General features: G+C 63.5%; 60 protein-coding genes and 3 pseudogenes (2 of these 63 only partly in view). 37 read left to right on the plus strand and 26 right to left on the minus strand.

All coding sequences use genetic code 11. The features are described from left to right. On the plus strand, positions 1–328 hold the 3' portion of the coding sequence (locus IB262_RS06750; RefSeq protein ID WP_060516230.1) for a DUF1697 domain-containing protein. Its footprint begins 191 nt before the window's first position; the window shows 328 of its 519 coding nt (coding positions 192–519); the start codon falls outside the window, past its left edge; its stop codon occupies positions 326–328. A 57-nt stretch (positions 329–385) separates the two neighbouring features. Here IB262_RS06750 and IB262_RS06755 read toward each other — a convergent pair whose 3' ends face one another. Then, the gene (locus IB262_RS06755) at positions 386–1,000 is read right to left on the minus strand and encodes a TetR/AcrR family transcriptional regulator (RefSeq protein WP_034789290.1); all 615 of its coding nucleotides are present in this window, start codon (positions 998–1,000) and stop codon (positions 386–388) included. A gap of 238 nt (positions 1,001–1,238) precedes the next feature. On the opposite strand from IB262_RS06755, the gene IB262_RS06760 reads away from it, so the two are divergent. The 8 genes from IB262_RS06760 to IB262_RS06795 all read left to right on the plus strand — a co-directional run bounded on the left by IB262_RS06760 (position 1,239) and on the right by IB262_RS06795 (position 10,114). Continuing rightward, entirely contained in the window at positions 1,239–2,195 is a 957-nt protein-coding gene (locus tag IB262_RS06760) for a homocysteine S-methyltransferase family protein (protein ID WP_060584283.1), read from the plus strand. Positions 2,196–2,347: 152 nt separating this feature from the next. Next, positions 2,348–3,853 (plus strand): protein adenylyltransferase SelO, encoded by a 1,506-nt coding sequence (locus IB262_RS06765; protein WP_192493486.1) that lies wholly within the window; start codon positions 2,348–2,350, stop codon positions 3,851–3,853. A 398-nt stretch (positions 3,854–4,251) separates the two neighbouring features. Continuing rightward, positions 4,252–6,588 (plus strand): glucose/quinate/shikimate family membrane-bound PQQ-dependent dehydrogenase, encoded by a 2,337-nt coding sequence (locus IB262_RS06770; protein ID WP_192493496.1) that lies wholly within the window; start codon positions 4,252–4,254, stop codon positions 6,586–6,588. A 104-nt stretch (positions 6,589–6,692) separates the two neighbouring features. Beyond that, entirely contained in the window at positions 6,693–7,160 is a 468-nt protein-coding gene (locus tag IB262_RS06775; protein ID WP_089043858.1) for a hypothetical protein, read from the plus strand. 229 nt (positions 7,161–7,389) lie between these two features. Next, entirely contained in the window at positions 7,390–8,265 is an 876-nt protein-coding gene (locus IB262_RS06780) for an alpha/beta hydrolase (RefSeq protein ID WP_112975649.1), read from the plus strand. Between the two features lie 125 nt (positions 8,266–8,390). Beyond that, on the plus strand, positions 8,391–8,804 hold the full coding sequence (locus IB262_RS06785) for a helix-turn-helix domain-containing protein (RefSeq protein ID WP_034789279.1): 414 nt from the start codon (positions 8,391–8,393) through the stop codon (positions 8,802–8,804). A gap of 208 nt (positions 8,805–9,012) precedes the next feature. Continuing rightward, complete coding sequence (locus IB262_RS06790; RefSeq protein ID WP_060584276.1) at positions 9,013–9,516, plus strand: GNAT family N-acetyltransferase; 504 nt, start codon at positions 9,013–9,015, stop codon at positions 9,514–9,516. A gap of 10 nt (positions 9,517–9,526) precedes the next feature. After that, a complete protein-coding gene (locus IB262_RS06795) occupies positions 9,527–10,114 on the plus strand; it encodes a DJ-1/PfpI family protein (RefSeq protein WP_034789277.1) in 588 nt (195 codons plus the stop codon). 52 nt (positions 10,115–10,166) lie between these two features. Here the strand turns inward: IB262_RS06795 and IB262_RS06800 are convergent. The 4 genes and pseudogenes from IB262_RS06800 to IB262_RS06815 all read right to left on the minus strand — a co-directional run bounded on the left by IB262_RS06800 (position 10,167) and on the right by IB262_RS06815 (position 13,223). Continuing rightward, positions 10,167–10,831: pseudogene (locus IB262_RS06800) on the minus strand (nitroreductase family protein). Between the two features lie 58 nt (positions 10,832–10,889). Continuing rightward, positions 10,890–11,804 carry a cytochrome c gene (locus IB262_RS06805; protein WP_060584274.1) on the minus strand — a complete coding sequence of 305 codons (915 nt, stop codon included), beginning with the start codon at positions 11,802–11,804 and terminating at the stop codon, positions 10,890–10,892. 106 nt (positions 11,805–11,910) lie between these two features. Continuing rightward, positions 11,911–12,357 (minus strand): cytochrome c, encoded by a 447-nt coding sequence (locus tag IB262_RS06810; protein WP_034789273.1) that lies wholly within the window; start codon positions 12,355–12,357, stop codon positions 11,911–11,913. 230 nt (positions 12,358–12,587) lie between these two features. Then, the gene (locus tag IB262_RS06815; protein WP_060604012.1) at positions 12,588–13,223 is read right to left on the minus strand and encodes a LysE family translocator; all 636 of its coding nucleotides are present in this window, start codon (positions 13,221–13,223) and stop codon (positions 12,588–12,590) included. A gap of 130 nt (positions 13,224–13,353) precedes the next feature. On the opposite strand from IB262_RS06815, the gene IB262_RS06820 reads away from it, so the two are divergent. Beyond that, on the plus strand, positions 13,354–14,037 hold the full coding sequence (locus tag IB262_RS06820; protein WP_112975650.1) for a YafY family protein: 684 nt from the start codon (positions 13,354–13,356) through the stop codon (positions 14,035–14,037). A gap of 84 nt (positions 14,038–14,121) precedes the next feature. Here IB262_RS06820 and IB262_RS06825 read toward each other — a convergent pair whose 3' ends face one another. Then, a complete protein-coding gene (locus tag IB262_RS06825) occupies positions 14,122–14,724 on the minus strand; it encodes a superoxide dismutase (protein WP_060516240.1) in 603 nt (200 codons plus the stop codon). 218 nt (positions 14,725–14,942) lie between these two features. Between IB262_RS06825 and IB262_RS06830 the strand changes: the two genes are divergently transcribed. The 3 genes from IB262_RS06830 to IB262_RS06840 all read left to right on the plus strand — a co-directional run bounded on the left by IB262_RS06830 (position 14,943) and on the right by IB262_RS06840 (position 16,681). After that, entirely contained in the window at positions 14,943–15,281 is a 339-nt protein-coding gene (locus tag IB262_RS06830; RefSeq protein WP_112975673.1) for a hypothetical protein, read from the plus strand. Positions 15,282–15,393: 112 nt separating this feature from the next. Continuing rightward, on the plus strand, positions 15,394–15,981 hold the full coding sequence (locus IB262_RS06835) for a TetR/AcrR family transcriptional regulator (RefSeq protein ID WP_060516242.1): 588 nt from the start codon (positions 15,394–15,396) through the stop codon (positions 15,979–15,981). 184 nt (positions 15,982–16,165) lie between these two features. Continuing rightward, on the plus strand, positions 16,166–16,681 hold the full coding sequence (locus IB262_RS06840; protein ID WP_112975651.1) for a hypothetical protein: 516 nt from the start codon (positions 16,166–16,168) through the stop codon (positions 16,679–16,681). 75 nt (positions 16,682–16,756) lie between these two features. Here IB262_RS06840 and IB262_RS06845 read toward each other — a convergent pair whose 3' ends face one another. Further along, the gene (locus tag IB262_RS06845) at positions 16,757–17,638 is read right to left on the minus strand and encodes a branched-chain amino acid aminotransferase (RefSeq protein WP_034789259.1); all 882 of its coding nucleotides are present in this window, start codon (positions 17,636–17,638) and stop codon (positions 16,757–16,759) included. A 152-nt stretch (positions 17,639–17,790) separates the two neighbouring features. Between IB262_RS06845 and IB262_RS06850 the strand changes: the two genes are divergently transcribed. The 6 genes from IB262_RS06850 to tam all read left to right on the plus strand — a co-directional run bounded on the left by IB262_RS06850 (position 17,791) and on the right by tam (position 22,459). Beyond that, positions 17,791–18,324 carry a GNAT family N-acetyltransferase gene (locus IB262_RS06850; RefSeq protein WP_112975652.1) on the plus strand — a complete coding sequence of 178 codons (534 nt, stop codon included), beginning with the start codon at positions 17,791–17,793 and terminating at the stop codon, positions 18,322–18,324. Continuing rightward, a complete protein-coding gene (locus IB262_RS06855) occupies positions 18,321–19,361 on the plus strand; it encodes a zinc-dependent alcohol dehydrogenase family protein (RefSeq protein ID WP_112975653.1) in 1,041 nt (346 codons plus the stop codon). The genes IB262_RS06850 and IB262_RS06855 overlap by 4 nt, the downstream gene beginning before the upstream one ends. A gap of 108 nt (positions 19,362–19,469) precedes the next feature. Continuing rightward, positions 19,470–20,153, plus strand: coding sequence for a YoaK family protein (locus IB262_RS06860; protein WP_112975654.1), 684 nt, complete (start codon positions 19,470–19,472; stop codon positions 20,151–20,153). A gap of 106 nt (positions 20,154–20,259) precedes the next feature. Beyond that, a complete protein-coding gene (locus IB262_RS06865) occupies positions 20,260–20,820 on the plus strand; it encodes a phosphatase (protein ID WP_112975655.1) in 561 nt (186 codons plus the stop codon). Positions 20,821–21,010: 190 nt separating this feature from the next. Next, positions 21,011–21,673 (plus strand): haloacid dehalogenase type II, encoded by a 663-nt coding sequence (locus IB262_RS06870; RefSeq protein ID WP_034789254.1) that lies wholly within the window; start codon positions 21,011–21,013, stop codon positions 21,671–21,673. Positions 21,674–21,685: 12 nt separating this feature from the next. After that, on the plus strand, positions 21,686–22,459 hold the full coding sequence (gene tam / locus IB262_RS06875; protein WP_112975656.1) for a trans-aconitate 2-methyltransferase: 774 nt from the start codon (positions 21,686–21,688) through the stop codon (positions 22,457–22,459). A 21-nt stretch (positions 22,460–22,480) separates the two neighbouring features. On the opposite strand, the gene IB262_RS06880 is transcribed toward tam, so the two are convergent. Next, positions 22,481–23,374, minus strand: coding sequence for a LysR family transcriptional regulator (locus IB262_RS06880; RefSeq protein ID WP_090294705.1), 894 nt, complete (start codon positions 23,372–23,374; stop codon positions 22,481–22,483). Positions 23,375–23,513: 139 nt separating this feature from the next. Between IB262_RS06880 and IB262_RS06885 the strand changes: the two genes are divergently transcribed. The 3 genes from IB262_RS06885 (at position 23,514) to IB262_RS06895 (ending at position 26,890) form a co-directional block, all read left to right on the plus strand. After that, positions 23,514–24,695 carry an MFS transporter gene (locus tag IB262_RS06885; RefSeq protein WP_060603996.1) on the plus strand — a complete coding sequence of 394 codons (1,182 nt, stop codon included), beginning with the start codon at positions 23,514–23,516 and terminating at the stop codon, positions 24,693–24,695. 104 nt (positions 24,696–24,799) lie between these two features. After that, positions 24,800–25,636 carry an aldo/keto reductase gene (locus IB262_RS06890; protein ID WP_090294708.1) on the plus strand — a complete coding sequence of 279 codons (837 nt, stop codon included), beginning with the start codon at positions 24,800–24,802 and terminating at the stop codon, positions 25,634–25,636. Positions 25,637–25,729: 93 nt separating this feature from the next. Beyond that, positions 25,730–26,890 (plus strand): MFS transporter, encoded by a 1,161-nt coding sequence (locus IB262_RS06895; RefSeq protein WP_112975657.1) that lies wholly within the window; start codon positions 25,730–25,732, stop codon positions 26,888–26,890. Here the strand turns inward: IB262_RS06895 and IB262_RS06900 are convergent. Continuing rightward, positions 26,887–27,790: pseudogene (locus IB262_RS06900) on the minus strand (LysR family transcriptional regulator). The gene IB262_RS06895 and the pseudogene IB262_RS06900 overlap by 4 nt on opposite strands. Before the next feature lie 108 nt (positions 27,791–27,898). On the opposite strand from IB262_RS06900, the gene wrbA reads away from it, so the two are divergent. Further along, positions 27,899–28,531: an NAD(P)H:quinone oxidoreductase gene (gene wrbA / locus IB262_RS06905; protein ID WP_112975675.1), complete on the plus strand. Its 633-nt coding sequence runs from the start codon at positions 27,899–27,901 to the stop codon at positions 28,529–28,531. Further along, positions 28,531–29,733, plus strand: coding sequence for an MFS transporter (locus tag IB262_RS06910; RefSeq protein ID WP_210333127.1), 1,203 nt, complete (start codon positions 28,531–28,533; stop codon positions 29,731–29,733). Before wrbA ends, IB262_RS06910 begins: the two co-directional genes overlap by 1 nt. A gap of 74 nt (positions 29,734–29,807) precedes the next feature. Here the strand turns inward: IB262_RS06910 and IB262_RS06915 are convergent, their stop codons facing one another. Beyond that, positions 29,808–30,200: a hypothetical protein gene (locus IB262_RS06915; protein WP_034789243.1), complete on the minus strand. Its 393-nt coding sequence runs from the start codon at positions 30,198–30,200 to the stop codon at positions 29,808–29,810. A gap of 250 nt (positions 30,201–30,450) precedes the next feature. On the opposite strand from IB262_RS06915, the gene IB262_RS06920 reads away from it, so the two are divergent. Continuing rightward, positions 30,451–32,025 carry a helicase HerA-like C-terminal domain-containing protein gene (locus IB262_RS06920; protein ID WP_060516251.1) on the plus strand — a complete coding sequence of 525 codons (1,575 nt, stop codon included), beginning with the start codon at positions 30,451–30,453 and terminating at the stop codon, positions 32,023–32,025. An 80-nt stretch (positions 32,026–32,105) separates the two neighbouring features. Further along, positions 32,106–32,307: pseudogene (locus IB262_RS06925) on the plus strand (alkylphosphonate utilization protein). Between the two features lie 58 nt (positions 32,308–32,365). On the opposite strand, the gene IB262_RS06930 reads toward IB262_RS06925, so the two are convergent. Next, a complete protein-coding gene (locus tag IB262_RS06930; RefSeq protein ID WP_060516252.1) occupies positions 32,366–32,623 on the minus strand; it encodes a hypothetical protein in 258 nt (85 codons plus the stop codon). 138 nt (positions 32,624–32,761) lie between these two features. On the opposite strand from IB262_RS06930, the gene IB262_RS06935 reads away from it, so the two are divergent. Beyond that, positions 32,762–33,049 carry a DUF1236 domain-containing protein gene (locus IB262_RS06935; protein WP_060584245.1) on the plus strand — a complete coding sequence of 96 codons (288 nt, stop codon included), beginning with the start codon at positions 32,762–32,764 and terminating at the stop codon, positions 33,047–33,049. A gap of 89 nt (positions 33,050–33,138) precedes the next feature. On the opposite strand, the gene IB262_RS06940 is transcribed toward IB262_RS06935, so the two are convergent. Beyond that, positions 33,139–33,561: an organic hydroperoxide resistance protein gene (locus tag IB262_RS06940; RefSeq protein WP_060603983.1), complete on the minus strand. Its 423-nt coding sequence runs from the start codon at positions 33,559–33,561 to the stop codon at positions 33,139–33,141. A gap of 116 nt (positions 33,562–33,677) precedes the next feature. Between IB262_RS06940 and IB262_RS06945 the strand changes: the two genes are divergently transcribed. Next, positions 33,678–34,154, plus strand: a complete 477-nt coding sequence (locus tag IB262_RS06945; protein WP_060516254.1) for a MarR family transcriptional regulator — start codon at positions 33,678–33,680, stop codon at positions 34,152–34,154. A gap of 74 nt (positions 34,155–34,228) precedes the next feature. Here the strand turns inward: IB262_RS06945 and IB262_RS06950 are convergent, their stop codons facing one another. From IB262_RS06950 to IB262_RS06965, 4 genes are all read right to left on the minus strand, one after another. Beyond that, on the minus strand, positions 34,229–35,017 hold the full coding sequence (locus IB262_RS06950; protein ID WP_112975677.1) for a L,D-transpeptidase family protein: 789 nt from the start codon (positions 35,015–35,017) through the stop codon (positions 34,229–34,231). Between the two features lie 139 nt (positions 35,018–35,156). Further along, on the minus strand, positions 35,157–37,490 hold the full coding sequence (locus IB262_RS06955; protein ID WP_192493487.1) for an EAL domain-containing protein: 2,334 nt from the start codon (positions 37,488–37,490) through the stop codon (positions 35,157–35,159). A gap of 174 nt (positions 37,491–37,664) precedes the next feature. Beyond that, positions 37,665–39,035 (minus strand): PepSY domain-containing protein, encoded by a 1,371-nt coding sequence (locus IB262_RS06960; RefSeq protein ID WP_112975678.1) that lies wholly within the window; start codon positions 39,033–39,035, stop codon positions 37,665–37,667. A gap of 124 nt (positions 39,036–39,159) precedes the next feature. Continuing rightward, complete coding sequence (locus IB262_RS06965; protein WP_112975659.1) at positions 39,160–39,528, minus strand: hypothetical protein; 369 nt, start codon at positions 39,526–39,528, stop codon at positions 39,160–39,162. 197 nt (positions 39,529–39,725) lie between these two features. On the opposite strand from IB262_RS06965, the gene IB262_RS06970 reads away from it, so the two are divergent. Continuing rightward, positions 39,726–40,388 carry a glutathione S-transferase family protein gene (locus IB262_RS06970; RefSeq protein ID WP_090294718.1) on the plus strand — a complete coding sequence of 221 codons (663 nt, stop codon included), beginning with the start codon at positions 39,726–39,728 and terminating at the stop codon, positions 40,386–40,388. A 28-nt stretch (positions 40,389–40,416) separates the two neighbouring features. Here IB262_RS06970 and IB262_RS06975 read toward each other — a convergent pair whose 3' ends face one another. Next, positions 40,417–41,355 (minus strand): LysR substrate-binding domain-containing protein, encoded by a 939-nt coding sequence (locus tag IB262_RS06975; RefSeq protein WP_034789230.1) that lies wholly within the window; start codon positions 41,353–41,355, stop codon positions 40,417–40,419. Between the two features lie 89 nt (positions 41,356–41,444). Here IB262_RS06975 and IB262_RS06980 point away from each other — a divergent pair, with 89 nt between their 5' ends. Further along, positions 41,445–41,639 carry a hypothetical protein gene (locus IB262_RS06980; protein WP_034789229.1) on the plus strand — a complete coding sequence of 65 codons (195 nt, stop codon included), beginning with the start codon at positions 41,445–41,447 and terminating at the stop codon, positions 41,637–41,639. A gap of 40 nt (positions 41,640–41,679) precedes the next feature. Beyond that, entirely contained in the window at positions 41,680–42,060 is a 381-nt protein-coding gene (locus IB262_RS06985) for an MmcQ/YjbR family DNA-binding protein (RefSeq protein ID WP_112975660.1), read from the plus strand. Here the strand turns inward: IB262_RS06985 and IB262_RS06990 are convergent. Then, positions 42,036–42,620 (minus strand): dihydrofolate reductase family protein, encoded by a 585-nt coding sequence (locus tag IB262_RS06990; RefSeq protein WP_112975679.1) that lies wholly within the window; start codon positions 42,618–42,620, stop codon positions 42,036–42,038. The two genes, IB262_RS06985 and IB262_RS06990, sit on opposite strands and share 25 nt — an antisense overlap. A gap of 171 nt (positions 42,621–42,791) precedes the next feature. Here IB262_RS06990 and IB262_RS06995 point away from each other — a divergent pair, with 171 nt between their 5' ends. Continuing rightward, complete coding sequence (locus tag IB262_RS06995; RefSeq protein ID WP_060516261.1) at positions 42,792–43,697, plus strand: bestrophin family protein; 906 nt, start codon at positions 42,792–42,794, stop codon at positions 43,695–43,697. Positions 43,698–43,714: 17 nt separating this feature from the next. Here IB262_RS06995 and IB262_RS07000 read toward each other — a convergent pair whose 3' ends face one another. Continuing rightward, complete coding sequence (locus IB262_RS07000) at positions 43,715–44,335, minus strand: glutathione S-transferase family protein (protein ID WP_112975680.1); 621 nt, start codon at positions 44,333–44,335, stop codon at positions 43,715–43,717. A 262-nt stretch (positions 44,336–44,597) separates the two neighbouring features. Further along, on the minus strand, positions 44,598–44,969 hold the full coding sequence (locus IB262_RS07005) for a DUF4406 domain-containing protein (protein ID WP_192356852.1): 372 nt from the start codon (positions 44,967–44,969) through the stop codon (positions 44,598–44,600). Positions 44,970–45,060: 91 nt separating this feature from the next. On the opposite strand from IB262_RS07005, the gene IB262_RS07010 reads away from it, so the two are divergent. Further along, positions 45,061–45,813 (plus strand): DeoR/GlpR family DNA-binding transcription regulator, encoded by a 753-nt coding sequence (locus IB262_RS07010; RefSeq protein ID WP_112975662.1) that lies wholly within the window; start codon positions 45,061–45,063, stop codon positions 45,811–45,813. Positions 45,814–45,876: 63 nt separating this feature from the next. Here IB262_RS07010 and IB262_RS07015 read toward each other — a convergent pair whose 3' ends face one another. Next, positions 45,877–46,884, minus strand: coding sequence for an asparaginase (locus IB262_RS07015; RefSeq protein ID WP_112975663.1), 1,008 nt, complete (start codon positions 46,882–46,884; stop codon positions 45,877–45,879). 71 nt (positions 46,885–46,955) lie between these two features. On the opposite strand from IB262_RS07015, the gene IB262_RS07020 reads away from it, so the two are divergent. Then, positions 46,956–47,693, plus strand: a complete 738-nt coding sequence (locus tag IB262_RS07020) for a DUF3750 domain-containing protein (RefSeq protein ID WP_192356850.1) — start codon at positions 46,956–46,958, stop codon at positions 47,691–47,693. An 89-nt stretch (positions 47,694–47,782) separates the two neighbouring features. Next, positions 47,783–48,268, plus strand: a complete 486-nt coding sequence (locus tag IB262_RS07025) for an NUDIX domain-containing protein (protein ID WP_112975665.1) — start codon at positions 47,783–47,785, stop codon at positions 48,266–48,268. Positions 48,269–48,586: 318 nt separating this feature from the next. On the opposite strand, the gene IB262_RS07030 is transcribed toward IB262_RS07025, so the two are convergent. The 4 genes from IB262_RS07030 to IB262_RS07045 form a co-directional block, all read right to left on the minus strand. Further along, entirely contained in the window at positions 48,587–49,585 is a 999-nt protein-coding gene (locus IB262_RS07030) for an NAD(P)H-quinone oxidoreductase (RefSeq protein WP_112975666.1), read from the minus strand. Positions 49,586–49,680: 95 nt separating this feature from the next. Next, the gene (locus tag IB262_RS07035; RefSeq protein ID WP_060584222.1) at positions 49,681–51,477 is read right to left on the minus strand and encodes a GGDEF domain-containing protein; all 1,797 of its coding nucleotides are present in this window, start codon (positions 51,475–51,477) and stop codon (positions 49,681–49,683) included. Positions 51,478–51,695: 218 nt separating this feature from the next. Next, on the minus strand, positions 51,696–52,130 hold the full coding sequence (locus IB262_RS07040; protein WP_112975667.1) for a DUF3995 domain-containing protein: 435 nt from the start codon (positions 52,128–52,130) through the stop codon (positions 51,696–51,698). Between the two features lie 34 nt (positions 52,131–52,164). Further along, positions 52,165–52,566: a hypothetical protein gene (locus tag IB262_RS07045; RefSeq protein WP_113135466.1), complete on the minus strand. Its 402-nt coding sequence runs from the start codon at positions 52,564–52,566 to the stop codon at positions 52,165–52,167. A gap of 83 nt (positions 52,567–52,649) precedes the next feature. Between IB262_RS07045 and IB262_RS07050 the strand changes: the two genes are divergently transcribed. Next, positions 52,650–53,222, plus strand: a complete 573-nt coding sequence (locus IB262_RS07050; protein ID WP_089043838.1) for a TetR/AcrR family transcriptional regulator — start codon at positions 52,650–52,652, stop codon at positions 53,220–53,222. Between the two features lie 2 nt (positions 53,223–53,224). On the opposite strand, the gene IB262_RS07055 is transcribed toward IB262_RS07050, so the two are convergent. Next, on the minus strand, positions 53,225–53,773 hold the full coding sequence (locus tag IB262_RS07055; RefSeq protein ID WP_112975668.1) for an HdeD family acid-resistance protein: 549 nt from the start codon (positions 53,771–53,773) through the stop codon (positions 53,225–53,227). A gap of 146 nt (positions 53,774–53,919) precedes the next feature. On the opposite strand from IB262_RS07055, the gene betI reads away from it, so the two are divergent. Beyond that, a protein-coding gene (gene betI, locus IB262_RS07060; RefSeq protein ID WP_034789209.1) for a transcriptional regulator BetI crosses the window boundary here: on the plus strand, positions 53,920–54,306 show its 5' portion. Its footprint extends 216 nt past the window's final position; the window shows 387 of its 603 coding nt (coding positions 1–387); it begins with the start codon at positions 53,920–53,922; its stop codon lies beyond the right edge, outside the window.

The following is a 54,306-nucleotide window of genomic DNA, read 5'->3' on the forward strand; positions in this document are numbered from 1 at the left end:
TCAGGAAAAGCTCGGTAAGGCGCCAGGCGTGATGATCAGGACCGGCGCGCAATTGCAGGCGATCGCCGATCAGGCCCCCTTCCCGGACGCCAAGCCCAATCTGCTGCTTGTCGTTTTCCTGCGCGAGCCGGCACCATCAGACGCGCTCGACAAACTCGTGGCACCCGATGGCGAAGAAGCCCAGGTTGCCGGAGCTGAGATCTATATCCACTTCCCGAACGGCTCCGGCCGTTCGAAGTTCAAGCTGCCGGCCGCCAAGCCAGGCACCGCGCGCAACCTCAACACGGTGCGCAAGCTTGCTGCCTTGGCGCTTGAGATGGAAGGTTGACGCACCGCAAGGCGCCATTCCGGACGGAAAACCGCGCCACACTTTTCCTGGAATTGCTCAGGCTGCCGGCTGGAACAGCAGCCGGACGAAGGATCGGAGCACGAGCAGCTGCTGCGGCAGGCTTTCAGGCTGCTTCAGCGCCTTCGACAGGATGATGCCGCCTTCAAGCACGGTCGAAACCATATCGGCCAGCTGGTCGACGTCGAGCGGCTCGCGTGGCCGGTAGACTTGCATGATCGCCTCGAACATCGTGCCGAAACGCCGACGCCACATCAGCGCCGCCTGCCGGTTGATCTCCTGGATCTCGCGATCGAAAGCACGCTCCTGCGTGCACATCACCGCGACCAGGCAGCCGGGATGGCCGTTCGGCAGGTCAGCGAGAATTTCCGACAGCATCTTCAGTCCCAGAAGAAAAGCCTGCAGCGGGTCGTCTGACAATTGATGGGCGCGGCCGAAGATCTCGTCGTAGATGCGCTCGTCGTTCTCGATGTAGCGCTCGAGCAGAGCCCGCGCGAGTTCGTTCTTGTCGCGGAAATGGTAGAAGAATCCGCTCTTGGTGATGCCGGTCTCGGCGATCAGCTCGTCGATCGAAGTCGCGCCGAAACCCTTGGCAAGCACCGCCGCCTCGGCGACGTCGAGGATTCTGGCGCGCGTTTCCTCACCCTTTCGCATTAGCTGCTCCCTACCATTGGTACGGTTTCCAGCAATTACTCGGTGGCCAGCTCCTAGCGCAGCGGCGGCTGCAAGCCAGTAAGTCACTGATTTTTCGACACTAATTTAGTATATTAGCAATAGTATACCGCAAGTCGTCTAGTTTAGAAGATGATCATAAGGCAGAAATTTACTTGGTTCTGCGGTGTTGGAGGCATCCGCGGGCCCTTCAGCCAAGACTGAACCGGTGGAGACCGATATGGCCAAATACAGACGCAGCCTGCCGCTCTTGAAGGGTGGACTGTTCCTGAGTGACGGTGGCATCGAAACGACGCTGATCTTTCATGAGGGCATCTCCCTCCCGCATTTTGCCGCCTTCGTGCTCATTTCGACGGCGGACGGGCGCCGGCGCTTGCTCGACTACTACAAGCGATATCTCGCAATTGCACAGCAGCACGGCACCGGCTTCGTGCTCGACACACCCACCTGGCGCGCCAGCGCCGATTGGGGCGTGAAGCTCGGCTATGACGCCGCGGCCCTGGCCGAGGTCAACCAGAACGCCATCTACATGCTGGCGGAACTGCGCGCCGAGTACGAACGTCCGCAAGCGCCGATCGTGCTTAGCGGCGCCATCGGGCCGCGCGGCGACGGCTATCGCCTGGGCCGCATGAGCGCGGATGAGGCCGAGGATTATCACGGACCACAGATCTCCGCCTTTGCCGCCAGTGACGCCGATATCGTCGGCGCCTATACGCTGACCAGCATCGACGAGGCGACCGGCATTGCCCGGGCCGCCCAGAGCCATGGCATGCCCTGCTCGATTGCCTTCACGGTGGAAACCGACGGCCGGCTCCCAGACGGCCGAACCCTTCAGGCCGCGATCGAGACCGTTGATGCGGCGACCGGCGGCTATCCGCACTACTACATGATCAACTGTGCCCACCCCGATCATTTCGAGACCAGCCTCGATACAGGGAGCGCCTGGGCGCAGCGCATTGCCGGTATCCGAGCCAACGCTTCCAGGATGAGCCATGCCGAGCTCGACAACAGCGAAATCCTGGATGCCGGGGATCCCCTCGACCTCGGCCAGCGTTATCGAACACTGACGACGCATTTGCCACGATTGCGCATTCTTGGCGGTTGCTGCGGCACCGACCATCGCCACATCGCGGCAATCTGCGAGGCCTGCCTTCCACCGACGGCGCTTAGCGCCTGAGGCGCGGGGCCTCGCCCTCCCGGCCCTCTCGCAAGCAATTGCGGGAGGGCGCCTTCTCGTCGCCACCCTCGCGAAAGCCACAGTGTTTGTGTAGACTTGAACGGAAAGGACGGCAGCCGGACATCCCGGCAAAGGCCGTTGACCGCCCTGTCATGAATTACGCTCCCGCCTCGCCGACCGGAAATGCCGAAGCCTTTGCCTTCGACAACAGCTACGCGCGCCTGCCGCAGCAGTTCTTCGCGCGCGTCGCGCCCACTCCGGTGGCGGAGCCCTGGCTGATCAAGCTCAACAAGCAATTGGCCGAGGAGCTCGGTCTCGACGTGGCGACGCTCGAACGCGAGGGCGCCGAGATCTTTTCGGGCAACCGCCTTCCCGCCGGTGCCGATCCGCTTGCCATGGCTTATGCCGGCCACCAGTTCGGCACCTTCGTGCCGCAACTCGGTGATGGCCGGGCGATCCTCCTTGGCGAGGTGATCGACCGCAACGGGAAGCGGCGCGACATCCAGCTCAAAGGACCGGGCCAGACCCCCTTCTCACGGCGCGGCGACGGGCGCGCGGCACTCGGTCCAGTCTTGCGCGAGTACATCGTCAGCGAGGCGATGTACGCGCTCGGCATTCCGACGACACGGGCGCTTGCCGCCGTCGTCACCGGGCAACCGGTCTATCGCGAACAGATCCTGCCGGGCGCCATCGTCACGCGGGTCGCGGCAAGCCATATGCGCGTCGGCACGTTCCAATTTTTCGCGGCGCGCGGCGATATAGAGTCGGTGAAGGTGCTTGCCGACTACGCGATCGATCGCCACTACCCTGAGGTCAGGGACGCTGAACGGCCCTATCTTGCCTTCTACAAGGCGGTTACCGCGCGCCAGGCGGAGCTGATCGCGCGCTGGCTGCACGTCGGCTTCATTCATGGCGTGATGAACACCGACAACATGACGATCTCGGGCGAGACAATCGACTTCGGCCCTTGCGCCTTCCTCGATGCCTATGATCCCAAGAAGGTGTTTTCCTCGATCGATCAGATCGGTCGCTATGCCTATGCGAGCCAGCCGGCGATCGGGCAATGGAACCTGGCGCGCCTGGCAGAAACCCTGGTGCCGCTCTTCGGCGACAACCAGGATACGGCAGTGGAACTGGCCAATGATGCGCTCGGCGAGTACGGCGCGATCTTCCAGCGCCACTGGCTGGATGGCATGCGGCGCAAGATCGGATTGGCCATGAGCGAAAAGGGAGATCTCGACCTGTTGCAGGCGCTGCTGACGGCCATGCATCAGGGGGAAGCGGATTTCACCCTCACCTTCCGGCGGCTGTGCGACAGCGCCCGCGACCCGGCCGCCGATGCCGTGCTCGCCTCAACCTTTGCCTCTACCGGGGCAATCGGGCCGTGGCTGCAAGAGTGGCGTCAGCGTCTCAGCCGCGAGAAGGCGACGCCGGATGAACGCGCGACCGCGATGATGGCGGTCAACCCGGCCTTTATTCCGCGTAACCACCGGATCGAAGAGGCGATCGCGGCCGCGACCGAGGATGCGGACTTCTCGCTCTTTGAGGCCCTGGTCGAAGTTACCGCCAACCCCTATGCCGACCAGGCGCAGTTTGCCCGCTACCAGGCTCCGCCGAGCCCGGGAGAGGAAGTCCAGCGCACCTTCTGCGGCACATAGGCGTCTCAGGAATGCGGCATTCCAGTGCGCCGTATTTCCGCGGCCTTGCGCTTCTGCTGCCAGGCCGATTCATCAAATCGTTCTATGCCGCTGTTTTTACACGGTGACCGGCAACTGGCCGCCCTCAGCCAACGCGCCGCCAGCGGCGCTTGGTCGCTTGGCCGCAACTTTATTGCGGGCCTGCGAATATTTCCGCGTTGCGGAATGTGGCTATTGAAAGGCAAAGACGGCGCGTTAGGTCCTAACAGGACAGGCGCTCTGCGCCTTCCCTGACCGGGCGGCCGCGACAAGGCTTGCGACCGCCGCTTCGAAGCCACCTGTCTCACGCGGTCCCGGCGACGGACCGCCGCAATGGAAAGAACCGTGCCACGGCACCGTTCTTCGATGCGGGAGTTCCCATCATGCTCGTTCTGACGGCCATCGTCTTTGCAATCATCGGCCTCGCGCTTGGCGGCGGCGGCGCCAAGCTGCTGATGCTTGGCGGCAGCCCCTATTACCTCGCAATCGGCATCGGCTTCCTGCTGACGGCGGTGCTGCTGTTCATGCGGAAATCGGCGGCGATCTGGCTCTATGCGTTCATGATCCTGGGCTCGCTCGGCTGGGCGGTGTCTGAGGTCGGTTTCGACTGGTGGCAGCTTGGCCCGCGTGGCGGCGTTATCGTCCTTCTGGGGCTCTGGCTGCTGTTGCCGGCCGTGCGCCGGCCGCTCGGCTTCGAAAGCCCGACGGGCGAGCGTTATGCCGTGAGTGGCTGGCCGCTGGCATTTGCGGTGCTGGTATCGGTCGGTGTCGCGGGCTACGCAATCATGCAGGACCCGCACGACATACGCGGCGATCTGCCGAGCGATGTCGTCGCTGAAAATCCACCGCTCGGCGGCTCGGTACCGCCGGGCGAATGGCACCAGTACGGGCGCACCGCCTTCGGCCAGCGCTATTCGCCGCTCGATCAGATCACGCCTGAGAATGTCGGGGGGCTGAGGGTTGCCTGGCAATATCAGACCGGCGACATCAAGCGACCCGACGACGTGGGCGAGACGACCTATCAGGTGACGCCGCTCAAGATCAAAGACACGCTCTATGCCTGCACACCGCACAACTGGGCGATCGCGCTCGATGCGGCAACCGGCGAAGAGAAATGGAAATATGACAGCAACTCGGGCATGAACCCGGACCGCCAGCACCAGACCTGCCGCGGCGTTACCTATTGGGCCGACCCGGCTGCAGCCCCGGGCAGCCCCTGCACCGAACGGGTGTACCTTCCGACCTCCGACGCGCGGTTGATCGCGCTCGATGCGGCGACGGGGTCCGTCTGCACCAGCTTTGCCGACAATGGCGTCCTGCATCTCGAAACGGGCATGAAATACAACCCGGCCGGTTACTATTATTCGACGTCGCCGCCGGTTGCCGTCGCCGGCAAGCTGATCATCGGCGGTGCGGTCAACGACAACTATTCCACCCAGGAACAGTCCGGCGTCATCCGCGCGTTCGACATCAACACCGGTGCGCTGATCTGGAACTGGGACAGCGGCAACCCTGATGTGACGGCACCGCTCCCCGAAGGCCAGACCTACACCACCAACTCGCCGAACAGCTGGTCGGTCTTCAGCTATGACGAGGGTCTCGGCCTCGTCTACATCCCCATGGGCAACCAGGTGCCCGACCAGCTCGGCATGGGCCGCAGCGAACACGTCGAGAAATATTCCTCCTCGATCGTCGCGCTCGACATCAATTCGGGCGCGGTGCGCTGGGTTCGCCAGACCGTACATCACGACCTCTGGGACATGGACGTGCCGGCGCAGCCGGCGCTGCTTGACATCACCAAGGAGGACGGCACCGTCGTGCCAGCTTTGGTCGGACCGACGAAACAGGGCGACATCTACGTGCTCGACCGCAGGAGCGGCGAACCGATCATCCCGGTCGAGGAGGTGCAGGCGCCGGGTGGCGCGATCCCCGAGGACTTCACCGCCCCGACCCAGCCGGTCTCCGGCCTCACCTTCATGCCTGCACCGCTGCAGGAAAAAGACATGTGGGGCGTCACGCTGTTCGACCAGCTTGCCTGCCGCATCGCGTTCCGCTCGCTGAAATATGAGGGACGCTACACGCCGCCGTCGATCGAGGGCACGCTCGTCTATCCCGGCAACTTCGGCACCTTCAACTGGGGTTCCGTCGCGATCGATCCGGAGCGGCAGGTGATGTTCGGCATGCCGACCTATCTCGCCTTCACCTCGCGTCTCGTGCCCCGCGACCAGGTGCCGCCGAAGGGCCAGGACGAGAAGGGGTCGGAGCAAGGGCTCAATCGCAACGCTGGAGCGCCCTATGGCGTCTTCATGGGCCCCTTCCTTGGACCGCTCGGCATTCCCTGCCAGGCGCCGCCGTGGGGTTACGTCGCTGGAGCCGATCTCAGGACCGGCAAGATCGCCTACAAGCACAAGAACGGCACAGTCGAGGACATGACGCCGTTGCCGCTGCCGTTCAAGGTCGGCGTACCGGGCATCGGCGGGCCGATGATCACCAAGGGGGGCGTCGCCTTCCTGGGTGCCGCTGTCGACGATTATCTGCGCGCCTATGACCTCACGACCGGACGCCAGCTCTGGGAGGCGCGCCTTCCCGCCGGCGGCCAGTCGACGCCGATGAGCTATGCGGTCGGCGACAAGCAATACGTGCTGATCGTTGCCGGCGGCCACGGCTCGGTCGGCACCAGGCCCGGTGACTACATCATCGCCTACACTCTGCCTTGACGCGCGCGAAGCATCCCTAATTCTCGCTAGAAGGTTGCAAAAGTAAGCTCCGCGCAAGCCCGCGACAGCAGCTTCCCCCGGACGACAGATTCCGGGGGATTCCCATGAAGATCGACAACAGCATTTCGAACTACTACTTCTCCCAGCGCCGCCAGCAGGCGGGCACTATCGCGCCGATCGAGGAGAGCGGCGGTGATGCGCGCCCGCGCCAGGCCCCGACGATCGCGCCGCCTTCGACCTCGAACGCCCTTTCCAACGCGCTGTGGATGACGGCGGCGCGCGACGGCGAGAGCACGGCTTCGATTTCCGCCAAAGAAGGCCCTGCGGCCTCGGACGGTTCGGTCAGCGACGAGTTTCTGAAGGAAGCGAAGAAGAGCCTGGTTGAGAAAATCCGCGAACAGGTCCTCAAGGCGATGGGCCTGACCGAAGCGGATCTCAAGGAGATGCCCCCCGAGCAGCGGCAGGCCGCCGAGGAAGAGATCCGCAAGGCTGTCGAGCGCGCGATGGGTGTCGAGCAGCAGCGCGACGTGGCGACCGCCGATCTCGCCAACGGCGGCGACGACATCCCCTGAGAGGGCGGTTTGCGCCGATCGGCTTGTCTCGGTCGGACAATCGATGATATCCAGCGATCCTCCAAAGAGGACCAAGATCCATGCGCCTCATCCGTTAGCGACGTTCGCCGGCAGAAAACGACCGACGCCACAGCCGCCCTTCGGCGGTTTTTGGCATGGCTTTTTTTCGGCCGCCTGAACGTCCTGACACGGACATGACCGTTCACCGGCCATCGCTAGGATCATCCTCATGACCACCAAAGACGGATTTGTTTCCGAAGCCGGCAGCCTTGGCGCCGGCCCCTTCGACCTCGGCTATAGGATCGAAGGCAGTGGCACGCCGCTGCTCGTCATCGGCAGCGCCGCCTACTACCCCCGCACCTTCTCCCAAGCGCTTCGCGAGAAGTTGCGGCTGATCTTCATCGACCACCGCGGCTTCGCACCGGCGCGGACCAACTATGCCGTTGGCGACATCGGCTTCGAGACGGTGCTCGATGATATCGAGCGAATGCGGGCGCATCTGGGGCTCGAACGCTTCGCCATTCTCGGACACTCCGGCCATGGCTATATGGCCCTCGAATATGCCAAGCGGCACCCGGAGCGCGTCAGCCACGCGATCATGGTCGGCACCGGTCCGAGCCATTCGGCTCGTCATATGGCGCTCGCCGACCGGATCTGGGAAGAAACAGTGTCGCCGGCCCGAAAAGCGATCTTCGCACGGGAGATGGCCAAGCTTGGCGACGACATCACGGCGCGGCCTGAGGAACGTTTCAAAGCCCTGCTGATCCGGCTCGGCGCGAAGAGCTGGCATCAGCCGGACTTCGACGCAACGCCTCTTTGGCGAGATGTCACTGTCAACAACGCGGTATTCGACCATCTCTGGGGCGAGGTCTTTCGCGATATCGATATCCGCAAGGGTTTGAACAGGCTGGCAGCGCCGGTCCTGCTTGCGCTCGGCCGCTCGGACTATCTCGTCGCCCCGGCCTTCAGCTGGGACGAGTACCGGGCGGACTTCACGGACCTGACGGTGCGGCTCTTCGAACAGAGCGGGCATACGCCGCAGCTGGAAGAAAGCGATCTCTTCGACGAAGCCCTGCTCTCGTTCCTCGAAAACCACCGCGGCTAGGACAAGCCGCCCTCGCAGCGTCCAGCATTCAGAGGGGCCGAGACCGGCCCCTCCCCTTCCCAACCATTGACACTTGGTCGCGCCCAACTATCTATTGCTCCAGAAGCTATAGGTTTGAGGCGAGCATGTATTCCATCGGCGATCTCTCCCGGCGCACCGGCGTCAAAATCCCGACGATCCGCTACTACGAGCAGATGGGACTGATCGCAGCGCCCGAGCGCTCCGAAGGCAATCAGCGGCGGTACGAGAAAGGCGAACTTGAGCGACTGGCCTTTATCCGCCATGCGCGCGACCTCGGCTTGTCGATCGATTCGATCAAGGACCTGCTCGCCCTCAGCCAGCATCCGGAGCGACCTTGCGGCGAAGCCGACCGCATCGCCAGCGAGCACCTGGCAACGGTGCGCGAGAAGATCGCGCGATTGAGGAAGCTGGAGCAGGAACTGGAACGCATCGTCGCCTGCGACGGCAATCACACCGTCGGCGACTGCTATGTGATCCGGGCGCTCGCCGACCATTCCATGTGCGAGAGCGAGCACTGAGGCGGCAGCTTAATTAGTCGCCTTGAAAAATCCCCGTTGACAAAATCACGAAAACAAACAATCTAGCGCCCATGATCAAGAACGCACCCATTTGCCGCGTGTATTTTTGGCTGTTCCGATAGGAGCGGCCTGCTGATCATAAAGGCCGCCATCAGGCGGCTTTTGTTTTTCCGGCTCCTGATGGCGAGAAAACCCGAGGAGCCCAGACATGCTACAGACCGCCATCCCCACCCTTCATGCGACACCGGCGACGCGCCCGCCGATGGTGACGATCCGTTGCGCCAAGCAGCGCGACCTGCCGGAACTGCGCGACATGATCACCGAACTTTCGGCCCATCACGGCGACGCCGCCCCGATCACGCCCGAACAGCTGGAGCGTGACCTTTTCGGCCGTACGCCGTGGATTACGGCGCTCGTCGCCGAGGCCGGCAACCGGCTGATCGGCTACGCGATCCTCGTGCCGATCTACCGGGCCGCCGAAGGCGCACGCGGCATGGAGCTGCATCACCTCTTCGTTCGCCCGGAAAGCCGCGGCACCGGCATTGGCCGCCACCTGGTCGCCAAGGCGCGTGAGCAGGCGAAGATGGCCGGCTGCGACTTCCTTTCGGTCAGCGCCGCCACGGGCAACTTCCAGGCACACCATTTCTACGAATCCGAACGCTTCGTCCCTCGCCCGGTGACCGGCATGCGCTATATGCAGAAGCTGGGCTGAGGAGCTGCCGATGCGTCTTGCAATCGTCCTGTGCGAAGGCTTCGCCGATTGGGAATGTGCGCTGTTGATGGCGGCGGCGCGCACCCATCTCGGCGTCGATATCGAGGTTGCCACCGTCGACGGCGCGCGTGTCACCTCGATGGGCGGCCTCGACGTCTCGGCGCATCTCTCCGTCGATGCCCTCGACCCGGCCGGCTTCGACGGGCTGGTGATCTGCGGCGGCGCAATCTGGGACACGAACGAGGCGCCCGATCTCTCCTCGACGATCCGTGCCTTCGATCGCAACAAGCGGGTGGTCGCAGCCATTTGCGGCGGCGTCCATGCCCTTGCGACATGCGGCCTTCTCGACCGCGTCGACCACACCGGCAACAGCGCCGAAAGCCTTGCGGCGCTGACCGGCTATCATGGTGCTTCGCACTATCGCGATCAGCCGCAGGCGATGCGCAGCGGCCACGTGGTCACCGCCGCCGGCACCGCGCCGATCAGCTTTTCCGGCGAGATCCTGCATGGCCTCGGTCTCGGCTCACCGGAGCTCGACGGATTTCTTGCACTCTACGGGCGGGAGCATCGGCCCGACGACAGCGGCAGCATCGGGTAAGCCGCCTTCCATTTCGGTGCAGAAAGCGGCCTCTCCACTTTTGGCAACAGGCCTAGAGCCAGTTCGAGATCTGATCGAGCGGCTTCTTCACCTTGCCGGCCACCGGCACGGTCGCATCCGGGGCTGGATAGCCGGCCACCAGAATCAGGAACGGCTTTTCACTGTCCGGCCGACCACAAATCTCGTTGAGGAAGTTCATCGGCGCCGGCGTATGGGTCAGTGTCGCAACGCCCGCATGATGCAGCGCCGTGATCAGGATGCCGGTAGCAATGCCGACGCTTTCGTTGATGTAGTAGTTCTTTTTCAGATCGCCCGGATTGGGACCACCGCGCTTCTGCGAGAAGACGACGATCAGGTAGGGAGCAGTCTCAAGGAAGGGCTTGTCTTCGTCGGTGCCGAGCGGCGCCAGCGCGTCGAGCCACTCCTGCGGCGCCTTGTCCCGATAGAAGATACGCTCCTCCTCTTCCGCCGCGTGGCGCACCTCGGCCTTGATCCGGGGGCTCTCGATCACGGTGAAATGCCAGGGCTGATGGTTGGCGCCGTGCCCGCCGCCTTCAGACAGGTTTCGATGACCTCACGCGGCACCGGACGATCGCTGAAGTAACGCGTGGTGCGGCGGCGGTTGACCTCTTCATAGAAGTCCGCAGCGCGGGCCACCATCTCCTCGGGGCTGCGTTCGATCCACTGGTCGTAGGGCGCGGTTTCGTGTGGGCGCATCCAGTCTCCTCCTCGTTATGAAGCCGAGTTGAGCGCGCCTTGCTACGAAGATCAAGCGTTAGAGCGCCGGTACCGCCTTCAGGTAGGCGGCGATCGCCTCACGGTCGGCCGGCGTCAGTTTTGCCATGTTCTTCTGCACTTCCACCATGGAACCGCCGACGGAATCGAACTCCGGCGTGAAGCCGGTTTCCAGATAGGAGGCGATATCAGAGGCGCTCCAGCTGCCGATGCTCTTGGAGCCGGGCGTGATATCGGGAATACGGCCCTCGCCTTCCGGGTTCGGCGCGCCTGCGAGCCACTGATCCGGCTCGAAGCCTCCGAGCGCGTTTCTCGGCGTGTGGCATTCGCCGCAGTGGCCAAGCCCCTCGACGAGATATTGCCCGCGGGCGAGCTTCGGGTCGTTGGCGTCCACCGCGGTGCGTGGCTTGTCGGTCAGGAACAGCAGCTTCCAGCCACCCAAGGCTATCCGCATGTTGTAAGGGAATGGCAATTCGTGCGGCGGCGCCACCTCGGTGCTCTTCGGCAGCGTCTTCATGAAGCCCCAGAGGTCGTTGACGTCCTTGGCCGCCATGCGCGCATAGGAGCCGTAGGGGAACGACGGATAGAGATGCTCGCCGTTGCGCCCGACGCCGCGGGTCATGGCGTTGCCGAACTCGGCGAGCGTCCAGGCGCCGATTCCGGCCGTTTCGTCCGGAGAGATGTTCGGCGCGTGGAAGGTGCCGAAGGGGCTCTTCAGCGGCGCGCCACCCGAAAGCACCAGACGCGCGTCACCTTCGGCGCCCTTGTTGGCATGACAGCTGACGCAGCCGCCGGCCCAGAAGACCTGTTCGCCCTTGGCAAGATCCGGTTCTCCGAGGCCCTCCCAATGGGAGGCGCTCCAGGGTGCCGGCTTCGTCAGCCACCAGAAGGCGGCACCGCCGACGACGCCCAGCACCACAAGACCCGATATCAGCTTTCTCGCCCGACGACCCATAGTCTCCCCTCATGCCCTGCCGCAAACAGTGTGCTCAATACGAGTGAAGGCACGCGGCGGGACGTCGCGTGCCTCCTCTTTCAGCCGGATAGGACGTTGCCGCCGGTCAATTCTTCTTCAGGCGGTAGCTCTCATGACAGCTGCCGCAGTCCTTGCCGATGCCCCCGAGGGCCGCGCCAACGGCCGCCTGGTCAGCCGGCAGCTGCGCCAGAACCGCCTCGGCATCGGTGCCGAGCTTGGCGGCCTTGGCCTTGAAGTCATCCAGGTTTTCCCAGATCTTCGGGCTCGCCTCGGTCTCGTGGCCCGCTTCCGAGCCGGCCGGGAAATGGTCCGGGAAGGTCTTCATCGTCTCGCTGATCGTCGTCAGCGATGCCTTCACGACCTCCGCGTCATAGGGCTTCTCGCCCTTGGCGATGCCGGCAAGCGCGCCAGTCGCAGCGCCCACCTTCTTCATCGCCTGCTGGCGAACCACCTGCGGCTCGTCGGCTGCAGTCACGGCAGTAACACCCAGGCCCGCAAGAGCGGCAGCCAACATGAGTGCGCGTATTTTCATCAGGATCTCCCGGTCAATGAAATCTATTCGGCGAATCTGCCTGCCTGGCCTTCATGCCCAATGCGGCCGCATGATGTCATCTTGAGTATTCGACGGAAGTAACATTTTTTTGATGTGCTTGTTAGGACAAAGGAATTTCCGTCGGCCGGCGTAATTCCGGGATTTCAACAGGCCCGCCAATAACATGACTTTAAAATTCATGTTTATACTTTAGAGAAACCGGGACAGCTTCACTGTGCCGACCAGCCCTGCCACACCGTGAAAGCCGCGACCAGAACGAGCACCGCCCCGGCGGCCCGGCCGATCCACACGGTCGTCTCGGGGCTGCCGACCAGAAAATCCCGGCCGCGGCCGGCGGCAAGGGCAAGGCCGCCATAGACAGCGAGCTGCGTCGCCGCAATCATCGCGGCCATGACCAGGGCCTGCGACCAGATCGGCCCGAACTGCGGCTTGAGGAACTGGGGATAGACCGCCAGCATGAAGAGATAGGCCTTCGGGTTCATCAGGCTCGTCAGCGCGCCCTGGCGAAAACTCGCCCAGCGCGACAGCCGGTCCGCGCCGTCGATGCCGCCGATGGTGATCGAGCTTTTGACCAGGGAAAAGCCGATCCAGGCGATATAGGCAGCACCCGCGACGAGCAGCACGTTGAAGAGGCCGGGCACCAGATGCAGGATGACGCTGACGCCGAGTGCCGCATAGAGCGTGTGCAGCACGCCGCCCGCCATGATGCCGGCCGTCGCCGACAGACCGGAGGCCCGCCCTCCCGTCAGCGAGTTCGCCAGGACGAAGACCATGTCCATACCCGGCACGATGATGATGCCGAACAGAAGGGTGAAGAAGAGCCAGAGGTTTTCCGTGTAGGTCATGTCAGTTGTCCGTCGTCCGGGTTTTCACTTCTCAAACGAATTGCTGTTTTTTCAATCCGTTGGCTAATGGTATAAATCCGGTCAACTGACAAGGTAGTGTCAGGAGCGTTGACGACGGGGGAGGTTTTCGATGCGCAAGGCGGCACGGCTTTTCGAGATCATCCAGATCCTCCGGCTTGCGAGAAAGCCCGTGACCGGCGCGCACATGGCCGAGACGCTGGAGGTGACGGTGCGCTCGATCTACCGCGATATCGCGGCACTCCAGGCGATGCGCGTGCCGATCGAAGGCGGCCGCGGCATCGGCTATATTCTTAGGCCCGGCTTCGACCTGCCGCCGCTGATGTTTTCGATCGAGGAAACGGAAGCGATCGCCTTGGCTCTGGCGCTGCTGGCACGAACCGGCGACGAGGAACTGAAGGCAGCCGCCGGCCGCGTCAACCAGAAAATCACTGCAGCCGTGCCCGAGCCGCTGAGACTGGCCTTTCGTTCGCGGGCGCTGCACGCCTGGGGAACGATCGCCCCCTCGCCCGCCGGCATCGATCTCGCTCTGGTACGCCGGGCGATCCGCGACGAGCAGAAGCTCGAACTCGACTATCGCGACGAACTCGGCCGCGCCACAGAACGCACGATCCGGCCGGTGGCGCTGATCTACTATTCGGAAACTGCCAACATCGTCGGCTGGTGCGAGTTGCGCCAGGCGATCCGCAATTTTCGCGCCGACCGTGTCGAGCACTGCGAGGCGGTCGGCGCCTATTTTCCAGGCGAGGGAAACCGCCTCAGGGAACTCTGGATCAGCGGCTGGAAGACCACCTGAGCCTGGCCTCATCGGTACCCAGCACAAACGAAAAGACCCGGCGCAAGCGCCGGGTCCAAACGTCATGCATCGAAGACGGGCAGCTTACTTGGAAGCCGCTTCGTACATTTCGAGCACGTAATCCCAGTTGATCAGGCTGTCGACGAAGGCTTCGAGGTACTTCGGACGGGCGTTGCGGTAGTCGATATAGTAGGAGTGTTCCCAGACATCGACACCGAGGATCGGCGAGGCGCCGTGAACGAGCGGATTTTCGCCGTTCGGGGTCTTGGAGATTTCGAGCTTGCCGTTCTTGACCGAGAGCCAGGCCCAGCCCGAGCCGAACTGGCCGGTGCCGGCGGCGATGAAATCGGCGCGGAACTTGTCGTAGCCGCCGAGGTCGGACTTGATGGCCGCGTCGAGCTTGGCCGGCAGGCTGGTGCCGCCGCCGCCCTTCTTCATCCACTTCCAGAAATGGATGTGGTTGTAGTGCTGGCCGGCATTGTTGAACAGCGGCTGGTTGGTGCCGTAGGACTTCTTGACGACTTCCTCCAGCGACAGGTCGGAGAGGCCGGCCTCTTCAGCAAGCTTGTTGCCGTTGGTCACGTAAGCCAGGTGGTGCTTGTCGTGGTGGTACTCGAGCGTCTCGCGCGACATGTAGGGCGCCAGCGCATCGTAGTCATAGGGAAGGTTCGGCAATTCGAAAGCCATGTGGGCATCTCCTCTTGGCATGGAATTTCGTCGGGAAATCCGTGAACGGGAACATAGGCACCGACCCTCATGGAGGCAACCGATGCAATGCCAATTTTTCCTCAACCCACGGAATATACTTTCAACATCATTTTGAAAGCATGACACTTTCAAGCACATTCATGCCACGGTTTGGCTGCAGCTTCGCGACCGTTGCAACCATGCATAAAGGACAGTCCATGCCGCAGCGTCTCATCCCTGCCCTCGCCCTTTCCGCCATCGCCGCTTTTGCTGCGTCCAGTGCAGCAGCCTCTTCCGGCGACGCGTGGGAGACATTCCGGGCAGAGGTTTCGAAGAAGTGCCTCGCCGCCGCCACCTCGCTGCAAAAACCCAGCGTCGTCGTCGACCCCTTCGGCTCGCAGAGCTTCGGGCTGGCGCTGGTGATCGGCACGCCCAAGGGCTCCAAGGCCGCCGTCACGCAGATCTGCGTCTTCGACAAGCAGAAGAAGACGGTCGAGCTCGGTGGTGAGCTTGCACCCGACGCGGTCAAGGTGGGCGTGCCGGCAAAGAAGAAATAGCGCGCGCGACCCGGCGCAAGCCGTCCAGTTGCCGTCCACGTCGGCCCCGGTCACTGCATATGTGGACTGCTCCTCACTTGAGCTTCGACCGACCGGTTGATAGATCTTGCTCATGGTGAGCGATACTTCCGAACGAATCCTGGACGCAACCGAACGCCTGATGGTGTCGCGGGGCTACAGCGCGTTCAGCTACGCGGACATCTCGGCCGTGGTCGGCATCGGCAAGGCGACGATCCACCATCACTTCCCGACCAAGGCGGACCTGGCCGCAGCCGTGCTTGCCCGCTACCGCAAGAACAATCGCCGCAGCGTTGAAGGACTGCTAGCAGCTGTCGGCGATCCGGCGGCCCGGCTCGAGGCCTATGTCGGCTTCTGGGAAGAATGTATCGCCAAACGGGACATGCCCTTCTGTATCGGCGCCCTTCTGGCCTCGGAAATACCTTCGCTTCCCGATATTGTCGTCGCGCAAGTGCGCGGTCATTTTGCCGACCTTTCCGGCTGGCTCGGAGCCGTGATCGAGGATGGCGTAGCGAAGGGATCCCTGAGGACCGCTCACGGCCCCAAGGCGGCCGCCGAGGCGCTCATGGCGACGGTCCACGGCGCAATGCTCGCGGCCCGCGTCGCCGGCTCGGATCAAGCCACGTTTTCGGCGATCGCACGGCCCGCCTTGGCACAACTTCAGGCGCCAAGCGATGCCTGACCCCGAAGCTCCGACCCTTCGAAGCGACACCGGTCGAAAAAGACAGTTGTTCCCGTGGGAACGGCGGGCCACATTTGCGAGCACTAGAAATCAAACCGAACGGACGCGATGGCAGGTGAAATCATCGCGTTTCTTTTTCGAACACATCCCGACCAACTAGTCGGTTGAATGAAGGAGGAAAATCATGGCAAATCCGCTTTCCACACTCGGCATCATCCATACCGTCATCAGCCTCGCCCCCGTCGTGGCGGGCCTCTATGGCTTTGCCCGGTATGGTGCGATTGTTCCCGGCACGCGCTCCGGCAAGCTCTACCTCGCCGCGATCATCCTGGCGGTGCTGACGTCCGCGGGGCTTTCGAGCACCGGCGGCTTCAACGCGGGCCATGCGCTCGGGATCGTCACGCTGCTCGTCATCGGTGGAAGCCTTGCAGCACAAAGGCTCGAATTTTTCGGCCGCCTGCGCCCCTACCTGGCAACGCTTGGCCTTTCGTTCAGCTATTTCCTGCTGATCGTGCCGGCAATCGCCGAGACGTTGAAGCGCCTGCCCGCCTCGCAGCCACTTGCCAGCGGCCCGGAATCGCCGATCGTGCAGACGACGCTGCTTGCCTGGCTAGTGATCTTCCTGGCAGGCCTCTCCGTCCAGGCCTACCTGATCCACAGGCGCGCCCTGGTCGGTGCGCGCGCGCCCCGCTCGCACTGAGTGCCTGAACCGAAGGCCATCTTGCCCCGGCGCAGCGGGTACGACCGTGCGCCGGGGTTTTACATGCGCGCGGTGTCAGACGTCGCGGGCCGCGTGCGCCCAGTCCATGTAAAGATCGCGCGCCTTGGCGGCGACCGGGCCGGCCTGCAGGTCGCGGCTTTCGAGACGCGTCACAGGCAGCACCTTGGAGTAGTTGCCGGACGTAAAGATCTCGTCGGCCGCTTCGAAGTCCGCCATCGTCAGCGTCGCCTCGACCACTTCGAAACCGGCTTCGCGCAGCAGCGTCATGACGCGGAAGCGGGTGATGCCGGCAAGGAAGGTGCGGTTGGCGGCCGGCGTAAAGACGACACCGTCCTTGACCAGGAAGACGTTGGAAGAACCGGTCTCGGCGATGTTGCCGAGCATGTCGCGCACCAGCGCATTGTCGAAGCCGCGCGAACGGGCCTCGGTCAGGATGCGCGCGTTGTTGGGATAGAGGCAGCCGGCCTTGGCGTCGGTCGGCATCGATTCCAGTGTCGGACGGCGGAAGGGCGACAGCGTCAGCGACGAGCCGCCGTGGCCGTTGCCCATCGGCGCCTCGAACAGGCAGAGCGCAAAACGGGTCGATTCCGGGTCGATGGCGACGACACCGGCCGCGCCGTGCTCGGCCCAGTACATCGGCTTCACATAAAGCGCTGTCTTGCCGTCGAACTTCTTGGCGCCTTCCCAGGTCAGCGCCTCGATCTCTTCCGCCGCCATCGTCGGCTTCAGGCCAAGTGCGGCGGCCGAGCGGTTGACGCGCTGGCAATGCAGGTCGAGGTCGGGAGCGACGCCGTCGAAAACGCGGGCGCCGTCGAACACCGTCGAGCCCAGCCACATCGCATGCGAGGTCGGGCCGATCAGCGGCGGATTGCCCGAGAGCCATTCACCATCGACATAGGTCCAGGTCACTGAGCGGGGGGATGTATCGACGGCCATCTGCGTCTCCTTGAGGTTTTTATTCCAGTCTTTCCGCATACCCCGAAAAAACAGCATCGGGGTGAATGGGTCTATCAAAAAATGTCATGGCGGCCGTTCTGGTACCGCGAAGGCCTCTCGCTTAGTCTCTTCGCCAAAGAAAAGGGAAAGCCGTGCGCATCAAGCATCTCGACGCTGACGACGTGGACATCTTCCGCCGCATCAGGCTGGAAGCGCTCAACCGCGAGCCGCAGGCCTTCGCCTCGACAGCGGCCGACTGGGAGCGCCTTTCGGCTGAAGAATGGCGCGCGCGGCTGACCGCCAACGCCGTATTCGTGGCCTTCGACAGCGATGAGCCGGTCGGCATCATGGGCCTGATGCGCGAGCGTGCGAGCCGGCTGGCGCATCGGGGCACGATCATCATGGTCTATGTGTGTGACGAGGCCCGCGGGTCCGGCGTGGCGCGACAGCTGCTTGCGCAACTGACCGATCATGCGCGCTCGGCCGGCATCCGACTGCTCGAACTCGTGGTGCGTGCCGACAATCCGACGGCGATCCGCTTTTATGAACGTGCGGGTTTCTACAAGATCGGGCACGTTCCCGGCGGCATGCTCGACGGCGACCGGGAGGTCGACGAATTTCTGATGGTGCGCCACATCGACGGCCGCGCCCCACCCATTGAGACATTGCAAGGAGCGACCCGATGAAAGCCATGTATTACGACGCCTTCGAGAAGATGCCGGAAATCCGTACCCTTCCCGATCCGACACCGACGGAGAACGGCGTGGTCATCAAGGTCGAGGCAACAGGGCTTTGCCGGTCCGACTGGCACGGCTGGATGGGCCATGACGCCGATATCCGCCTGCCGCATGTGCCCGGCCACGAGCTGGCGGGCGTGGTGACCGCCACCGGCCGCGGCGTCATGCGCTACAAGGTCGGCGATCGGGTGACCGTGCCCTTCGTTTCCGGATGCGGCCGTTGCGGCGAGTGCCGCTCGGGAAACCAGCAGGTCTGCGAGGCGCAGTTCCAGCCGGGCTTTACCCATTGGGGCTCGTTTGCCGAATATGTCGCGCTCGACTTTGCCGACCAGAACCTCGTGCATCTGCCTGAAAGCATGGACTTCACCACGGCTGCGAGCCTCGGCTGCCGCTTCGCAACGTCGTTCCGCGCCATCGCCGACCAGGCCAAGGTCAAGGGCGGCGAGTGGGTGGCGGTGCATGGCTGCGGCGGTGTCGGCCTCTCGGCAATCATGATCGCGGCCGCCCTCGGCGCCCAGCCGATCGCGATCGACATCGCCGAAGACAAGCTCGCCTTCGCCAAAAAACTCGGCGCAGTCGCTGTCATCAATGGCCGTGACGTGCAGGACGTGGCAGCGGCGGTAAAGGATATCACCGGCGGTGGCGCCCATGTCTCGATCGACGCGCTCGGCAATCCCGTGACCTGCTTCAACTCGATCAAGAACTTGCGCCGGCGCGGCCGCCACGTCCAGGTTGGCCTGATGCTCGGCGACCAGGCGACGCCACAGATCCCGATGGCGCAGGTGATCGGCCACGAACTCGAAATCTATGGCAGCCACGGCATGCAGGCCTGGCGCTACGACGCCATGCTGGCGATGATCGCCGACGGCAAGCTGAAGCCGCGGCAACTGATCGGGCGGGAAATTTCTCTTGAAGAGGCGATCCCTGCCCTCGTCGCCATGGACCGCGCCACCGATCTCGGTATCAGCGTCATCACGCGCTTCTGACGGCCACGGCAAGCCGTGAACGCCGCAGCCGGCAGGCAATATGATGACCGCCCATTCCGACTCACCATCCGCATGCGCTAGCCTTGTCCCCAATCGGAGGCAAGGCAGATGACCATTGCGAGACGGCGAAGACTGATCAAGCGGCAGCGCACCGGCACGGCGCTGGCCGTCGCCGCGACGATCTCGTTTCTCGCCGGGATGACCGACGCGATCGGGCTCTTGAGCATCGGTGACTTCGTCTCCTTCATGAGCGGCAACACGACGCGGGCGGCGATCGCGCTAGGCGACGGCGACTTCACCGGCGCCCTGCTGCTCGTCGGCGCGCTTGGAGCGTTCATCATCGGCAACGCGCTCGGCGTGATTGCGGCCGCACGCCTCGGCGTCGTCGGCGTCCTCTCGATGGTCAGTTTGGCGCTAATGCTCTGCGCTGCCTTCGGAACCTCGATGCCAAAGCCCTTCTATTTCTACGGCATCGTGCTTGCCATGGGCCTGGTCAATGCCGCCGTCGAGCACATCGAGGGCCTGCCGATCGGGCTCACCTACGTGACGGGTGCCCTTTCCCGTTTCGGGCGCGGCCTCGGCCGCTGGCTGCTCGGCAACACCAACCGCCAATGGCTCATGCAGATCGTGCCCTGGCTTGGCATGTTCTCTGGCGCTGTCGCCGGCGCCGTCCTGCAGCGCCATTTCGGCCCGGCGTCGCTTTGGGCTTCCTTCGCGCTTAGCGCCGGGCTCACGCTGGCCACCATTCTGGTGCCGTCGCGCTGGTCGAAGCGCTACATCCATCCGGGCTGATCCCGCTCCGGCCACAGCTTTTCGCCTCCCCCCAAGATTTTGCCCTTAAGCCCGGACGGGTTTCAGGGCAAAATCCGCGCTGAAGAATCACAAGCGAGGTCCTGCCATGGCGCTTGCGGCAGCCGTTACTGCGGATGAACTTTACCATCCCATCCTCAACGCCAATTCGGCGCATCCGGCCGGCTGGCCGATCCGGGTCATCGTCAGCTCGCAGACCGAGGCGCGGCACAATCGTGCACTTTGGGCGCCGACGCATCTCATCTCCATGCGCGCGCCCGGCAGCCGGCTTTTGTCGATGATCGAGCTGCCGCCGGAAAACCACCTGGAACTCTTTTTCGGCGACACCACCGATCCTGACGAACCGGATGCGGCGCGTCCGCAGGCGATCGACGCCGCCTTCGCTTTCATCGACCGCTTGCCCGAGGACGCGCATCTGCTCGTCCATTGCCTGCGGGGCATTGGCCGCGCGACGGCGCTGACGCTGGGCATTCTGGCACGCTACATGCCGCCGGAAGAGGCAGCCGCGGCCCTGCATGCGCTTCGCCCGGAAGCCAAGCCGAACCGGCATGTGGTCAACCTGTGCGACACGGCGCTCGGGTTCAAGGGCAAGCTCGCCAAGCAGGCGCTACGCTTCCCGGCAAAAGTCTGGAAACCGGCCAAGGGCTAAGGCAGGAAACCTGCCTTTGAGCGGCCGGCCGTTGTGCGACGCACAAATATTTGACATGATCCGCGTAAAGAACGGTGACAGCGGGCTGTCCGATCGGGCGTGATGCTGTAAGCCTTTGTTTTCGGATAGGCTTTGACGTGGCATGTTCGCCATGTCAGCCAGCACCGAAGACAACTGACGGGAGGAAACGATGTCCCACGCGGCCTATGTGTTTGACGCCTACGGCACGCTCTTCGACGTGCATGCGGCCGTCAGGCGCCACGCTGAGGAGATCGGTCCGGACGGACAGGCTTTTTCCGAACTCTGGCGCGCCAAGCAGCTCGAATATTCCTGGGTGCGCTCGCTGATGGGCAGCTACCAGGATTTCTGGAAGCTGACCGAACAGGCGCTCGACTTTGCCTTCGCGCGCTTTCCCTCCGCCGACCCGAAGCTGCGCAAGCGGTTGCTGGACGCCTACTGGACGCTCGACTGCTATCCGGAAGTGCCGGCCGTTCTGAAAGGTCTCAAGGAGCGCGGGGCGCGGATCGCCATCCTCTCCAACGGTTCGCCGGCCATGCTCGCGTCGGCCGTGCGCAACGCCGCACTCGATATCGTCATCGACGACGTCTTTTCGGTCGACGCGGTGAAGGCGTTCAAGACGGCGCCTGCCGTCTACGATCTCGTTACCACCAGCTACCGGCTCTACCCGCACGCAGTCTCGTTCCAGTCGTCGAACCGCTGGGACATTGCCGGGGCGACGAAATTCGGCTTCCGCACCGTGTGGATCAATCGGGCAGACATGCCGGACGAATACCGCGATCATGGGCCTGCCTTGATCCTGCCCTCTCTCGAAAGCCTGCAATTCGGTATCTGAAGGAGTTCTTTGATGGTCTGGTCGCCCGCGCAGTATCTCAAGTTCGAAGACGAACGCACCCGACCAGCCAGAGACCTTCTCGCCCAAGTGCCTGACCTGCCAGAAGGCCTCGCCTTCGACCTCGGCTGCGGCCCGGGGAATTCGACCGAGCTCATCCGCGACCGGTTTCCCTGGACCACGCTTTCCGGCCTCGACAGCGACGAGAACATGCTCCTTGCCGCCGCCAAGCGGCTGCCCGGGGTATCCTTCGAAAAGGCGGATCTTGCGGCCTGGGTTCCTCCCGCCGGCGCCTCGCTGTTTTACGGCAACGCGGTCTTCCAGTGGCTTCCGAACCATCTCACTATCTTCGAAAGGCTGATGAAGGCGCTTGCCTCCGGCGGTACGCTCGCGGTGCAGATGCCGGACAACCTCGGAGAGCCGAGCCACCTCCTGATGGAAGAGACCGCGCGCAGCCCGGCTTTCGCTGAAACCTTTGCCGGCAAGGCTATCCGCCGCAACCCGATGCCGCCGCCGGCAACCTATGTCGAATGCCTGGTTCCGTGGGCAGCGCGCATCGAGGTCTGGCATACGATCTACTATCATCGCCTCGCCAATGCCGAAGCGATCGTCGAGTGGGTAAAGGGGACCGGCCTCAGACCTTATCTCGATACCTTGCCCGAGGACCGGCGGAGCGCCTTTCTCGCCGATTACACCGACCGGATACGCGCGGCCTATCCGGCAACGAGCGACGGCAAGGTACTCTTGCGTTTTCCGAGGTTCTTCATCGTGGCGGTCAAGGCGGGCTGAGTTCGTCTGCCCGCCGGGCGCTTACATGCGCTCCGCCAGAAAATCGATAAAGGCGCGGATACGGGCAGCGAGATGCTCGTGGCCGGCATAGACGGCGTAGACCGTCTCGATCTCGCCCGACTGATAGTCCTCGAGCAGCGGCACCAGCGTTCCAGCCTCGAAATCCGGCTCGACATGGAAACGACCGATGCGCCCGATGCCGACGCTGGCAAGGCAAAGCTGGCGGACGATCGAACCGCTCGATACCTGCATATTGCCGGAGACGGTTCGGTGCGCGATCTGAGACTGGCCCGGCCCGCGAAACGCCCACTCGTCGACGCTGCGTCGGAAGTTGAAGCGAACGCAGTTGTGGCCGTCGAGATCGTCAGGGGTTTGCGGGATCCCATACTTTTCAAGATAGGCGGGCGAGGCGATCACCACCGGCCGGGTTTCCATCAGCTTGCGCGCCTTCAGGGATGAATCACGCAGCGGTCCGGTGCGGATCGCCACGTCCGTGCGTTCGCCGACGACATCGATCATGCTGTCGGTCAGCGTCAGGTCGAGCTGGACCTCCGGGTATCGCGCCAGGAACTCCGGCGCGAGCGGCATGATGTAGCGCTCGCCGAAGCCGACGGCGGCGTTCACCCGCAAGAGCCCACGCGGCGCCATGCGTCCGCCGGCGGCAACGACATGCTCGGTCTCGGCGATATCTCCGAGGATCCGTTGCGCCCGCTGGAAATAGACTTCGCCTTCCGGGGTCAGCTGCAAGGTCCGGGTCGAGCGCACGAGCAGGCGCGTGCCAAGCCGGTCCTCGATGCGGGTCACCAGCTTGCTGACGGCCGACGGCGACAATTTCAGGCGCCGCGCCGCAGCGGAGAAGCTGCGGGTCTCCGACACGGCGACAAAAACCTCCATCTCACCGGCTCGGTTGTCCATGCGCTTCCCTTTGAACTCAATTCACAAACGTTTGTCTGATTATGCGTATTATCGTGATGAGTGCAAAGGCTCATATTCCACCCGACTTCAACAACAACCACACGCCCGGTGCTCCCAGCCGGGTGGGAAAGGTCTCGTCGTGCCTATTGCCATACTTGCGCTGACGATCGCGGCCTATGCGATCGGAACAACGGAATTCGTGATCGTCGGCCTCCTGCCGACGGTAGCCACCGACCTCAATGTCACCCTGCCGCTCGCCGGCCTGATCGTCAGCGTCTACGCGCTCGGCGTCACCTTCGGCGCGCCAGTTCTCACCGCGCTCACCGGCCGGATCGAGCGCAAACCGCTGCTGATCGGCCTGATGGCGCTGTTCATCGTCGGCAATGCCGCCGCAGCATTGTCGCCGAGCTATGAACCGCTGCTCGTCGCCCGCGTCATTTCTGCCTTTGCCCATGGCGTGTTCTTCTCGGTCGGCTCGACCATTGCCGCCGACCTCGTACCGGAAGACCGCCGCGCCTCGGCCATTGCCATGATGTTCATGGGCCTGACCGTCGCGATCGTCACCGGTGTGCCGCTCGGCACCTGGATCGGCCAGACCTTCGGCTGGCGCGCCACCTTCTGGGCCGTCACCGGTCTCGGCGTCGTCGCTCTTGTCGCGATCGCAGCCCTGTTGCCGAACACGCTGTCCAAGGCGCCGCCGGCAAAGCTCATCGACCAGGTGCGCGTGCTCGGCTCCGGCCGCCTGCTGATCGTCTTTGCCATGACCGCGCTCGGTTACGGCGGCACCTTCGTCGCCTTCACCTTCCTGGCGCCGATCCTGCAGGACATCACCGGCTTTTCGGAAAGCGCCGTCAGCCTGATCCTGGTGCTCTACGGCATCGCGATTGCCATCGGCAACATTGCCGGCGGCAAGATCGCCAACCGCGACCCGGTCAAGGCGCTGATCGGCTTGTTCCTGGCGCAGGCGGCGGTGCTCGTGCTCTTCACCTTCACGGCCCCCTCGCCGGTGCTGACGCTGGTCACGCTTGCAGCCCTTGGCTTCCTGTCCTTCGCCAATGTGCCGGGCTTGCAGCTCTATGTCGTGCAGCTTGCCAAGCAACATCGTCCGGGCGCCGTTGATGTCGCCTCGGCGCTCAACATCGCGGCCTTCAACCTCGGCATCGCCGTCGGCGCCTGGCTCGGTGGCGTCATCGTCGCCTCGCCGCTCGGCCTTGGCATGACGCCCGTGATCGGTGCCCTGCTCGTCGCCGCAGCGCTGCTGCTCACGCTCCTGAGCGGCGCCCTTGATCGTCGCACCGGGGCGGCCTACCAAACGGCTTGAACCGCCGTCTGCGAGGACCACCTATAGCCTCATTCCTTTTTCGCCCGGCCAGGTGGCCGGGCGCTTATCAAGCATAACATCCCCAGTACAAGGAGTTACCCACGATGCATTCCGTCAATTCCAACGGCGCCAACATTCCGGCGCTCGGCTTCGGCACTTTCCGCATGCCCGGCGCCGATGTGCTGCGCGTTCTGCCGGAAGCCCTGAAGCTCGGGTTCCATCACGTCGATACGGCGCAGATCTACGGCAACGAGGCCGAAGTCGGCGAGGCCATCCATAATTCCGGCGTGTCACGCGCCGATATCTTCCTCACCACCAAGGTCTGGGTCGACAAATATGCCCATCGCGACTTCCTCGCCTCGGTCGACGAAAGCCTGAAGAAGCTGCGGACCGACCATGTCGACCTGCTTCTCCTGCACTGGCCGGGCGGCAGCGACGTGCCGATGGCCGAGCGCATCGGCGCTCTCAACGAAGTGCACAAGGCCGGCAAGGTTCGCCACATCGGGGTCAGCAACTTCAACACGGCGCAGATGGAAGAGGCCGTGAAGCTGAGCGACGCGCCGATCGCCACCAACCAGGTCGAGTACCACCCGTATCTTGATCAGACCAAGGTGCTTCAGACCGCCCGCAAGCACGGCATGTCGATCACCGCCTACTATGCGATGGCGAACGGCAAGGTGCCGAGCGATCCACTCTTGAAGGAGATCGGTGCCCGCCACGGCAAGACGGCCGCGCAAGTAGCGCTGCGCTGGCTCGTGCAGCAGAAGGACGTGATCACCCTTTCAAAGACCGCGACGATCGATCGCCTGAAGGAAAATTTCGCGATCTTCGACTTTGCGCTCGGCGACGGCGAAATGGCCGAAATCCACGCCCTTGCGCGTGCCGACGGCCGCATCGTCAACCCGGAAGGCCTTGCCCCCGTCTGGGACAAGGCTGCTTAACGAACGCAATCATTTCGCCGCCGGCCAATTCCCTGCCGGCGGCGGATACGATATGGACATCGCCTCAAGGACACGGATCGTAGGGAGGGGGCGATGTCGTTGCACGAGGCACAGGCGAGCGATTTTGCTCCCGACTGGCCGGCGATTATCGCCGTCGTTCTCGGTGTCACCGCCTTCTCGGTGGCGCAGGGGCTCACCTATCCGCTGATCTCGCTTTCGCTTGAGAGCCGCGGCGTTTCGGCCGGCATGATCGGCCTCAATGCCTTGGGCTTTGCCGCCGGTCTCGGTGTTGCGACGCTTATTCTCGGGCGGCTGACGCGGCTCGCCTCGGCCGACAAGCTGATCATCGCCAGCCTCATCGGCTGTTCCATCTGTCTCGCGACACTTGCCTCGACGTCGGAACTCGTCATCTGGTTTATCGCCCGCTTTGCCCTGGGTTTCTTCGTCAGCATGGTCTTCATGCTTGGTGAAGCGTGGCTGAACACCGCCTGTCCGGACCGGCTGCGCGGCCGCGTCTCCGGCCTCTATGGCGCCGGCATGTGCGGCGGCTTTGCGGCCGGTCCGCTGGCGATCCCGTTGCTCGGCACCAGCGGCGGTCTCGGCTTTGCCCTCTTGGCGATCTATATCGCACTCGTCGCCTTCCTCACGGGGCTGCTGACCATGGGCGCCCACTCCCGGCCCGAGCCGTCCTCGACGCCGGACCTCTTCGCCTTTTTCGGGAAGGCGCCGATGCTGATCCTCATGGTGCTGATGTTCGGATTTGCCGATATCGCCGCGATCTCGGCGATGCCGGTCTATTTCGTCAAGACCGGCCACAGCCAGGCCTTTGCCGCGCTGAGCGTAACGGCGCTGGCGATACCGACAGCTGTGGCACAGCCTTTCATCGGCGTGCTTCTCGACCGCCTGCCGCGCCGCCGGGTGGCGATCTCGGCGGCCGCGATCGCTGCCAGCGGCTATCTGCTCGTGCCGTTGCTGTCGTCCGATATCGCTCTGCTTCTGACCTTCGCCTTCATCGGCGCGGCGAGCTTCGCGCTCTATACGGCGGCGCTCACCATGCTCGGGGAAGAGTATCGCGGCAGCATGCTGGTTGCCGGCAGTGCCGCCTTTTCGCTCGCCTATGCCGCCGGCAGCGCGGCTGGATCCGGCGCGACCGGCGCGCTGATGAACTTTATCAACCCGATCGCTGGCCCGATCGGCGTGGGCGTCGTGCTGGTGGTCTTCACGCTTGCCTTCGCGCTCAACGGCCGACGCTAGCCCTCCGCGCAGATCCGGGCGAGAGCCTCGCTGAAGATGCGGGCGGCCGGCCCGAGCGGCTCGTCGATCCGATGAACGAGATAGGCTTCGGCCCCCACCTGGCTGTTGCGGCCAAGGGCGGCCGTCGGCATGCGCACGAGCCGGCCTTCCGCAAGGTCGCGCTCCACCTGCCAGAACGGCAATCGACCCCAGCCGAGGCCCGAGCGGATCATCGCATGCTTTGTGTCTGACACGGCAGGTTTGCGGCGAGAGCACGCCGTAGTCGCGCCCGACCGTGCGCTGCGACTGATCCGACAGGACGATCTGCAGATGGTCTGCAAGCTCGGCGTTGTCGAGCACGTCGCCCCCCGCGAGGAGACCTAGGGGATGATGGGCGGCAACGACCGCAACGAGTTCGACCGTCGACAGTGCCCGGCGGGCGATCGCCGGATCGCGGAAATCCTCGCCGACGGTGATGCCGAGCGTGAAACGGCGATCGACTAGCCCATCGAGCGGACCACCCAGCGGCAGGACCGCAAGCCGGATCGACACGTCGGGATAGGTGCCCCGCATCTCTTTCAGCGCCAGGCCGACCGTCTCGATCGGAAACAGCCTATCGACGACCAGAGAAAGCTCAAGCTCGATGCCTTCGCCGAGGCCGCGTGCCCGGGCGCGCATCGCGTCCACCCGCAACAGGATGTCGCGCGCATTGGCGAGCAGCGCATGCCCTTCCGCCGTCAGGACCGGCCGGTGGCCGGACCGGTCGAAAAGGCCGACCCCCAGTTCGGCCTCCATGTTGGCGATGGCGTGGCTGACGGCCGATTGCACCCGTGAGAGCCTGGCGGCGCCGGCGCGGAAGCTTCCGCTTTCGGCGACGGTCACGAAGGTCCGCATCTGATCGAGAGTAAGGGCATCGAGCATGATCGATTCCATAGATCATCTTGATGAAAATTATATCACTCCAAGAGATCGAGAAAAGCACCCATCTTTTCAGTGAACGGCAATGCCGCCCACAAAAAGGAAACCGAAATGACCAAGGTGCTCGTGCTCTACTATTCCTCCTACGGCCACATCGAGACCATGGCGAAGGCCGTCGCCGAGGGTGCGCGCACCGCCGGCGCCACCGTCGCGCTCAAGCGCGTGCCGGAAATCGTCCCGGAAGCCGTGGCCGTCAAGGCCGGCTACAAGCGCAACCACGATGCGCCGGTGGCAACAATCGCCGAACTGCCCGATTATGACGCGATCATCATCGGCACGCCGACACGCTTCGGCAACATGGCCGCCCAGATGAAGAACTTTCTCGACCAGGCGGGTGGGATCTGGGCGCGCGATGCCCTGGTCGGGCGCATCGGCAGCGTTTTTACCTCGACCGGAAGCCAGCATGGCGGCCAGGAATCGACGATACTCGCGACGCATACCGTGCTGCTGCATCTCGGCATGGTGATCACCGGCCTTCCCTACAGCTTCAAAGGCCAGATGCGCATGGACGAAATCACCGGCGGATCACCCTATGGCGCCTCGACGCTGGCCGATGACGGCAACGGCGGCGACCGGCAGCCGAGCGCCAACGAACTGGAAGGCGCACGCTTCCAGGGGCGCCACGTGGCGGAACTGGCAACAGCGCTGGTTGCCGGACGCACCCGCGTTGCGGAGATCGCCTGATGGCCATGGCCGCAGCCTTTGTTCGCGAAAGAACCGATTGGTCGGGCGTGATGACCGTTGTTGCGGCCGGCGTGGTCGCGGCGATGCAGGTGGGAAAGGGGCTGATTGCCGGCCCGCTGCTTCAGTCCGATCTTGGGCTCGACCTCTCCGCCCTCGGCTGGATCACCTCCGTCTTCGCCGTAGTAGGTGTCGTCGGGGGCATGGCAGCCGGCGCGTTCGTCACAGCTGTCGGCGACCGGCGCCTGCTTGGCATCGGCATGGCGCTGCTGGCGTTCGGTTCCTTTGCCGGCGCGGCGAGCCCAGCATTCACGCTGCTTCTGCTGTCGCGCATCATCGAGGGCTTCGGCTTTCTGCTTGTCGTCGTCGCCGGCCCCGCCATCCTCATGCGTCTGGTGACGCAGGAGCGCCGCGACCTCGTCTTTGCGCTCTGGAGCTGTTTCATGCCCGCGGGCATGGCGATCGCCATGCTGACGGGGCCTGCCTTTGCCGGTTGGCAGGCGATCTGGTGGAGCAATGGGCTGCTCACGCTTGCGAGCCTCGCCTCCATCTTCCTGGCCGTGTCGCCACCCCGGCAAACGCCCCGTGTCGCCACCCGCTTCCGGGATGATGCCGCGGAAACGCTGACGAGCCGCGGGCCCGTGCTGCTCTTCGCGCTGTTTTCGCTCTACAGCCTGATGAGCTTCACGCTTTCCAGCTTTCTGCCGATCCTGCTGATCGAGCGCCTGCAGGTCTCGCTTGGAACCGTTGGCCTGTTGAGCGCCATCATCACGCTGGTGAACGTCTTCGGCAATCTGGCCGCCGGCCATCTTCTGTCCCGCGGCTTCGCCCGCGGCAGGCTGGTCGCAAGCGCCGCGTTGCTGACCGGCGTGTCCGGCCTTTGGATCTTCCTGAGCCCATCAGGCGGACATCTGATCCTGGCGCTCTGCATCCTGTTTTCCGCGATCGGCGGGCTCATTCCGGCGACGCTGATCTCATCGGTGCCCCTCCTGTCGCCACGTCCGGCGCTTGCGCCGATGGCGATGGGCCTGCTGATGCAGGGCAGCAATCTCGGGCAACTCGTCGGCCCCGTCGCGGTCGGAACCGCGATCGAACGCTACGGATGGACATCGGGTGCGGCTTTTATCGGCGCCAGTGCCGTTCTTTGCATCGGGCTGACGCCCACACTCGAACGGACGCTACGGGAAAGCAGGCCGGAACGCTGACAGGGGCCGCAGGCAACAAAAAACCCACCGGCAGACGCCGGTGGGCTTCGTTTTTTAGATTCGAGTCGCCGGTATCAGACGAACTGGCTGAGACCCGGAACCGAAGCGACGACTTCGTCGACCACGTCTGCGCCGGCCTTCTCCTTGGCGAACGCGATGGTTTCCTTTGCAAGTCCGGTGATTTCACCCATGCCGAGGCCCTGGCTCATCAGCTGCTGGCCGAGCGCCATGACGCCGCCACCACCGATTGCCGACATCAGACCGCCGAGCAGGCCGCCGCCGCCCGTGCCTTCGCCGTTGTACTGCGCGATCAGTTCGGACGCGCCCGGGATCGCTTCAATCATCTGGGCAACCGGACCGTCGGCGGCTTCGCGCTGCAGGAAGCCGAGGATCATGCCGACAGCCTTTTCGGCGGTTGCCGGCTCGATGCCGACATTTTCAGCAACGCGCGTGACCAGTTCATTCATGGAGAAACTCCCTCATTTTGGATTTTTGACGTTGACGTCAAGGTAAATGATCGCCCACCAAATAACAAGCCGTGAGCCGTGACTATCGATCCGTCGATATCGCCGCATTCCGGTCGCGGATAGGCACAGCCTTGTTGCCGGGCGCAACCGCACCACCTATAACAGAAATCCAGGCACATTTCGATGACGGCGCGCCCCTGCGACACTGCGAACCGCCCGCTTTCATTGATGAAACGGAGATGAAGCCCACATGTTGGAAGAAGGCAAGCTCTTTATCGGCACCAGCCGCAAGCCTGATGATTCGATCAACAAGGGCGAGTATCTGGAGCTCAAGTTCGGCAATCGACACGGCCTGGTCACCGGCGCCACCGGCACCGGCAAGACGATCACCCTGCAGGTGCTTGCCGAAGGCTTTTCCAACGCTGGCGTCCCGGTCTTCTGCGCCGACGTCAAGGGCGACCTCTCCGGCATCGGCGCGATCGGCGAGGCCAAGGATTTCATCCTGAAGCGTGCCGAACAGATCGGCCTGCCGACCAATCCTTACGAGTTTCAGGAATTCCCGGTCATCTTCTGGGATATCTACGGCGAGAAGGGCCATCGCGTTCGCACCACCATGTCGGAGATGGGCCCGCTGCTCCTGTCGCGGCTTATGAACGCGACCGACGCGCAGGAAGGCGTGCTCAACATCGCCTTCAAGATCGCCGATGAGGGCGGACTGCCGCTGCTCGACCTCAAGGATCTGCAGGCGCTGCTCAACTACATGGGCGACAATGCCAGCACGCTTTCCAATCAGTTCGGTTTCATTTCCAAGTCCTCGGTCGGCTCGCTTCAGCGCGAGCTGCTGATCCTCGAACAGCAGGGCGCCGAACATTTCTTCGGCGAGCCGGCGCTGAAGATTTCCGACATCATGCGCACCACCAATGACGGCCGCGGCGCGATCTCGGTGCTGGCCGCCGACAAGCTGATGATGAACCCGCGGCTCTACGCCACCTTCCTGCTCTGGCTGCTGTCGGAACTGTTCGAGGAGCTGCCGGAAGTGGGCGACCCGGACAAGCCGAAGCTGGTCTTCTTCTTCGACGAGGCGCATCTGCTCTTCAACGACGCGCCGAAGGCGTTGATCGAACGCGTCGAACAGGTGGTGCGCCTGATCCGTTCCAAGGGCGTCGGCGTCTATTTCGTCACCCAAAACCCGCTCGACGTGCCCGACACGGTTCTCGGTCAGCTCGGCAACCGCGTTCAGCACGCGCTGCGCGCCTATACGCCGCGCGACCAGAAGGCGGTGAAGACCGCCGCCGACACCTTCCGCCCGAACCCGGATTTCGACTGCGCCACGGTGATCACCAATCTCGGCACCGGCGAGGCTCTGGTCTCCACGCTCGAAGGCAAGGGCGCGCCCTCGATGGTCGAGCGTACGCTGGTGCGACCGCCGCAGTCGCGCGTCGGCCCCCTGACGGAGGCCGAACGGAAGAAGGTCATGGACGTGAGCCCGGTCCGTGAGCTTTACGATGAGGATTTCGACCGTGAATCGGCCTACGAAATCCTGGCGGCGCGCGCCAAAAAGGCAGCCGACGCACAGGCCGAGGCACAGTCTCAGGCCGAGCAGCAGACGAGCGAGGCGAGCACCGGCGGCAGCCGCTGGACGCTGCCGGGCTTTGGCGACGACGATCAGGCGGCACCGGCCGGCAAGCAGGCGCGCCCGCGCAGCTCCGGCTACCAGCGCGAGACGGTCGTCGAAGCGGCGATGAAATCGGTCGCCCGCACAGTCGCGACCCAGGTCGGCCGCGCCCTGGTGCGCGGCATCCTCGGCAGCCTTAGCCGACGCTAACCAAGACCGGCCGACGCGGCCCATCTATTCCCACGCGCCCTGACCAAATCAGGGCGCGTCGTCATTTCTGGAACATCCGCATGGATGTGAGGGATTCAATCGGCGCCATCCTCAAGGACGGCGACAACGTCACCCTGATCAAAGACCTGAAAGGCAAGGGAACCTCGACGACGCTGAAGCGCGGGACGATGGTCAAGCGCATCCTCCCCCGATGAAGTCGAGTGCCGCGTCGAAAAGACCAAGGGTCGGGTGATGCGCACCGAATTTCTGAAGAAGGCTTAAGGCCCGCGCGGGATGCCGGAACGGCACGGCGAAATGACCCGACGGCCAGCCGTGCCGATCAATGCCGTGTCTTGTCAATGCCGTGTGTTGGGGAGGGTGAAGCGCTCAAGCGGCGCCCGCTCACCGCAACGGCGGCCCGCTGGGTGGCGGCGTATTCGTCCGTCAACTCCAGCAGAGCCAAGGCGATCTCGTCCCAATGCCACCCTACCCGCTCGGCGAGATCCGTCAGCAGTTGGAACTCCTCGCGCAATGCGGTCGCGCATTCGAGCTCTCGCTGCGCAAGCGCGCAGGTTCTAGTTTTCGGCCTGGCGATCATCCTATTTTACCTCCTGCTCATCAACTCCTCAGCCCGAGCATAGGTTCCAGCAGCTCCCGGTCGAAGCATAGGTTCCCGCGCCGCGGCAGGGGAACCAATCGGTCGCCGGACCGTTGGCTAGGGACAGGAGGTACTGTCATGAAGAAAATCATCCTAGCCGGTTTTGTGGCAAGCCTTGCCTTTTCCGGCGTCGCCCTGGCTCAGACCACGACGGTCATCGTTCCCGGCGAGGTCAAAACCTACGTCCTTCAGCAAACCAGCCCATCCGTGACCTATGACGGCACTGTCGTCGTGGGCGAACCCCTGCCGGACACGGTCGAGGTCTACCCGATCCCGCAGCAACCGACCTACGGCTATGTCGTCGTCAACCAGCAAAGGGTGCTGGTTGATCCGCAGAGCAGGCGGGTCATCGAGGTTCTGCAGTAGACCGGCACAACATGCCTGAAAAAAGAAGCCCGACGGAGACCGCCGGGCTTCTTTCAACAGGGGATCTGAGAGAACTCAATCTGAGAAACTCAGGCGACGGTCAGCTTGACGTCGATGTTGCCCTTGGTTGCATGGCTGTAGGGGCAAACGATATGCGCCTTCTGGACGAGATCTTCGAGCACGGCCTTGTCGACGCCCGGCGAAGTGATTTCGAGCGCAGCATCGATGCCGAAGCCGGTGCCATCCTCGCGCGGACCGATGCCGACGGTTCCCGTCACCGTGGTGTCTTCCGGAAGCTTTACCTTCTCCTTGCCGGCCACGAATTTCAGCGCGCCGAGGAAGCAGGCCGAGTAGCCGGCTGCAAAGAGCTGCTCGGGATTGGTGCCGCGGGCGCCGTCGCCGCCAAGTTCCTTCGGAACGGTGAGCGTGACGTCGAGCACGCCGTCGGCGCTTTTGGCCTGGCCGGCGCGGCCACCGGTTGCGGATGCAGTGGTGCGGTAAAGAATGGGCATTGGCGGGGTCTCCTTTGCGTTTCCTGAGTGAATGCGATTTAGATAGCGCAAAATTCAATTGTACGCAAATTAATTTTGCAAATTGCATTTCGAGCGTCTTTTTGCGACAATGGCGCATGGCGAACAAGGCGGCACATAGCGACACCATTCCCGAGGAAGCACTCGCGCTCGGCAAGCAGCTGTGTTTTGCGGTCTATTCTGCGGCCCATGCATTCAACCGCGCCTACAAGCCGCTGCTCGATCGTTTCGGCCTCACCTATCCCCAATATCTCGTGCTCCTGGCGCTCTGGCAACAGGACGAGATGACGGTCAAGCGGATCGGCGAGGAGATCGGTCTGGATTCAGGCACGTTGTCGCCGCTTCTCAAGCGCCTGGAGGCAGCCGGTTATGTCGGTCGCCAGCGCGACCCGAGCGACGAACGTCAGGTGATCGTGCGGCTGACGGACAAGGGCCAGGACCTGAAAAACGAGGCTTTCGGCATCCTGATCGGCATCAGCAAGGCCTCGGGATGCAGCCTGAAGCAAGCAGAAGACATTCGCGAGACGCTGCATCAGCTGACGCGGCAGCTCAATGCCGGCCCCGGCGAGGATTGACCGACCTGCCTTCCGCTCGACGCGGTGGGTGCTGTGCAGAAACGTGAGGGGCGGATATCCGCCCCTGCCCGTCATCAGATAACGAGGATCGGCGCCTTGCCGCGGACGCGATCGTAGAGATCCATGACATCCTGGTTGAGCATGCGCACGCAGCCCGACGAAACCGCCTTGCCGATCGACTTCCATTCCGGCGTGCCGTGAACACGGTAAAGCGTGTCCTGGCCGTTCTGGAAGATGTAGAGCGCGCGCGAACCAAGCGGATTGTTGAGGCCTGGGGCCATACCGCCGTTCTGGGCCGAATAGGGCTTTAGCTGTGGCTGGCGGGCGACCATGCTGTCCGGCGGGGTCCAGCGCGGCCACTTCTGTTTCCACTGGATGACGCCGCGACCCGACCAGGCAAAACCCTCGCGACCGAGGCCGACGCCGTAACGCAGCGCCCGGCCACCCGGCTGGATCAGATAGAGGTAGCGGTCGCCGGTATCGACGACGATCGTGCCCGGCTGCTCGCCGAAGGGATCGCTGACCTCCTGGCGGTAGAAGCGCGCGTCGATCTGGCGATAGGGAATTTCCGGCACCTGGTAGCCGCCATCGGAAACGCTGGCATAGATGTCCGAGACATAGAGGCCCTGCGGCGGAAGACCGGTTGGAACTGGCCCTGGGCCATCCTGCCTTTCATAGATGCCTTCGGCGCGCGGATCGGTAAACCGTCCCTCGACCGCTGGATTGCGGAACACCGGCGCCGTCTCATAGCGAAAGACATCCGTGTTCATCGACGAAGTGCAGCTCGCAAGACCGGCGGAGGCGAGCGCCACGCCGGACGAGCGAAGAAACTGGCGACGGGAGAAAAGGACTGAAGAGGACATCGAACTCTGGGGGCTTGAGTGCGGCATGAGGAGTGCTGCATGAATTTGCTTAACGAAATGCTACGCACAGCCCCCACGGATTGGGGCGATGCTTGCATTTACGGCTGGAACGAAGCTTGCGTCGCGAGGGTGGCAGGGCTCAAACGCTGTGGATACTGAACCGCGGCTGCAGCATCAGTGCCTCGAAATCCGGAGCCGAGAGCGGCCGGCTGAAGAAGTAGCCCTGGATTTCGTCGCAACCGCTCTGGCGCAGGAATTCCACCTGGGCCTGGTTTTCCACACCCTCGGCAATGACACGAAGGCCGAGGTTCCGCGCAAGCGAAATGATCGCGGCGGTGATCGCGTTGTCGTCGAGATCCGTCGGAATGTCGGCGACGAAGGACCGGTCGATCTTCAGTCGGCGCACCGGGAAGCGCTTGAGCGCGCTCAAGCTCGAATAGCCGGTGCCGAAATCATCGATCGCCAGGTGCACCCCGATCGCCTGCAGCTCGTGCATGGTGGCGATCGCGCCAGGGACATCCTGCATGATCAGGCTCTCGGTCAGTTCCAGTTCGAGGCAGAACGGGTCAAGCCCGGTCTCTGTGAGAATTGCCGCGACATGGGCGGCCCAGTTGCGCTCACGGAACTGGCGCGCCGAAACGTTGACGCTGATGATCAGCGGCGGCAGGGCGGCATCCTGCCAGGCCCTGGCCTGGCGGCAGGCCGCGCGCAGCACCCAGTCGCCGATCGGCACGATCAGCCCGGTTTCCTCGGCGAGCGGAATGAACGCCGCCGGCGAGACCGTGCCGCGTTCGGGGTGGCGCCAGCGCAGCAAGGCTTCGGCCGCGAAAACGCGGCCAGTCGCCAGATTCATCTGCGGCTGGAACTGCAGGAAGAACTCTTGCCGCGCGAGCGCCTGGCGCAGCTCCTCCTGCTGCTTGAGCTTCTCATGCGCCTTGGCGGCCATCTCTTCGGTGAAGACCTGCAGGTTGTTGCGGCCGAGCTCCTTGGCCCGGTACATCGCCATGTCGGCATTGGCGAGCAGTTCGCCGACCGTCTTGCCCTGATTGGGAAAACAGGCGACCCCCATGCTGCAGGTGACCTGCAGGCTGCGGCCCTCGATCTGCATCGGCGCGGCGATCGCTCGCCGGATATCCTCGAGCCGAGCCAGCACGATATCGCGCTCGCAGGGAAGCCCGTTCAAAAGCAGGATGAATTCATCGCCGCCGACCCGCACGACCATGTCGGACTTACGCACCGAAGCGCGCATGCGCGAGGCCGTGACCTTCAAGAGTTCGTCGCCGGCGGCGTGGCCGAGCGTATCGTTGACCAGCTTGAAATTGTCGAGATCGAGGAAGGCGAGCACCGCCCACTGGCCGCTGCCGCGCAGGGCTTCCAGCGCCTCGGCGACCTGTTCCTCGAACTGGGCGCGGTTGGGCAGACCGGTCAGCGCGTCGTGGTGCGCCATGAAGCTGATGCGATCTTCCGCCTGCTTGCGCTCGATCGCGATGCCGGCGAGATGCGCCGCCATGGCGATCAGTTCCTTTTGTCCGTCGTCGGGCACGCCGACGACATCGGAATAGAGCGCGAAGGTGCCGAGCACCTTGCGCTCACGCGAATGGATCGGGGTCGACCAACAGGAGCGGAAGCCGTAGGGAAGCACCAGCTCGCGATAATCGTCCCAGAGCGGATCGACCTGAATATCCGAGACGATCACCTGCTCGCCGCGCCAGGCGGCCGTGCCGCAGGAGCCCATGCGCGGGCCGATCTCGACGCCGTGGATGGTCGCGCAATAGGCCTCGTCGAGGCTTGGCGCTGCGCCGTGGAAGAGATAGCGGCCATCGGGCGACAGCAGCAGCACCGAGCCCTTGATGCCCGGCATCAAGGCTTCGATCAACAGGATCATGTCGCGGAAGAAGGCGTCGAGCGGCCGGCCGTTGGCGATCATCTCAAGCAGGCGCGCCTGCCCTTCGAGCAGCCGCTCGGCCGCCTTGCGGTCGGAGATGTCACGCGAAACGCCGACGATGCCGACGATCTTGCCGCTCTTGTTGCGCAGCGGCACCTTGGAGGTCATCAGCCAGCGATCGCGGCCCTTGCTAACGATGGCCCGTTCCTCGATGCCGAAGATCGGCTCGCCGGTTTCGATGACGCGACGCTCAATGTCGGCAATCGCCTTGGCCATCTGCGGCGGATGGAGATCGAAATCGGTCTTGCCGACGATATCCTTCATGGCTTTGAGCCCGTTGTCGGCAACCGTCACCTGATTGGCGATCAGGAACCGCCCCTCCACATCCTTGGCGTAGATGTAGTCCGGCACGTGGTTGATGATCGTCTCCAACCAGTAGTGGCGATCGGCGATATCGGGTTCGCTCGGAAAGATGCGCGCGACCTCCTCGGCCAGCCGATTGCTGGCGTCGATCAGGCGGCGCGTTTCCGCGTTGCCGCCGGCATTGAGAGCGGCATATCGCGGATTGCGGGACGTGTTCTTCGCCAAGCAAGGCCTCCCGACGCTCTTCGCCGCGTCGCTGGTCGATCTTTCCCCACTTCACGTTAGACGAGCAAGAGTTAGCTCTTCCTAAATAACTGTAGAAAAATCGTGTAGAGGTTGCAACGGTCAAGTTGCAAGAGGCGATAGAAGGGGTGGATGACACCACCCCTTAATGTCCGTTCAGGACAACCGTCGGCGCACCGGTGCAACGCGCATCAGCAATTGATCGACGATCACCATGACGACGATCGCGATGCCCGTCAACGGAAACGCCAGCCCGAAGACAATGGCCATGAGCCACAAGCCCACATAGACGCTGCGCCGCGGCGGCATCGGGGGCACGCCGATGCGTCCCGCCGGGCGCCGCTTCCACCACATGATGACGGCGGAAAGGGAAACGAGCACGATAGAAATGCAGGCGGCCAGCATCAGGAGCTGGTTGAAGCGCCCCCATTCCTGCCCCTTGTGCACGTTGATGCTCCATTCGATGGCCTTGCCGAACGCCGGGTAATCGCCAAAGGAAATGTCGACGAGCGGCTTGCCGGAATATTGATCGATATGGATCGTGCGCTCCCGCGCAAGGTCGGCGGGAAAGATGGCGGCCGTATAGACGGCGGTCTCGTCGAGCGGGATCGCGAGCTCGTAGCCGGGCAGCATGCCCTCAGCATCCGCGATCGCGACGGCGCGATCGATCCCGACCGGCTCGCCCGCGCCACCGCTGGACGCCGGAACCGGCGCGTTTTCCATCAGCCAATTGGCCCTGGGCAACACGTCGGTCGACACCTTGCTGGAGGTCGGGACCTCATCCCAAAGCGCTGCCGGATAGCCGAGCCCCATCGCCGTCAGCTTGCCGTTAACCGTTGCACCCCAATAGCCGGACCACAGAAGCCCGGAGAAGGCGAGAAAGACGATCAGCAGGCCGGCGCCGATACCGGTCACCGCATGGAGATCGCGCCAGAACACCCGGCGTGCCGGCGTGCCGCGCACAGTCAACACACCGCCGGTCTGCTGGCGCGGCCACCAGAGATAGATGCCGGTGAAGACCAACAGGATGGCAAAGCCCGCAACGATCTCGATGATTGTTTCGACCGACTTGCCGAAATAGTCGAGGCTGTGCAGGTCCTCAACCACCTGGTTGAACTCCTCCGATGGCGCGACCCGGTCGAGGATCGCGCCGGTATAGGGATCGACGAAGACCAGCATGCGCGCCTTGCCGATGCCGACGGTGACGCGTGCGGAGCGATCCGCACCGGCCGGCGTGCGATAGGAGACGGCAGCGCTGCCCGGCACGGACTCCACCGCCGTCGCGACGATCGCCGAGGGCGACATCCGTTCGGCGCCCACTGCCACGACGTTGCGGTAGGCAAAGACGGTATCGTCGATCTCGTCGTTGAACAGATAAAGCCCCCCGGTCAGCGCCAGGCTGATCATAAAGGGGATGACGAGCAGGCCGGCAAAGAAGTGCCAGCGCCAGATGGCACGGTAGAGCGAGATGCCGCGCTCTGTGGCCGCGGGGCTGTCCACGGCATTGGTGAAGGATGCGGTTGTCATGGTTTTCTCCGGGAAGGACCGTTTGCACGGCTTCGCCTCTTGGTAATCGGGACGACCGCCGATCACGGCAATGCGCGTCGAAGAGCGACGCCCCAAGGCCAATCAGCTGTCGTTCAAGCGCGTATCAGGCGGAGAAAACCGTTGGTGGCGCCCTTGGCCCTGCTCCGGTTAAGAGCACCGAGCGAACGAAACCAAAATCGCCGGCCGGAACGGAAAGCGGGCGCGCGCGGGCTTGCAACGGCAAGACGATCGGGTAAGGCGCCGGCAGGTCGGCGGGCGCAACCAGGCAGCAGGACTGGCAGCCGTGGCCCTTCGTGCCACCTTTTCCATCGGGATCGTCGTGGCCAGAGAGGCAAAGATCGGCAAGGCTGCCATCCGGGAGGACGTAGGCGATCGCATCCAGCGACCGCGGCATGGCGGCGGCCGGTTGCTGGATCAAGGCCGAAACGACGAGGACCAGCGCGCAAAGCATGCGCGCCGCCAAGTTCGTCAACCGATCCCCTAAAAGCCTTGCCAAACGCATCCCCAAATCGACGTGCGACAGCTAAAGATCTGCGTCCGCAAACGCAAGTCGGCAAAGCGCCGCACGGACCATCAAAAGATTTCATGTGTGCTATCAGCGCCGCCCGCTTCCGTCACTCCCGGTGCTTGCCTAAGACAGGCGACAACACAGGACGGGAGGAACACGGCATGCTGACGATCTATGGGGTTTATCGCTCGCGCGCATCGCGCAATTACTGGATGGCGCGGGAACTCGGCATCCCTTTCCAATCGGTACCGGTCATCCAGGCACGCCGCGTCGCCGATCCGTTGGCTGCTGATGCGCCGATCAACACCAAGTCGCTCGCCTTCCTCGCCGTCAATCCGATGGGGCTGATCCCGGCGATCGAGGATGATGGCGTGGTGCTGACGGAATCGCTTGCCAACAATCTCTATCTCGCGCGCAAGTATGGCGGCCCACTGGCGCCTGCCGATATCGCCGAGGAAGGCTTGATCGGCAACTGGACGATGTGGGCGGCGACCGAGGTCGAGCCGCACACCGTCGAGATCATCCTGACCTACGACTACGGCGCCGAGAACACGGATGAAGGCAAGGCGATGATCGCCAGATGCGTGACGTCGCTCGACAAGGTCTTTGCCCGCATGGAAAGCCACCTCGACGGACGCGACTATCTCGTCGGCGATCGCTTCACCGTCGCCGACCTCAATCTTGCGGAGGTCTTCCGCTACGCCATGAGCCAGACGCAGCTGTTCGACAAGCATCCGCGGGTTTCGGCCTGGCTTGCCCGTTGCCATGCCCGCCCGGCCTTCAAGGCGATGATGGAAGAACGCCTGAAAGAACTGGCGGACTGAGCGGTCAATAAGGGGGGCCTCCCTGCGATCAGCCCATGGTCGCCGCGTCGAAGCGAACGCGCGGCGCCTTGATGTCGAGCAGGCGCATGCCCTCCTCCACCTCATCACGAACCCAGCGCTTGAACGCCTTGGCGGCCTTGCTTTCGCGCCGTGACGGCGCGCTGACGAAGTAGTGGCCGAAGCCCGTCGGCACCCGGATGCCGAACGGTACCACAAGGCTGCCCTGCGCGATCGCAAAGCCGGCGAGTGTCTGCCAGGCGAGCATCACCCCCTGGCCGGAGATCGCGGCATCGAGCACCAGCGACGCCTCATTGAAGGTGTGGCGCACGTTCACTTCCGCGCCCGAGAGCCCGACTTCGCGGAGCCACACCTCCCAGCTGAACATCGAATGGCCGTCAATAACAGCGGGCAGTTTTAGAATATCTGCAGGCTTCCGAAGCCCTTCGGCCATGGCCGGCGAACAGACCGGAAAAACCTCCTGCTGCAACAGCGGCTCGGATTTCACGCCCGGCCACTCGCCCGTACCAACGCGAATGCCGACATCCACATCCGACGTGTCGAGATTGACGAGCTTTGTCGTCGCGTCGATGCGCAGGCGAATGTCGGGATGGCGTTCGGCAAAACGGTTGAGCCGATAGACCAGCCAGCGGGCGGCAAAGACCGGCGCGACCGAGATGGTCAGCACCGACTCGTCGCGGCGGCGCGCTGAAGCCACGGCCTCTGCCAGCTCGTGAAAGGCGTTGCTGATGCGCGCGAGGAAGCGCTCGCCGAAATCGGTGGGCAGGAGGCCGCGCGGGGTGCGCTCGAACAACACGCGGCCGAGCTGGGCCTCCGCCTTGGCAATCTGCTGGCTGACGGCGCCAGGGGTCACGCCCAATTCGTCCGCCGCGGCGGCCAGCGATCCCAGCCTGCCGGCAGCCTCGACGGCGCGCAGCCCGTTCAAATGTACCGTGTTCAGATCTCTCATATAGTTTTTCTAAACACGATCTCTGCCATTCTCAATTGAAAAGATGACAGGACAGGCGGATCATCCAAGCATCGAAAGGATGGTCCGCCATGTTTAGGCTTCTCTCGAAACTGACGCCGCTCAAAACATCCGACGACCGAAAGGACGATGCGCCGCTCGCCTGGGCGCGCGATCCGCTGCAGCATCCGGATCTCGAACGGATGGATGGGCGCGAACTCGGTGACCTGCCCTTCCCGGGCTGGCCGTGGCCACGCACGGCGGAGTGCACCGGCAGCCGCCTCTAGGACCTGCGGCTTTGAAGCTGCACTATGATATGCTGGCCGGATGAGCGACGATCTCGAGCGCAACTTCATCCGTGTCGTCAGGCTGGCGGAGGCCGCAGGCCTGCCCGAAGTGACGATCGGCACGTCCTACGGTACGCCGGCGCTGCTGGTGAAAGACAAGAGTTTTGTGCGCATGAAGGATGGCGAGACGCTGGTCGTCATGTGCGCGCTCGAAGAAAAGGAAATGCTGCTGGAGCTCGACCCGGGGCTCTACTTTCAAACGGATCACTATAAGGGCTGGCCCGCTATGCTGGTGCGGCTTTCGGAAATCGACGACCAAAGCCTAACCGGGCGGCTGGTTGCCGCCTGGCGCGAGAAGGCGCCAAGGCGGCTCGCCGCGAGCTTCCTCGAGCCAGGTCAGGCTCTGCCGCCGACCCTGTAGACCAGGCAGACCTTGCCACCATCCAGTCGCTTCACGTTATCGAGCTGCACATGATGGCGCTCCGCCACGGTGTCGAACAGCGCCTTGCCCTTGCCGACCACGAGCGGGTGGATGGTGAGACGCAGTTCGTCAATCAGGCCGTGGTCCATCAGGCTCGACACCGTGCGCGCGCCGCCGACGACATAGATGGTTCGGCCCGGCGCCTGCCTGAGCGTCTCGATTTCGGAGACGTCGCGCACGATCCTGGCGTTTTCCCATTCGACGTCGGAACGGGTTTTCGAGAGGACATAATGCGGCGTGCCAAGCGCAAAGTCCGCGTATTCGATTTCTTCGGGCGTCGGCAACTGGCCGGTGAACTCCAGCGGCGCATGCGGGTCGCGCTTGATCGCACTCCAATACTGCTCATAGCCCGAATACATGCCGTTCCCCAGGACGCAGGCGTCGATCTCGGGCAGGAGGTCGAACGTATCCGACCAGGAATCGACCCAGTCCGTATAGCCATCCGGCCCGTCGATCAGACCGTCGATGGACATCTGCATGCCTGCAACCACCTTGCGCATCGTCATTGTCTCCCTGTTGGCGTTACACGCCAAGGACGCGCGGCAGACAGGAAGCCCGACATCCCAGGCAAAATAATCCTGGCTACGCGGGGGACGTCGCCGAACGGACGGCTCTTCCATTTCCAAGCCGGCGCCTATACCGGTTAAGCGAACAGCCGGACAGGTATTTCCATGATCGTTCGCAACCGCCCCACCCTTCTGAAACTCTTCTTCATCCTCCGGGGTTCGGTCATCCAGCGGATCTTTCCGCAAGTGCTGTTCGTCTTTGCGCTCTCCGCCTTCGTCGTCTGGGCGCACCGCGTCGATCCCGGCCTGGTGCCGAGCGTCAGCAGCGGCCCCTTCGCGTTGCTCGGCATCGCGCTCTCCGTGTTTCTCGGCTTCCGCAACAATGCCTGCTACGACCGCTGGTGGGAGGCGCGGAAGGACTGGGGACAGTTGATCTTCACCGCACGCGACCTCGCCCGCCAGACGCTGATCCTTGCCGGAACCGAGCGGCAGCGCCTGCTCGACATCACGATCGCCTTTGGCCACGCACTGGTCTGCCATCTGCGGCCGGGAAGCGATGTCGGCAGACCGCTAGCGCGGCTGCCGACAGATCTCGTTGCCGGCTACAAGGCAAGCCGCAACGGACCGGACTTTCTGCTGCGCGAAATGGGCGGCATTCTCGCCGGACTGCACGGAACAGGCACGATCAGCGACTTTCAGTGGGCGCAGCTGGATGGCACGCTCGGCAAGATGTCGGCCATGCTTGCGGCCTGCGAGCGGATCCGCAACACCCCCGTGCCGTTCGGCTATACGCTGCTCCTGCACCGCACCGCCTATCTCTTCTGCTTTCTGCTGCCCTTCGGCTTTGCCGATGCGCTCGGCTGGGCGACGCCCTTCGTCACCGCGCTTGTCGCATACACCTTCTTCGGCCTCGACGCGCTCGGCGACGAGCTGGAGGAGCCGTTCGGCGTGTTGCCGAACGACTTGCCGATCGTTGCGCTTGCCGAGACCATCGAAATCAACCTGCGCGAGGCGCTGGGCGAGACCAACCTTCCACCTCTACCGCAGCCGAAGAACTACATCCTGATGTAGCCGCAACTGCCGAGGCGTCAGACCTTCAGCATCGCCAGCACCCGGGCGACGGCTGGACGTGCGGTCATGCGGTTGCGATGATCGACGATTTTTGGGAAGCGCGCGGGATCCACACCGTCCGGCTCGATCCAGCCGGCGACGGTGAAGAGATAGGGATCGGCGATCGAATAGCTGTCGCCAAAAACGAACGGCCCTTCGAACATCTTGCTTTCGATCAGTTCGTAGCAGGCGGTCATGTTGGAGGCGACCTTGGCCTTCATCGCCTCATGCGCGGCCGGATCGTCGGCCCAGCGTGCGCCGCGGCGGCCATGGGCGTGGGCAATATGCACCGTCGAGCAGAGGTAATTCAGAAACGACTGCAACTGCGCGAAGGCGAAGGCGTCGTTCGCCGGAGCGAGCTTCGCAGCTGGAAAGGCCTGCGCGATATAGGTCAGGATTGCCGGCGTTTCGGTGATGACACCCCTGTCGGTCAGGAGTGCGGGGACCCGCGCCTTCGGGTTCACCGCGAGATAGTCGGGCTTGGTCTGCTCGGCTGTCGAAAAATCGACACGGCGCGCCTCGTATTCGGCGCCCGCTTCTTCCAGCGCGATATGCGAAGCCAGTGAACAGGTTGCGGGGGCGTAGAACAGTTTCAACACTTTGAGCTCTCCTCTGCGATCATGCGGACCGGTTGACGTGATGTCGATGGACCGAACCGGTTCTGTCAATTCCTGTGGATCGATGCGGCATGCGCGCGGAGAACCGCGCGCTTCCTGCCCGTGTCGCTCCAAAGCAAAGACCGGCCGCAGAAGAAAGGAAGTCACCCCGATTGACAAGCAGAAGTGGCAAGGCGCCGCAGATCGCTGCCGTCCGCCCTCGTTTAGGGATGCCCGGCAGGCTACAACTGCCGGGCCTGCACGTTCACGCGACCAGCGGCCCGCTGCAGCCGGGTACGTCCTCCAGGCGATAATAGACGGGAATGCCGCGCTCGCGGGCAATGCGCACGTCGTTATCGGCCCCCTTGCTGTCGCCCGGCAGGCGCAGAACCGCCTCGCAAAGCGCCAGCAACCGGCCCGCCACAGGATGAAAAATCTCCTCATAGAGATCGTCACCGATCCGCGCACCGCCAGCCGCATGCCACACCGGCAGCGCCACCCACTCGCCGATCATCGGCACGTGGCCTGCCTTGAACAGCGCATAGGACGGCTCTTCCAGCCGCTTCAGGTTGGCGGCCATTTTCGCCGGGTCGTCCCCGGTTCCCGAACGATAGGGGCCTGCGATCAAGATCAGCATTTTCTCTCCCGAGATGCTATGAACGATCCAGATTATTCTGGAATAATCGTGATATTTCGTGCAATATCGTGAAGAGTCAAGGAGACATTTCATGCTGACGATACAGAGGCGGGCTTTGATTTCGGCGCGGCTGGCGCGAGATGGCGAGGTCGTCGCCAAGCGCATGGCTGACGAGTTGGACCTGTCCGAGGACACGATCCGGCGCGATCTGCGCGAAATGGCGGCGGAGGGACTGCTGAAGCGCGTGCACGGCGGCGCGCTGCCTCTGGTGCCGCCGCTGCCCAACTTTGCGGCGCGTCAGGAGATCGCCGGCGACGTCAAACGCCGGCTCGGACGAAAGGCGGCTGCGATGATCGAAGCCGGTCAGACAATCTTTCTCGATGGCGGCACCAGCAATGCAGAGATTGCCCGGGCGATGTCGCGCGACATGCGGCTGACCGTCGTCACCCACAGCCCGACGATCGCCGCCGAACTCGAGCGCCACGAAGCGGAGGTTATCCTGATCGGCGGGCGGCTCTACAAGCATTCGATGGTCGCGACGGGAGCAGCAGCGCTTGCAGCGATTGCCGGCATCCGAGCCGACCTGTTCTTCCTCGGCGTCACCGCCATTCACCCGGCCCACGGTGTTTCAACCGGCGACTTCGAGGAGGCGGCCGTCAAGCGGGCGATCCTCGGCCAGGCCGCGGAAACCTACGTGCTCGCAACGGTGGAAAAATTCGATGCGGTCTCGCCGCACCACGTGGCCGCGATCCCTGAGCTCTCGGGCTTCATCGTTCCCAACGAGATCAGCGACGGCATGCTCGCCCCTTATGACGGCACGGACATTGCGATCATCGGCGCTTGATGGCGCACTGCGCCGACAGCGGAACGTCGGGAAAGTGAGCGGGCCGAGACGGCCCGCCACAGTTCAGGCGGCGAAAGCGTCGGTCACTCTGACGTCGCCGACATGGATGCCGTTCCAGTTGTGCATGGAATGGTTGGCCTGCGCCATCAGCGCCGCGTGCAGCTCGGGCTCGTCCCTGAAGAAGCGGGCAAGCGTTGCCGCGACCATGGCTTCGGCAGCCCGGGTCGTACCATCTTCGCACTTCGAAGCGATCGCGATGCCTTTTTCCGGAATGGCGGCGCAGAACACACCTTCCGCCCCGGTCTTGGCAAAGATGCGGCCGGGCGCCGTCTTCATCAGCCGCGTGCAGGCGCGCTTGGTGCCAGCAACGAAGAAGGGTTCGGCCATGCAGGCCTCGATCAGCCGCCGCGAGACGCGGGCGCGCTCGGCTTCAAGGCCGACGCCGGTCGCCATCTTCGCGAAACCGTGTGCGAGCCCCTTCAGCGGCACCGCATAGGTCGGGATCGAGCAGCCGTCGACGCCGCAATTGTCCTTGGCAAGGATCGCGCCCGTCAGGCTTTCCATAGCGCCGCGGATTTCGCGCTGCAGCGGATGGTCGTAGCCGACATAACCCTTCACCTCCGTGCCCGAATGGCAGCAGGCACAGATGAAGCCGGAATGTTTGCCGGAGCAATTGTTGTGCAGCGCCGTCGGCGCTTCCAGGCTGCGGGCCTGGCCGATCAGGGTCTTCTGGTCGGACGACCAATGGGCGCCGCATTCGAGCGCCGAGACATCGCGGCCTGCGGCGGCCAGCATCTTGGCGGCCAGTTCCACATGTTCCGGCTCACCGGAATGGGACGAACAGGCAAGCGCCAGTTCCCGGTTGCCGAAGCCGTAGGCGTCGGCCGCGCCGCTTTCCATCAGCGGCAGCGCCTGCATCGCCTTGCAGGCCGAGCGCGGGAAGACGGCGCTGTCGGTTTCGCCCAGCGAGAAGACGGTCCGGCCGTCGCCGTCGACGGCAATGACCACGCCGCGGTGGCGGCTTTCGACGAGGTTTCCGCGGGTAACTTCGACGAGAACGGGATTTGACATGCCTTGCCCTCAAATATCCGAAATTGCTCCGTGCATTTAGCAGGATTTTACCGGCAAGGAACGGAGTTTTCATGAAATTCGCCCGCAGGCTGGCCGCTGCTTTTCTCGTCATCTACCTGCTGCCGGCGTTGGCCTCGGCCGGCTGGTGGTACATGCAGGACCGGCCGCAAAGCTGGCGCGACGCCGATTGGTCCTCGGCCGGGATCCTGCCGAAGGCAACGGAAAGCGCGGACGCGGCGATCTACGTGTTCTCGGCGACCACGGGCGGCATGAAGGGTGCTGTCGCGAGCCACGCCTGGATCGTGACCAAGAATGAGGGCGCTGCCACCTACGATCGCTACGACAAGGTCGGCTGGGGCAAACCGATCCGCAAGAACGGCTATCCGGCGGATGCACGCTGGTACTCGAACGAGCCGCGGCTGGTCGTCTCGGTGACCGGCGCTGACGCCACGCGGCTGATCCCGAAGATCGAGGCGGCGATCGCCAGCTACCCTTACGCTTCGCCTGGCGGCTACCGGATCTGGCCCGGCCCGAACTCCAACACCTTCGTCGCCCACGTGCTGCGAACCGTACCGGAACTCGGCGCCGTGCTGCCGCCGGACGCAGTCGGCCGCGACTATCTGCCGGAGGGAAAGCTGTTCCAGATCGATGCCGACGGGCGCGACCTGCACGCGACGCTCTATGGCCTGGCCGGTATCTCCGCGGGTGTTCGCAGCGGCCTCGAGCTGCATTTCTTCGGCCTTGTCGCCGGTTTCGACTTCGCCAGTCCCAGCATCAAGGTTCCGGCGATCGGACGCATCGGCATATGATGGTCCAGGCTTGACGGGCCATCGCTTAGGTTGAGCGCCGGTGGTTTGCATTGCATGGTGCGCCGGTCGAATCAGGAGGACGCGCCCGCATGCATGAAATACCGATCAGGAGCTTTGCTGTTTCGGTTGTCGTTCTCCGCCCGGCTGGGAGCACCTTCGAGGTTCTCCTTCTCAAGCGCACCGGAACACTTGCGGGAACCTGGTGCCAAGTCGCCGGCGCGATCGAAGCGAATGAAACGGCCTGGCAGGCGGGCCTGCGCGAAGTCGAGGAGGAAACGGGCCTGCGGCCCGACCGTTTCTATTCCGCCGACATCTGCGAGCAGTTTTACGAGGCCGACCGCAATGCCATCAGCCTGCTGCCCGTCTTCGTCAGCTTTGCAGCCAAGGGCGCCACGGTCCGGCTCAATGCCGAACACAGCGCGTTTCGCTGGGTGAGCTTTGACGAAGCGCTCCGCATGGTGCCCTTTGCCGGGCAAAGGAAAGTGCTGAAGCATATCCGGGACGAGTTCGTCGACAACGAACCGAACCCTTGGCTGCTGATCCAGGAAACGGCGCCGGTCGGATCGGCCGGTTAGGCGAGGCTTGATGCTGAGCCAAGTGCTAAAAATGGAAAAGGGCCGCGCGAGGCGACCCTTCCATGAGTTTTGGCCGTATGACTGGCCCGGGCTTTCAGACCCGAAGGAAGGCGGGGATTATGCCGAGGGCTGCCTCGACACCTTCACCTCTTCCATGCCCTTCACCAAGACCGAAATCTCATTAGACATTGGACCACCTTCCTTTCTGTTCGTTGCTGATGATTTGAAGGTAAGCGATCTATCAGCGATTACAAGGGCGACGATGGTCGAAGATCGTTTCCCCTTCGCCGCCGATCACAGGCCTGACGATCGTTCCGATCACAGGGACATGATGATCTTGCCGACATGGTCGCCCTGCTCCATCTGGCGATGGCCGTCGGCAACCCCGCTGAAGGGCAGGACGGAATGGATGACCGGCGCGACCTTGCCCGTTTCCAGCAGCGGCCAGACCTTCTCAACCAGACCGTCGCGGATCGCCTGCTTTTCCGCCGCCGTGCGCGGACGTAAGGCCGAGCCCATGACATGCAGCCGCTTGGTCAGGATCGGCGCGATGTTCGCCCCTTCAACCTTGGCGCCGCCGAGGAAGGCGATGATCGACAGACGGCCGTCCTTGGCGAGCGAACCGATGTTGCGGTCGAAATAGCGGCCGCCGACCATGTCGAGAATGACATCGACGCCACGCCCGCCGGTCTCTTCGAGAACGACCGTCTTGAAGTCCTCGTCGCGATAGTTGATCGCGCGCTTGGCGCCGAGCGCTTCGCAGGCGCGGCATTTCTCGGTGCTGCCGGCGGTGACGAAGACCTCGGCGCCGAAGGCCTTGGCGAGCTGGATCGCCGTCGTGCCGATGCCGCTGGAGCCGCCATGGATGAGGATGGTTTCGCCCGCTTTCAGCCCGGCCATATCGAAGACATTGGCCCAGACGGTGAAGAAGGTTTCCGGCAGGGCGGCCGCCTTCACGGCGTCATAACCCCTAGGCCAGGCGAGCGCCTGGGTCGCGGGCACCGCCGTATATTCCGCATAGCCGCCGCCATTGGCGAGCGCGCAGACCTTGTCGCCGATCCGGAACCCTTGAGCCCCCTCGCCGAGCGCCACGACTTCGCCCGCCACTTCCAGGCCGAGGATCGGGCTTGCGCCCGGCGGCGGCGGATAGTCGCCCTTGCGCTGCAAAACGTCGGGACGGTTGATGCCCGCCGCCTCCACCCGAACGAGGATGTCGCCCGGCTTGAGCTCTGGCAACGGCCCCTTCGCGAGCACCATGTTTTCAGGCCCGCCCGGGGCTGGAAGGTCGACGAATTGCATTTCCAATGGAAGAGACATGGCACTACCTCGCGAATTCTCAAGGCGCATAGGTAGCGCCGGAAACGCGAGGCGAAAAGGCTGATTGTCGAACGACCGGCCGTCGAAAGCGCAGCTCAGCCGCCGAGTGCATCCATGACAAGACCGGTATCGCTCGCCTTGGCGCGCGACTTGATCTCGGCGATGCGGGCGCTGACGGCCTGGGCGTCGGAGAAAACAAAGCCTTCGGGCAGCCCCAGGACGGCGATCGAGCAGCGCATCAGCGGAAAATCCTTCGCCGAGCCGTCACGGCCGTAGCCGCTGATGCGGCCCTCCGCCTGATGCTCCGGCGAATAGAGCTGGCCTACGTCGGAGCGAAAATCGTCGAGCAGGCGGTTCAGCACCGCTTCCAGCTCCTCGACCGAACAGCCGCTGACACCGACGAAGAAGTCGTCGCCGCCGACATGACCGAGGAATTTCTCCTCGCCGATGAAATGGCGGCGCAGCAGGGCGGCAAAGAGTGTGATCGCGAGATCGCCCTTCTGGAAACCGTAGGTATCGTTGAAGGGCTTGAAGTCGTCGAAATCGCAATAGCAGAAGTAACGCGCATGATCACCGTCGAGGATCGCGTCCTGGACATAGTCGCGGATGGCGCGGTTGCCGGGCAGACCCGTCAGCGGGTTCTGTTCCTGCGCCATCTTCAATTGTTTTTCGTTGATAATCTTCAAGAGCGACGAAGCCGAGAGCGTGCCGGCGTAGCGCATGTTCTCCGTCAGGATCAGGCAATCGCTGCCGTCCATGCCGGCGAAGATCTTCAGCATTTCATCCGCCGGCGTGTCGAGATCGGCGATCGGCGCCGGGCTGGCGAAGTGCGAAATCCGCCGCTGGTAGATCCGGTTCTTCAGGAGATCGCGGCCGAAAGGGTGATAGATCAACTCCTTGACGTGATACTCGTGCAGGATGCCGCGCGGCTCGCCATTGGCGTTCAGGACCGGGAAGAATCCCTGGCGCGGATTGCGCCGGAAGAGATCGAAGACGGAATCGAGTTCGTCACTTTCGCGAACGGTCGGCAGTTGCTCGATCTGCTTGCGGATCAGGATGCCGTCCAGCGAAGACGAGGACCGCCGGCTGGCGACGCTCTGGTCGAGATGCGGATAGGCAGGCAGAAGTTCGCTCAGATGCGTCGTCGGCCGGGCGACGTAGTAGCCCTGCACCAGATCGCAGCCGAGGTCGCGGCAGGTGAGGAATTCCGCCTCGGTCTCAACGCCTTCAGCAATCACCCGCGTGCCGAGCACATGGGCCGTGTTGACCGTGTGGCGGACGAGATGGCGCTTGCGGGCATCGGCCTCGATGCCCGAGACGAAGTGTCTGTCGATCTTCACATAGTCGACCGGCTGGTCGCAGAGTAGCTTCAGCCCGTTGAAGCCGGCGCCGAAATCGTCAATCGCCAGCTTGAAACCGGCAAGCCGGAGATCACGCACGAGGGCAGAGAAATCCGGCATCTTGCCGCCATCGAAGCGCTCGGAAAGCTCGAAACAGAGTGACGACGGGGCGATATTGGCGCGCTTCAAGTGGTTGACGAGGCGTTCGACGATGTCGCCTTCACCGCCAACGAGGCGTGAGTCGAAGTTGAGGAACAGCGTGCGGGCGGAATGATCGGGCAGCGTCGCAAAGCCGGCGACGGCGCGGCTGTTGATCATGTGTTCGAGCGCCAGCAGCTGCCCTTCTTCTTCCGCCTTGTCGAGCAGCTCCAGCGGCGAGGCAAAGCCGAGTTTCTGAAAGCCGCGCATCAGGGATTCGTAGCCGAAGACGGTGCCGGTCGCCGCTTCTGCGATCGGCTGGAAGGCGGTTTCGATCACCAGCTTGGCGAGCGTTACGATCTGGTCGTCGCCGAACCGGCGCAACGAGAGAATTTCGGCGGGGGCGGCGGACATGCCGGGCTCCAGAAATATGGGACGGACGGTCGAACGCCGGCAGCATGGCCAGCAAGCGTCAACGAAGTCTTTCCCCATTATGAAGCTTTGATGAAAGCTATGTGACAGCCGCAACTGCGCCAATCAGATGCAAACACTCTAATGAAATCAGTAGTTTCATGAGCAAGTCCTGCGATCGGTCGGCGTCTGCCCCATCCTGACCGTCGCGCCAGGATGGTTCAGACGAGAACGAGCAATGTCAGGTATCCGGCACCGATGACCAGGCAGAGCGGACCGTAGATGCGACGGTCGAGCGTCACGAAGGGCTCCGTGCCGTGGCGTTGGTGGAACGCGGTGGTGAAGGCCAGGAGGCCACGGGCGACGAGGATGGCGGCAAGCCCCGCAAGGCCGCCATGGCCGAGGATCGGCGGCAAAAGCCCTGCAAAGACGGGCGTCACGGACAATGGCAGGAGCGCCGCCGCAAAGAGGATTACGACAACGACCAGCGTCAGCCAGACCGGCGGCATCGCCGACCGGTGCTTCGTGCCGACCACCGTGCGGACAAGCGTTTCTTCGTCGTCACAGGGCCAAAGTCCGCCGAACGCCCAGTAGGCATGCAGCCCGGCGATACCGGAAAGAACGAGGAAAAGCAGGATCGCGATTGCCGCCAACATGATGGGTTCCTTGCTTGCCTGTGGGCGGACCGCCTCAAGCGGTCACGGTTGACGGAGACCCTTTGCCCGACCGCACGCCGATCGCCGCAAGCGCGGCCATGAGGAGAAAGGCCGCCCATTGCGGCGTGGTCGAGAGAGAACCGAGATAGGCAAGCCCGTAGCCGATGAAGAGCACCGCATAGGCGAGATATTGCACGATCACCGCAGCGGCCAGCGGCGCACGGTAACGCCCGTTCACGGCGGCAAACAGCAGGGCGATACTGTTGATCAGGAGGATGGCGCTCGTCGCGTGCCAGAGAAGCGAGACATAGGTTTTAAGCAGCGCCGAGGGGCTGCTTGCAAGCAAAGGCACATGCACCTCCGGCCCGCCGGCAAAGAGATGAATGCCCGTTGTCGCCAGGGACAGGATGCCCGCTGCCAGAAGCCATTTGCTCATGCCTTCGCCTCCAATCTTCACCATACGGCAGCGTATGTACGCGACCTGGTTGCATCAGTCAATACGGTGACGTATGGAAGGCCATGACGACAAAAAGTACCCTCACGAGCGATGATTGGATCAAGGCCGCCTTCCGCGCACTGACGACCGGCGGCGTGCAGGCGATCCGGGCCGAGGCGATCGCCCGCGACCTGAAGGTGAGCAAGGGCTCCTTCTACTGGCATTTCAAGGATGTGCCGGATCTGAAGGCAAAGATGCTTGCCCATTGGGCGCGCGAAGCGACAGACGCGATCATCGCAGAAATCGAAGCCGCGGAAGTAACGGCGCAGGAGCGATTGCGGTTGCTGGTGCATGCCGCGACCGACGAACGCAGCCTTCCCTATGGCGGCTTGCTGACGGACGGCGCGGTCCGCGAATGGGCGCGCTTCGACACCATGGCCGCCATGACCCTTAAGTCCGTCGACGAACGCCGCCTTGGCTACATTGCCGACCTGCTCGGTCATTGCGGATTTTCGTCAAGTGAGAGCCACAGCGGCGCCAGCGCGCTCTACGGCGCGCTGATCGGACTTGAGGCGCTCGCTGCAAACGGTCTTGCCGATCTTCGCGGCGATCTGCTCCGGCTGCTCGAGGCGCTGCTCGGCAGCACCTCGCGCTAAACTCAGCCCTTGGCCAGAACGCCGAAGGCGATCAGCGACAAGCCCTGCATGACGAGGTCGACGGCGAGAAACAGGCCGAGGATCCAGAGGCTGTTGACGGGCCAGCCGGCAGCGATGATCAGGCCGGCCACAAGCGTGACCAGACCGCCGAGTGCAACCCAGCCCCAGCCCTGCAGCGGCCTGAGCTTCAGGCCAACCCAGATGCGGAAGCAACCCGCGACGATCAAGGCGATCGCCATGATAAAGGTGAGGAAGGACGAGGCGAGCACGGGATTGATGAAGGCAAAAAGGCCGGCGATCGTATAGCAGCCGCCGCTCAGGCCCCAGTAGAGCACGCTGTCCCAGCCCTTTACCTGAAAGGCGTGGGCGAGATTGAACAGCCCGCCGACCAGCATGATGATCCCGACATAATAGACGGACGCGACCGTCGCCATCAGCAGATTGCCGAAGGCAAGGCCGCCGCACATGATCAACAGCACGCCGAGGGCGACGAACCACCCCCATTTACCGGCAACCGCTGACTTGTCGGCTCGATCGAATGCGTGGGTCATCTCAACCTCCAGTCCTTTGCAACGCGAGATCGCTAACGCGGGGATTGAGCCGGATTTCTGCACAAAAGGAAAGTGAAAACACAGTCGATTTTTATTGATTGATGAGTCAATCAAAAATAGACTGATTATCGTCAAGGGAGAGACGGATGCCAAAGGTCGGGATGGAACCGGTGCGCCGCAAGGCGCTGGTCGACGCAGCGCTGCGCGTGATCGGCGATCAGGGCACGCTTGCCGTCACCATGTCCGAGATCGCCCGCCACGCCGGCGTTTCCCCTGCCCTTGCCCACCACTATTTCGGCAGCAAGGAACAATTGCTGATCGAGACCATCCGCAGCCTTCTAAGGCAATTGCGCGACGACACGGTGACGGCGCTCCGCACCGTGGCAGGCCCGCGCGAAAGGCTGAGCGCGCTCATCCGCGTCTCCTTCCAGGCAAGCCAGTTCGCCCCTGATACGATCGCCGCCTGGCTTGCCTTTTACTCGGAAGCGCAGCGCTCGGAAGAGGTGCGGCGGCTGCTCGTGGTCTATGCCCGG

It is taken from the genome of Ensifer sp. ENS02 (assembly GCF_014851885.1).
Classification (GTDB): Bacteria; Pseudomonadota; Alphaproteobacteria; order Rhizobiales; family Rhizobiaceae; genus Ensifer; species Ensifer adhaerens.

Excerpts from the sequence above, each read along its gene's own strand:
- IB262_RS07035 (WP_060584222.1), bottom strand. The coding sequence starts at position 51,477 with ATGTCCGCCGCCCCCGCCGAAATTCTCTCGTTGCGCCGGTTCGGCGAC.
- IB262_RS06805 (WP_060584274.1), bottom strand. The coding sequence starts at position 11,804 with ATGGGTCGTCGGGCGAGAAAGCTGATATCGGGTCTTGTGGTGCTGGGC.
- IB262_RS06995 (WP_060516261.1), top strand. The coding sequence starts at position 42,792 with ATGATCGTTCGCAACCGCCCCACCCTTCTGAAACTCTTCTTCATCCTC.
- IB262_RS06820 (WP_112975650.1), top strand. The coding sequence starts at position 13,354 with ATGCGCAAGGCGGCACGGCTTTTCGAGATCATCCAGATCCTCCGGCTT.
- IB262_RS06860 (WP_112975654.1), top strand. The coding sequence starts at position 19,470 with ATGACCATTGCGAGACGGCGAAGACTGATCAAGCGGCAGCGCACCGGC.
- IB262_RS06950 (WP_112975677.1), bottom strand. The coding sequence starts at position 35,017 with ATGTCCTCTTCAGTCCTTTTCTCCCGTCGCCAGTTTCTTCGCTCGTCC.
- IB262_RS06980 (WP_034789229.1), top strand. The coding sequence starts at position 41,445 with ATGTTTAGGCTTCTCTCGAAACTGACGCCGCTCAAAACATCCGACGAC.
- IB262_RS07020 (WP_192356850.1), top strand. The coding sequence starts at position 46,956 with ATGAAATTCGCCCGCAGGCTGGCCGCTGCTTTTCTCGTCATCTACCTG.
- IB262_RS06785 (WP_034789279.1), top strand. The coding sequence starts at position 8,391 with ATGTATTCCATCGGCGATCTCTCCCGGCGCACCGGCGTCAAAATCCCG.
- IB262_RS06935 (WP_060584245.1), top strand. The coding sequence starts at position 32,762 with ATGAAGAAAATCATCCTAGCCGGTTTTGTGGCAAGCCTTGCCTTTTCC.
- IB262_RS06945 (WP_060516254.1), top strand. The coding sequence starts at position 33,678 with ATGGCGAACAAGGCGGCACATAGCGACACCATTCCCGAGGAAGCACTC.
- IB262_RS06845 (WP_034789259.1), bottom strand. The coding sequence starts at position 17,638 with ATGGCCGTCGATACATCCCCCCGCTCAGTGACCTGGACCTATGTCGAT.
- IB262_RS06975 (WP_034789230.1), bottom strand. The coding sequence starts at position 41,355 with ATGAGAGATCTGAACACGGTACATTTGAACGGGCTGCGCGCCGTCGAG.
- wrbA (WP_112975675.1), top strand. The coding sequence starts at position 27,899 with ATGACCAAGGTGCTCGTGCTCTACTATTCCTCCTACGGCCACATCGAG.
- IB262_RS06920 (WP_060516251.1), top strand. The coding sequence starts at position 30,451 with ATGTTGGAAGAAGGCAAGCTCTTTATCGGCACCAGCCGCAAGCCTGAT.
- IB262_RS06880 (WP_090294705.1), bottom strand. The coding sequence starts at position 23,374 with ATGGACAACCGAGCCGGTGAGATGGAGGTTTTTGTCGCCGTGTCGGAG.
- IB262_RS06940 (WP_060603983.1), bottom strand. The coding sequence starts at position 33,561 with ATGCCCATTCTTTACCGCACCACTGCATCCGCAACCGGTGGCCGCGCC.
- IB262_RS07030 (WP_112975666.1), bottom strand. The coding sequence starts at position 49,585 with ATGTCTCTTCCATTGGAAATGCAATTCGTCGACCTTCCAGCCCCGGGC.
- IB262_RS07010 (WP_112975662.1), top strand. The coding sequence starts at position 45,061 with ATGCTGACGATACAGAGGCGGGCTTTGATTTCGGCGCGGCTGGCGCGA.
- IB262_RS07040 (WP_112975667.1), bottom strand. The coding sequence starts at position 52,130 with ATGTTGGCGGCAATCGCGATCCTGCTTTTCCTCGTTCTTTCCGGTATC.
- IB262_RS06780 (WP_112975649.1), top strand. The coding sequence starts at position 7,390 with ATGACCACCAAAGACGGATTTGTTTCCGAAGCCGGCAGCCTTGGCGCC.
- IB262_RS06775 (WP_089043858.1), top strand. The coding sequence starts at position 6,693 with ATGAAGATCGACAACAGCATTTCGAACTACTACTTCTCCCAGCGCCGC.
- IB262_RS06815 (WP_060604012.1), bottom strand. The coding sequence starts at position 13,223 with ATGACCTACACGGAAAACCTCTGGCTCTTCTTCACCCTTCTGTTCGGC.
- IB262_RS06990 (WP_112975679.1), bottom strand. The coding sequence starts at position 42,620 with ATGCGCAAGGTGGTTGCAGGCATGCAGATGTCCATCGACGGTCTGATC.
- IB262_RS06870 (WP_034789254.1), top strand. The coding sequence starts at position 21,011 with ATGTCCCACGCGGCCTATGTGTTTGACGCCTACGGCACGCTCTTCGAC.
- IB262_RS06810 (WP_034789273.1), bottom strand. The coding sequence starts at position 12,357 with ATGAAAATACGCGCACTCATGTTGGCTGCCGCTCTTGCGGGCCTGGGT.
- IB262_RS06910 (WP_210333127.1), top strand. The coding sequence starts at position 28,531 with ATGGCCATGGCCGCAGCCTTTGTTCGCGAAAGAACCGATTGGTCGGGC.
- IB262_RS06960 (WP_112975678.1), bottom strand. The coding sequence starts at position 39,035 with ATGACAACCGCATCCTTCACCAATGCCGTGGACAGCCCCGCGGCCACA.
- IB262_RS06760 (WP_060584283.1), top strand. The coding sequence starts at position 1,239 with ATGGCCAAATACAGACGCAGCCTGCCGCTCTTGAAGGGTGGACTGTTC.
- IB262_RS07050 (WP_089043838.1), top strand. The coding sequence starts at position 52,650 with ATGACGACAAAAAGTACCCTCACGAGCGATGATTGGATCAAGGCCGCC.
- IB262_RS06895 (WP_112975657.1), top strand. The coding sequence starts at position 25,730 with ATGTCGTTGCACGAGGCACAGGCGAGCGATTTTGCTCCCGACTGGCCG.
- IB262_RS06825 (WP_060516240.1), bottom strand. The coding sequence starts at position 14,724 with ATGGCTTTCGAATTGCCGAACCTTCCCTATGACTACGATGCGCTGGCG.
- IB262_RS06985 (WP_112975660.1), top strand. The coding sequence starts at position 41,680 with ATGAGCGACGATCTCGAGCGCAACTTCATCCGTGTCGTCAGGCTGGCG.
- IB262_RS06915 (WP_034789243.1), bottom strand. The coding sequence starts at position 30,200 with ATGAATGAACTGGTCACGCGCGTTGCTGAAAATGTCGGCATCGAGCCG.
- IB262_RS06840 (WP_112975651.1), top strand. The coding sequence starts at position 16,166 with ATGGCAAATCCGCTTTCCACACTCGGCATCATCCATACCGTCATCAGC.
- IB262_RS06830 (WP_112975673.1), top strand. The coding sequence starts at position 14,943 with ATGCCGCAGCGTCTCATCCCTGCCCTCGCCCTTTCCGCCATCGCCGCT.
- IB262_RS07015 (WP_112975663.1), bottom strand. The coding sequence starts at position 46,884 with ATGTCAAATCCCGTTCTCGTCGAAGTTACCCGCGGAAACCTCGTCGAA.
- IB262_RS07025 (WP_112975665.1), top strand. The coding sequence starts at position 47,783 with ATGCATGAAATACCGATCAGGAGCTTTGCTGTTTCGGTTGTCGTTCTC.
- IB262_RS07005 (WP_192356852.1), bottom strand. The coding sequence starts at position 44,969 with ATGCTGATCTTGATCGCAGGCCCCTATCGTTCGGGAACCGGGGACGAC.
- IB262_RS06970 (WP_090294718.1), top strand. The coding sequence starts at position 39,726 with ATGCTGACGATCTATGGGGTTTATCGCTCGCGCGCATCGCGCAATTAC.
- IB262_RS06855 (WP_112975653.1), top strand. The coding sequence starts at position 18,321 with ATGAAAGCCATGTATTACGACGCCTTCGAGAAGATGCCGGAAATCCGT.
- IB262_RS06835 (WP_060516242.1), top strand. The coding sequence starts at position 15,394 with ATGGTGAGCGATACTTCCGAACGAATCCTGGACGCAACCGAACGCCTG.
- tam (WP_112975656.1), top strand. The coding sequence starts at position 21,686 with ATGGTCTGGTCGCCCGCGCAGTATCTCAAGTTCGAAGACGAACGCACC.
- IB262_RS07045 (WP_113135466.1), bottom strand. The coding sequence starts at position 52,566 with ATGAGCAAATGGCTTCTGGCAGCGGGCATCCTGTCCCTGGCGACAACG.
- IB262_RS06755 (WP_034789290.1), bottom strand. The coding sequence starts at position 1,000 with ATGCGAAAGGGTGAGGAAACGCGCGCCAGAATCCTCGACGTCGCCGAG.
- IB262_RS06930 (WP_060516252.1), bottom strand. The coding sequence starts at position 32,623 with ATGATCGCCAGGCCGAAAACTAGAACCTGCGCGCTTGCGCAGCGAGAG.
- IB262_RS06865 (WP_112975655.1), top strand. The coding sequence starts at position 20,260 with ATGGCGCTTGCGGCAGCCGTTACTGCGGATGAACTTTACCATCCCATC.
- IB262_RS07055 (WP_112975668.1), bottom strand. The coding sequence starts at position 53,773 with ATGACCCACGCATTCGATCGAGCCGACAAGTCAGCGGTTGCCGGTAAA.
- IB262_RS06765 (WP_192493486.1), top strand. The coding sequence starts at position 2,348 with ATGAATTACGCTCCCGCCTCGCCGACCGGAAATGCCGAAGCCTTTGCC.
- IB262_RS06890 (WP_090294708.1), top strand. The coding sequence starts at position 24,800 with ATGCATTCCGTCAATTCCAACGGCGCCAACATTCCGGCGCTCGGCTTC.
- IB262_RS06795 (WP_034789277.1), top strand. The coding sequence starts at position 9,527 with ATGCGTCTTGCAATCGTCCTGTGCGAAGGCTTCGCCGATTGGGAATGT.
- IB262_RS06790 (WP_060584276.1), top strand. The coding sequence starts at position 9,013 with ATGCTACAGACCGCCATCCCCACCCTTCATGCGACACCGGCGACGCGC.